We start from the raw sequence: 54,926 nt of genomic DNA on the forward strand, positions 1-54,926 counted from the left end.
TCTCGGCGAACCGGAGCCGGCCGGACGCCTCGCGGCGGGCGTCCAGCAGACCGAGGGCGACGAACTTGCGGACGGCGTCGGGGTGCATGCCCGAGCGGCGGGCGACGGTCTCCAGGGAGAGTCCGGGCAGCGGCGCCAACGCGTAGACGGTGCGTGTCCGAGGGCGCGCCGGGCGGCGTGGTGGAGGGGTCATCGCATCCTCCTCGGGTCGAAGTCGGAGACGCCCGCCAGCTCTTCGAAGAGGTCGCGCTCACGGTCGGAGAGGTGCCGCGGCACCATGATCCGCAGCTCGGCGTAGAGGTCGCCGTCCTTGCCGCGCGGGTTGGGCAGTCCCTCGCCGCGGAGCCGCAGCCTGCGCCCGCTGGAGGAACCGGCCGGGACGGACACCTTGGTGGTCCCGTGCGGTGTGGTGACGGGAAGGGTCGCGCCGAGCGCCGCCTCCCAGGGGGAGAGGGCGAGTTGGACGGTGAGGTCGCGGCCGTCGACGCGGTAGGTGTCGTGCGGTGCGAGACGCACCCGGAGATACAGGTCGCCCGCCGGTGCGTTGTTGCCGCCCCGGCCACCCTGTCCGGCGAGGCGGATCCGCTGTCCCTCGGTGACACCACGGGGGATGTTCACCTCGTAGCTGCGACGGCCGTCGGGGCCGGAGAGGGTGAGACTGCGCCGGCCGCCCTGGTACGCGTCCTCAACGGTGAGCACCAGTTCGGTCTCCTGGTCGGCGCCGGGCACGCGGCCCCGCGGCCCACCGCCGAAGATGCCGCCGAAGAGGTCTTCGAAGTCGACGCCCGGACCCGTGGATCCGGCGGAGCCACCGGCGCCGGCGGTGCCGCCGAAGGGGTCGCCGCCGCCGTAGCCCGGTCCGGTACGCCCCGCTCTTCCCGTGCCCGCTCCCCCTCCGGTTCGCGCCCCCACGCGTTCGTCGTAGTCCTCGGGGATCTTCCGGAAATCCGCGCCGAAGCGGTCGTAACGGGCCCGGGTCTTGGGATCGGACAGCACGCTGTAGGCCTCGTTCAGCTCCTTGAAGCGTTCCTCGGCGCCGGGTTCCTTGTTGATGTCGGGGTGGTACTTGCGGGCGCGGGCGCGGTACGCCTGCTGGATCTCCTCGGTGCTCGCGGTGCGCGGCACGCCGAGGGCCTCGTAGAGGTCGACTGCCATAGGCGGGTCACTCCTGCCGCTTGCTGACGACGGCGGCCATCGGGCGCAGCTGGCGGCCGGGGGTGCCGTAGCCGGGGCGCAGGCACTGGACAACGGTTCCGGGCTCGGCCTCGGCGTCCTCCACCACGGTGACGGCCTCGTGCCGGAGCGGGTCGAAGGGGACGCCGGTCTCGTCGTCCCTGGGGTAGCCGAGCCGGTCGAGGATGTCGACGGCCTGGTTGCGTACGGCCTTGACGCCCTGGATCAGGGATTCGGTGCCGGACTCGGTGTGGGACAGGGCGAGTTCGAGGTTGTCCACCACGGGGAGCCAGGCGGTGGCGACGCGGGCGCGTTCGGAGTCCCGTTCGCGTTCGAGGTCCTTCGTCTGGCGTTTACGGAGGTTGTCGAGGTCGGCGAGAGCGCGTCGCCAGCGGTCTCGCAGCTCGTCCAGCTCGGCCACGGGGACCAGGTCCGCATCCCCTGGGGCTCCCGGTCCGCCGGGCGTAGGGGGACCGTTGGACGCACCGGGGGCGCCGGGCTTCGGCTCGACCGGACGGTTCGGGGCGGCGGGGTCGTTCGGCCAGCTGCCCGCGGAGTTGTCCTCGGGGGGCTCGGCCTCAGGTTCCGGAGAGATGGTCATCGCGGCGGCTCAGCTCTTGTTGAATTCGGCGTCGATGACGTCGTCGTCGGCTCCGCTGCCGGACCCGGACCCGGATTCGTCCTCGGAGCCCTGTCCGGCCGCCGGTCCGGCGCCGTCCGCGCCGGGGCCGGGCCCGGCCCGGCGGGCGGCGAGCGCGGCGTGCACCTGCTGGAGTTCGGAGGTGAGCGATCTGGCCCTCGCCGGGTCCGCCTCCTCCTTGACCGCCTGATGGGCGTCGGTGACCAGCATCTGCGCGCGGGCCTTCTCGTGTTCGGGCGCGGCGTCGCCGAGTTCGGTGAGGCTCCGCTCCACCTGGTAGGCGGCGGCGTCGAGTTCGTTGCGGGCGTCGACGGCCTCGCGCAGTGCCTGATCCTCACCGCGGTTGCGTTCGGCCTCGTCGACCATCCGTTCGACCTCGGACCTGTCGAGGTTGGAGCCCTCGCTGATGGTGATGGACTGTTCCTTGCCGGTGGACTGGTCCTTCGCGTTGACGTTGAGGATGCCGTTGGCGTCGATGTCGAAGGTGACCTCGATCTGTGGCTCACCCCGGGGCGCGGGGCGGATGTCGGTGAGCTGGAACCGGCCCAGTACCCGGTTGTCGGCGGCCAGTTCACGCTCGCCCTGGACGACCACCACGTCGACCGCCGGCTGGTTGTCGGCGGCGGTGGAGAACGTCTCGGAGCGCCGGACGGGGATGGTGGTGTTGCGCTCGATGATCTTCGTCATGACGCCGCCGCGCGTCTCGACCCCGAGGGAGAGCGGCGTGACGTCGAGCAGCAGGACGTCCTTGACCTCGCCCTTGAGGACACCTGCCTGGATCGCGGCGCCCAGCGCCACGACCTCGTCGGGGTTGACGCTCATGTTGGGCTCTTTGCCGCCGGTGAGCCGGCGGACCAGGGTCTGTACGGCGGGGATACGGGTGGAGCCGCCGACCAGGATGACCTCGTCGATGTCCTGGTCGGTGACCTTGGCGTCGGCGAGGGCCTGCTGGACGGGGTCGAGACAGCGCTCCACGAGGTCGGCGGTGATCTGCTCGAACGTGGACCGCATGACCGTCTCGGTCAGATGCTTGGGGCCGGACGCGTCGGCGGTGACGAAGGGCAGACTGACCTGCGTCTGGGTGACCGAGCTGAGCTCCGTCTTGGCCTTCTCGGCCGCCTCGAAGAGCCGTTGCAGGGCCTGCGGGTCCTGCCGCAGGTCGATGCCGTTGTCCCGCTGGAAGGCGTCGGCGAGATGGTCGACCAGCCGGCGGTCGAAGTCGTCGCCGCCGAGATGGCTGTCACCGGCGGTGGAGCGGACCTCCACGACGCCGTCCCCGACGTCCAGGATGCTGACGTCGAAGGTGCCGCCGCCGAGGTCGAAGACGAGCACCGTCTCGTGTTCCTTCTTGTCCATCCCGTACGCGAGCGCCGCGGCCGTCGGCTCGTTGATGATGCGCAGCACTTCGAGGCCGGCGATCTTGCCGGCGTCCTTGGTGGCGGTGCGCTGCGCGTCGTTGAAGTAGGCGGGCACGGTGATGACGGCTTCGGTGACCCGCTCGCCCATGGACCGTCCGGCGTCCTCGGCGAGTTTGCGCAGGACGAGCGCGCTGATCTCCTCGGGCGCGTACAGCTTGCCCCGTACGTCGATACGGGCGACACCGCCCTCGCCCTCGACGACGTCGTACGCGACAGCCTTGGCCTCGTCGGATATCTCGTCGTAGTGCCGGCCGATGAAGCGCTTGGCCGAGTAGATGGTGCCCTTGGGGTTGAGAATCGCCTGACGGCGGGCCAGTTGCCCGATCAGGCGCTCTCCCGAGTCGGTGAAGCCGACCACGGACGGTGTGGTGCGGGTGCCCTCCGCGTTCGGGAGCACGGACGCCTCGCCGCCTTCCCACGCGGCGATCACCGAGTTGGTCGTACCGAGATCGATTCCTACTGCCTTGGCCATGGAAGCACTCCTCAGTACTGCCGCGCCCAGGCACTCGGCCCGCCACGGCGGGTGTGGCCGCGTCGCAAGCCAGGCCCGGTTCGGCGTAGCCGAGGGGCCGGAACCATCGATTAGACCTGTGCGACCGCGTCTGATCCCCTCTGGAGTGGATCGTGATTCCACTCGCCGTTGTCCAGTTTCACACCATTTGCCAGGCCATGCGAAAGGGGCGCGTCGCGTGTGGTCAGCGGCGGCGCCCGCCCGCGTTGGGCCGGCGCCCCGGCGGGTACTCGGGCGTCGGCGGTGCGACGAAGGACGGGATGGTGCGGGCCTCGGCGACTCCCGCGTGCAGGGTGACCGGCTCGCCGTAGTGGTGGATCCTCAGCGGGTCGCCGGTGGAGGTGGTGTACGTAGCGGTCGTGGCGGTGATCTCGACGTGCAGGTGCCGGTCCCGGAACTTCAGCGTGAAGGCGAGCCGTCTGATCTCCTCCGGCAGCCGCGGCGAGAAGTCCAGCCTGTCCTGGCTGTGCCGCATACCGCCGAAGCCGGCCACCAGAGCCGTCCAGGCGCCCGCGAGCGAGGCGATGTGCAGACCGTCCCGGGTGTTGTGCTCCAGGTCCTCCAGGTCCATCAGCGCGGCTTCGGTCAGATAGTCGTAGGCGAGGCGCAGATGTCCCGTCTCCACGGCCATGACCGCCTGACAGCAGGCCGACAGCGAGGAGTCACGGACGGTGATGGCTTCGTAGTAGGCGAAGTTCCGCGCCTTGTGGTCGTCGTCGAAGTACGAGCCGCACTTGTACATCGCCAGCACCAGGTCCGCCTGTTTGACGACCTGCTTGCGGTAGATGTCGAAGTAGGGGAAGTGGAGCAGCAGCGGGTACTGGTCGGGCCTGGTGCGTTCGAAGTCCCAGTGCTGGTGGCTGGTGAATCCGGCGTCCTGCTCGTGGACCCGCAGCTCCTCGTTGTAGGGGATGTTCATCGCGTCGGCCGCGTCCCGCCAGGTGGCGGACTCCTCCTCGTCGACGCCGAGTTGGGTCGCCACATCGGCGTGACGCTCCACGATGTCGGCCGCCGCCCGCAGATTCCTCCGGGCCATCAGGTTGGTGTACGTGTTGTCGTCCATGACGGCGCTGTACTCGTCGGGCCCGGTGACACCGTCGATGTGAAAGGCGCCGTGCGGGTCGTGGTGGCCGAGGGAGCGCCACAACCGCGCGGTCTCCACCAGCAGTTCGACGGCGCAGTCGCGCTCGAACTCCTCGTCGCGGGTGGCCGACAGATATCCCACCACGGCATCGGCGATACCGGCGTTCACATGGAAGGCCGCGGCGCCGGCCGGCCAGTAGGCCGAGCACTCCGAGCCGTCGATGGTCCGCCAGGGGAACGTCGCGCCGTGCAGACCGAGTTGCGCCGCACGCTCCCGCGCGGCCGGCAGCGTGCTCTGGCGCCAGAGCAGGGCATGTGACACCGCGTCGGGTGAGGTGAAGGTGAGCAGCGGCAGGACGAACGCCTCGGTGTCCCAGAAGGCGTGCCCGTCGTAGCCGGAACCGGTCAACCCCTTTGCGGGGATGCCTCGTTGTTCGGCGCGGGCGCCGGCCTGGAGTACATGGAAGAGGGCGAACCGTACGGCCTGCTGGATCTTCTCGTCGCCGTCCACCTCCACGTCGGCGCACCTCCAGAAGTCGTCGAGGTACGCGCGCTGTTCCTCGGCGAGCCCTTTCCAGCCGACGCTCGCCGCACCGGCCAGAGCCGCGTCCACCTGGTCGCTCACCGCCGGCAGCGACCGGGTGCTCGACCAGCCGAACGCCACCAGCTTGTCGAGGCGCAGGGTCTTCCCCGGAGCCAGCACCGTGGCGACGGTCACCCGTGCGATGTCGTCGTGGGACTCGCTCTGGGTCGTGGTCGTGTCGGGCCCGTACACGAAGTGGTCCGCCGCCGCCCCGACGCGCAGACCGCTGCGGCGGGTGCAGTGGACCAGCCGCAGCCGGTGCCCGGACGCGAAGTTCTCCTCCGCCTCCAGCGGCGACTCCAGGGCGACGGCGGCGCGCGGGTCGGTGTCGGCCCCGGGCAGCTGCTCGTTGGCCACCAGCTCCGACTGGATCACGATCCGTACTTCGGTGTCGACCGCCTCGACCTCGTAGGAGACGGCGGCGACGGCGCGCTGGGTGAAGGACACCAGCCGGGTGGAGCGGACCCGTACGGTACTGCCGGCCGGTGAGGTCCACTCGCACGTACGGTGCAGCAGACCGGAACGCAGGTCGAGCACCCGCTCGTGGGAACGCAGCTGCCCGTAGCGCACGTCGAACGGCTCGTCGTCGACCAGCAGCCGGACGATCTTCCCGTTGGTGATGTTGATGACGGTCTGGCCGGACTCCGGGTAGCCGTATCCGGCCTCGGCGTACGGCAGTGGGTGCAGCTCGTGGACGCCGTTGAGGTACGAGCCCGGCAGGCCGTGCGGTTCGCCCTCGTCGAGATTGCCGCGCCAGCCGACATGGCCGTTGGAGAGCGCGAAGACCGATTCGCTCTGCGGCAGCAGGTCGAGATCGAGGTCCGTCTCGCGCAGCGACCACGGCTCCACCGCGAAGATCGAGTCAGTGATCATGCCTTCGGCTCCTGACCGGCGCGGGCGGTACGGGCGGGGCCGGCTCCGGGGCCCGCGCGGTCCGCCGTGCGGCCGTCGTCGAGGCGGTCGAGTTCGCCGGGACCGGCGAGGTCGGCCAGGTCGGTGACGACGGTGTCCCCGCCGTGCTCCCGCAGCGCGTCGGCCTGGCCCACCCGGTCGACGCCCACGACGTATCCGAAGTGTCCGGACCGGCCCGCCTCCATGCCCGCCAGCGCGTCCTCGAACACGGCGGCGGCCGACGCCTCGACTCCGAGGTCCTGCGCGGCGGCGAGGAAGGGCGCGGGGTCGGGCTTGCCGGGCAGGCCGCGCTCCGCCGCGACGACCCCGTCGATCCGGACGTCGAAGAGCGCTTCCGCGTCGATCGCCCGGAGGATGTCGCGGCAGTTGGTGCTGGAGGAGACCACGGCGGTACGCAGACCGCTCGCCCGGACGGCCCGGATGTAGCGCAGCGAACCCTCGTACGCCTCGACGCCACCGGCCCTGATCCTCTTCAGCAGCCGTTCGTTCTTACGGTTGCCAAGTCCCTGGACGGAGTTCCGGTCGGGCGGGTCGTCCGGCTCACCGTTGGGCAGCTGGATTCCGCGCGAGCCGAGAAAGGCCCGTACCCCGTCGGCCCGGGGAAGACCGTCGACGAATTTGTTGTAGTCCGCGACGGCGTCGAAGGGGCGGAATTCCCCGTCGCCGCGCTCCCGCAGGAACTCGTCGAACGTCTCCTTCCAGGCGGCCGCGTGAACGACGGCGGTCTTGGTGATGACACCGTCGAGGTCGAACAGACAGGCCTGGATTCTGTCCGGAAGGCCGAGTTTCGTCATGCGGCGCACCTTCTCCGTCGAAGAGGGCTGCTTTCCGGGCAATCGTAGGGCGGCGGGCCCGCCGGGTCCTCGCGAACATCCGGTGGTGGCGGGCCGCCGGGGAGCGGAAACACGTTGCCCCGCTCGGCGCCGGCTCGCGCCCGCCCGCGCCGGAGCGGTACGGCCGTACGGGCGATCCAGGCCCCCCGGGTCAGGGAGCGAGCTGGTCGAGGAAGCCGAAGAGGTTCGCGCGGGTCCGCTCTATCTGCTCCTCCACCGTCAGGCTCTCCTCCATGCGTCCGCCGGGCGCCGCCGCCTTAATTCCGCGCGTATAGAGGGAGCAGGCGAGGTCGGTGCACATGTAGAGACCGACCGAATTCCCCTCCCGGCCGGCCCTGCCGCGTTTCCGGGCGGTCATCAGCGATACGCCGCCGCCCGGGTGCATGGTCAGACAGAGGGAACACATGCTGCGGTGCAGATAACCGCGGCGGCGCGAGGGATAACGCAGCGTTACGCCGACGAGCGCGCCGTCCCTTTCGGCGACGAGATAGCCGCGGTCGGGCGCCGAGAGGTCGAGCCAGCCCAGGAAGTCCAGGTCTTCCCAGGGGCGCTCCGCGAGGTCCCGCGGCAGCGGGAGGCGCGCCGCCTCGCCCTTGGAGCAATTGACGAACGACGTGCGGATGTCCTGTTCGGTCACGGCTTTCATGTATCGCACGCTAACAATGCCTAAAACTATTAGGCAAATCATTATTGGTCCTAGATCCGCCGGGCCGGGGCCGGTCCCGGGGACGGCGGCGCCCACTGGCGCCGCCCGACCTCATAGGGTTACGTGGCACGCGCCGGGACGACGGGCTCGACGTCCCGCGCGGCGGCCGACCGACCGACACGATTGGAGTTCGCCGATGGTGCACGAGAGGGCCGGGCAGCCGGCGCAGCCCGGGGATCTGGTGGACGTGGCGCGGCTGGTGACGGCCTATTACGCGCTGCACCCGGATCCGGCCGAGCCCGCGCAGCGGGTCACCTTCGGTACGTCGGGGCACCGCGGCTCCGCCCTGTCGGCGGCGTTCAACGAGGACCACATCGCCGCCACCACCCAGGCCATCTGCGACTACCGGACCCGCCAGGGCACCGACGGACCGGTGTTCCTCGGCGCCGACACGCACGCCCTGTCCGAGCCGGCCCGGGTCACCGCGCTGGAGGTGCTGGCCGCCAACGGCGCCACCGTCCTGATCGACTCGGACGACGGCTACACGCCCACCCCGGCCGTCTCGCACGCGATCCTCGACCACAACCGGGACCGTACGGCGGGCCTCGCCGACGGCATCGTGGTCACGCCGTCGCACAACCCGCCGGCCGACGGCGGCTTCAAGTACAACCCGCCCAACGGCGGGCCGGCCGGATCCGACGCCACCTCCTGGATCCAGGACCGCGCCAACGCCCTGATCGAGGCGGGCCTCAAAGAGGTCCGCCGGATCCCGTACGCGCGTGCGCTGGCCGCCGACACCACCGGACGGCACGACTTCCTGGGCCGGTACGTGGACGACCTGCCGGCCGTCCTGGATCTGGACGCGGTGCGGGACGCCGGAATCCGGATCGGCGCCGACCCGCTCGGGGGCGCCTCGGTGGGGTACTGGGGACGGATCGCCGAACGGCACCGGCTCGATCTCACGGTGGTGAACCCGCTCGCCGACCCGACCTGGCGGTTCATGACGCTGGACTGGGACGGCAAGATCCGGATGGACTGCTCGTCGCCGTACGCGATGGCCTCGCTGATCGCCCAGCGCGACAAGTACACCATCGCCACCGGCAACGACGCCGACGCCGACCGGCACGGCATCGTCACGCCGGACGGCGGTCTGATGAACCCCAACCACTATCTGGCCGTGGCCATCCAGTACCTGTTCGCGCACCGCGACGGCTGGCCGGCCGGCACCGGGATCGGCAAGACGCTGGTGTCCTCCTCGATGATCGACCGGGTCGCCGCCGACCTCGGACGCACGCTCGTGGAGGTGCCGGTGGGCTTCAAGTGGTTCGTGGACGGTCTCTTCGACGGCAGCCTGGGCTTCGGCGGCGAGGAGTCCGCCGGCGCCTCCTTCCTGCGCCGTGACGGGCGGGTGTGGACCACCGACAAGGACGGCATTCTGCTGGCCCTGCTGGCCTCCGAGATCACCGCTGTCACGGGCTCCACCCCGTCCCAGCACTACGCGGCCCTCACCGAGCGCTTCGGCGACCCGGCCTACGCCCGCGTGGACGCCCCCGCGACCAGGGAGGAGAAGGCCGTCCTCGCGAAACTCTCCGCGGACCAGGTCACCGCCGACACCCTGGCGGGCGAGCCGATCACCAAGGTCCTCACCGAGGCGCCCGGCAACGGCGCGGCGATCGGCGGCCTCAAGGTCTGCACCGACAGCGCCTGGTTCGCCGCGCGGCCGTCGGGGACCGAGGACGTGTACAAGGTGTACGCGGAGAGCTTCCGGGGCCCGGAGCACCTGAGCGAGGTGCAGGCGGAGGCGAAGACCCTGGTGTCGACGGCACTGCGGGCCGCCGGCTGAGCCGGACCCGGCCCCTCGTCAAGCCCTCAGGCCGGGGACGGTGCGACCGCCACGGAGAGATCGTTGTCCACCGTGTAGTACGGACGCACCGTCATCCCGCCGAGCGTGGCCGCCGGGTAGACGAAGACCGCCTTGCGGTCCGCGACGTCGTCCAGCAGCCGGGCCAGCCTGATCCGGGGCTCGCCCGACGCCGGGCGGACGTACACGTCCCAGATCTCCTGCTCCGCCCCGGCTCCCGGCTGTCCGCCCTCCGCCAGCAGGTCCTCGTAGTCCACGGTGAAGGAGAGGTCCCGCTCCCCGTCGGCCCGCGGCGTGATCTGCCGTACGGGGGCGTCCTTGCCCCGCCGGTGCAGCAGCACCGCCGCGCCCTCCCCCAGCCGGGCGCCGAACAGCCGCGCCCGCGCGGTCATCCCGTGGCCGGAGAAGACGATCCGGCCGGCCTCCGCGTGCGAGGCCCGCAGCCAGGCGCGTACCGCGAGACGGCCGTCCTTGGTCGCGTAGGGGATCCGGACCGCCAAGGGCGTCCGACGGCCCTCTCCACCGCCGGACACCAACGCGCGCAGATCGCGCAGGCCGGGCAGCAGCGGTGTGCGCGCCTCGCCCGGCAGTCCCAGCACGTAGGCGTCCCAGCGCCCCTCCCGTAAGGCGGGCGCCGTCTCCAGAACGGCCCGCCACTCGTCCTGCCCGACGTGCTCCAGCGCGGCCACGCGGCCGGTCTCCTCCGACTGCCCCTTCTTCGGGCGCAGTTGGAGCAGCAGGCGGGGGCCAGCCGAGGCGGGCAGCGGCAGTCGTACGCGTACGACGAGACGTCCCTCCTGGTCCACGGTCGCGTCCGCCCGGGGCTTGGCCACCGGTCCGCCGTTCGTGCTGTTGTCGTCGCTCATCGCCGCGCCTTCCGTACTGTCCGCAGAACATTGCCGGCCGCGACGAGCGCGGTGTCCCTGGCCGCGTAACCGCCGCTCACCAGGGCGTGGTCCGTTCCGGGCGCCGGCGGGCGGCCGTCCCTGCGGGCCGCCAGCAGATCCTCGAAGAGCTCCTCGGCCTGGGCGACCACGGGGCCGGGAGCGTAGCGGCGGGAGTTCTCCAGTGCGGTGCGGCCCATCCGGCGGCGCAGTTCGTCGTCGCGTACGAGCTCCAGCAGGGCGCCGGCCAGCGCGTCCCGGTCGCCGACGGGGACCAGCCGGCCGTCCTCGCCGGGGGCGATGATCTCGCCGGGGCCGTACTCGCAGTCGGTGCTCACGACGGGCAGTCCGCAGCGCATCGCCTCGACGATGGTCATGCCGAACGGCTCGAAGTTCGAGGTCGCGGCGCCGATCGAGGCCTTGACCCACTCGGCTTCCATCGGAGTCACGGCGCCCATCAGGAAAACGGAGTTGTAGAGGCCGAGCCGGTCTATCAGCGCGCGCAGGCGCTCCTGCTCCTCGCCCTTGCCGTAGATGCGCAACTGCCAGTCGGGCCGCTCGGCGGCGACGGCGGCGAAGGCCTCGATCAGCAGGTCGAACCGTTTCACCGGCACCAGCCGTCCGGCGGCCATCACGACACGCTCGCCGCCGTCCGCCGGCGGGAGGGCAGGGGCCGGAACGCTGTTGGGCAGCGCCTGCACCCGGACGCCGGGCAGCCGCATCTTGCGCCGGTAGGCCGCGGCGTCGGCCTCCGTGACGGGGGTGAGCGCGTCGAGGCGCGGATACACCCGGCGCAGCGCGTTGCGCAGGCGCGGCGGGTGGTTGTTGAGCGTGAGGTGCTCCTGGCCGACGCGTACGGTCCGCGCGGGTGCCTGGAGGGCCAGGTGCACGTTGAGGCCGGGCCGGGTGCCCACGACGACATCGGCGTCGAGCGAGGCGAGGGCTTCCCCGATGCGCTCGTCGGTGAGCGCGCTGTACTGGTGATAGCGGTACTCGGACGCGGGGAAGATCTTCGCCGGGGTCAGATGCCGCGGATCGTTCTTCTCGTGCCGCAGATCAACCAGCGGCCGCAGCCGTACGCGCGGATCCAGGTTGAGGTTCGGCCGCTCCCGGTGCCGGAGAGCGGAGATGATCTCCACATCGTGCCGATCGGCCAGCGCCCGGGCCAAGTTGAACGTGGTGGTGATCGTCCCTCCTATCCCGTATGCGTTGTGAATGAGAAAAGAGATCTTCATGCCGTGGCAGACGGGCGAGGCATACAGAAGGTTGCCCGCAACCTGGAGATAAGGCGGACGCCATCTCCTCTTCACCAAGGGCCGTCTGACGCGCCGTCGGGCCCGGTCCGGCGAGGGCACTGATGGAGCATTTGCCTCATCTAGCTGTTTTACCGGCAATACGATCGGGAAGGCGGTGCTGTGCACCGTCCCCCCCCCACCGCCTTCTCACCGTCCTCGTCACCGCCCCTCACCGCCGTCGAAGCGGCACAGTCAAGGAGCACCATGCACGCGGTACCCAACGTCACGCTCAACAACGGGGTGACGATCCCCCAGCTCGGCTTCGGCACCTTCAAGATCCCGCCCGCCGACACCCGGCAGGCGACGCTGACCGCGCTGGAGGTCGGCTACCGGCACATCGACACGGCGGAGATGTACGGCAACGAGAAAGAGGTCGGCGACGCGATCCGCGACTCCGGGATCGACCGGGACGACCTCTTCGTCACCAGCAAGCTGAACAACGGTCTCCACGAGGCCGCCGCCGCGCGCACCGCGTTCGACCAGACCCTCGAAGACCTCGGGCTGGAGCAGCTCGACCTCTTCCTGATCCACTGGCCCCGGCCCAGGACCGGGAATTTCGTGGAGGCCTGGCAGACGCTGGAGGAGTTCTACCGGGCCGGGCGGGTCAGGGCCATCGGCGTCTCCAACTTCAAGCCCCACCATGTGCGCCGTCTCATGGAGAATTCCGTGGTCACACCCGCCGTCAATCAGATCGAGATCCACCCCTATCTGACCCAGGACGACGTCAGGGCGTTCAACGCCGAGCACGACATCGCCACCGAGGCCTGGTCGCCTCTGGCCAAGGGCACGGTGCTGCGCGACCCGGTCATCGTCCGTATCGCGGACGACCGCGGCCGGACCCCCGCGCAGGTCACCCTCCGCTGGGCCCTCCAGCGAGGGGACATCGTCTTCCCCAAGTCGGTGACACGCGAGCGCGTGCAGGAGAACTCCCTCCTGTTCGACTTCGAGCTGAGCGAGGCGGACATGGCCGAGATCTCGGCCCTGAACCGCGACGAACGCACCGGTTCCGACCCCGACGAGAACGGCTGACGCCTCTCCGGCCGCCCGATCCGTAATGGATGTTCCAACTCCGCAACTCCCGGCGGAGATCCGCCGGTTCGTACGGCAAGATCGGTCGTATGACCGAACAGCGGGGCAGCGCACCACAACACAGCGCCACGGACGAGACGGTAGCGGCCCTGGCGGTCCGCCTCCGCGCGGCGGACACCGGCGGCTGGACGTCCGACGCGACACGGGCGCTGGTCGTCCGGCTCGGCTGGGGCTGGAGCGACAGCCCGACAGTGGTCACCGGCCGTTCCACCGGCGACGCGCGGCTGCGGCCGGTCGGGAAGTACGAGGAGCGGTACGTGGCCGGGGAGGCGTACGTCGAACTGGCCGTGCCCGTACGGCAGGCCGACCCGGACGCCGCCTCCCAGGCGGAGGCCTTCCGGATGGTCAAGGACGAGCTGACCGCCACCTTCGGCGAGGCGTCGATCATGGGGGTGCACGGCAGGCTGGCGCCGTTCCTGCGACCCGTGCAGAGCTGGGGCTCCCCGTATCTGCGCTGGCGTGGCGAGTCGGACACCATCGAACTGCGCGCGGGTCCGACGGGCCCCGAACTGGTGCTTCAGCCCACCGACCCGGCCGAGAACTGGTTCGTACGTCAGGGCCACGACGACGACCACGCGATCACCGGCTTCTTCGGCTTCCGGCCCGACGGGTCGAACGGCGGCCTCACCTTCCCCGGCGGCTGGCGGGTCCGCAGCTGGGAGACGATGACCAGGGCGCTCGCCGACTTCCTGACGACACTGCCGGCCGAGACGACCGCGCTCCGGACCCCGATGTGGATGCCGATCTACGGCCGGATCGAGGGGAAGGGCGCGCCGATTCTGTTCGACATCGACTGCGGTGACCGGCTGATGCTCGCCTCCTTCGCGGACGAGTCGGTGAACCCGGCCTCGCTGGGCTGGGGCACGGCGTTCGAACACCCGACGACCGGCAGGCCCTGGCCCGACCCGGACAGCCCCCGGCTGCGCATCGACGCGGGCGGTCCGGGGCGGCCCGACGGACAGGCGCTGGCCGAGACGATCGTGGCGACGGCGCGCGCGATGGGCGTGGTGTCTCCCGAGGACCTGCTCATAGGCAACGAGGCCGGGGATCTGGGCGCGTACCGCGTGACCTTCTACGGTCTGGGCCTGCCGATGGCCTGAGCCGCACCGAGCCCGCCCCCGCCCACCGCGAACGGATCAACTCCCGGGCGCTGTGGCAGAATTCCCCGGACGGCCGGTGACGTCCGGGGAAGCCCGGCGAACGGCGCGCGAACACGTCGTACCGCCTCCCGTCGTACCGCCACGCACCCAACGGAGCTTCGTATGACGGCAGGGACGCCCAAACCTCAGGTCGACACCAGCAAGCCGCACCCTGCGCGGGTCTACGACTGGCTGCTCGGCGGCAAGGACAACTACGAGGTCGACCGTCAGGTCGGCAAGCGGCTGCCGGCCGAATCGGCGGACGCGGCGCGCCAGAACCGGGCGTTCATGCACCGCGCCGCCGCCTGGCTCGCTGACAACGGTGTCAACCAGTTCCTGGACATCGGCACCGGCATCCCGACCGAGCCCAATCTGCACCAGATCGTCCAGGGGATCCTGCCGACGGCCCGCATCGTGTACGCGGACAACGATCCCATCGTCCTGCGCCACGCCGAGGCCCTGCTCGTCAGCACGACCGAAGGCACCACCGACTACATCCAGGCCGATGTGCGCGATCCGCAGGAAATACTGCAGTACGCCCGCGCCACCCTGGACTTCGAGCGCCCCATAGCGCTCTCCCTCATCGCGCTGATGCATTTCGTCCCCGACGACCAGGGCCCGTACGAGATCGTCTCCAGCCTGGTGGACGTGCTGCCGTCGGGCAGCTACCTGGTGCTGTCGCACGCCGCGTCCGACCTGATGCCGGAGCTGTCGGACAAGGTCGTCGCGGAGTACGCGAAGGGCGGCATCAGGCTGGGATTCCGCACCCACGCCGGGGTCGGCAAGTTCTTCGACGGACTTGAGCTGGTCGAGCCGGGACTGGTCACGGCGCCCGCGTGGTTCAAGGGCGCGAACGTGCCCGAGCAGGAGCTGAGCGGTATCTACTCGGGCGTGGCACGCATCCCGTAACGGGCGGCGCCACGTTCCCGACGTCGGTGGGAGCGTATCGACGCGGCCGGGTCGTTGCCTCGCGCACGGCCCGGCCCGGCTTACGCTGCGGTGGCCCGACCCGCCGCCGACGTGAGAACGAGGTGCTGTGCGATGCCCACGACCATGCGCAAGTGGGCATGGCTGCCAGTTCTGGCCGTCGGTCTGGGGCTGTACTTCCTGGTGCAGAGCACACTGGTCGACACCGGCAACGTCAACTACGTACCGTCCCTGATCCTGTTGGGCGCTCTCGTCGTCCCTCTCTCCTTCCTCACGTACGTCGCGGGGCGTACGGGCGAGTGGCAGGTCGGGCCGTTCGTGCTCGGGACCGCGGCGCTGTTCGGCGGCGTCGTGGGGATCGTGACCGCCGGGCGGCTGGAGTTCGAGACTCTGCGCGGCCTCGGCACGTCGTCCCTGATCGGCATCGGCCTGATCGAGGAGTCGTGCAAGCTGATCGTCCCGGTGCTGATCCTGCTGTGGCAGTGGCGGCAGGGCACCGTGCACGTCTCGGACGGACTGCTGATCGGGGTCGCGTCGGGCATGGGGTTCGCCACGCTGGAGACCATGGGGTACGCCTTCACCGCGCTGCTGGAGTCCCAGGGGAACATCGGGGACGTCGAGGAGACCCTGCTGCTGCGCGGACTGACCTCCCCCGCCGCGCACATGGCGTGGACGGGGCTGATCTGCGGGGCGCTGTGGGGGGCGGTGGGGGCGCGCTGGTCCCTCGCCGCGACCGCGCAACTCGTGGTCACCTTCGTGCTCGCGGTCGCCCTGCACGCGCTCTGGGACGGTGTCACCAGCCGGTTCACCTACTTTCTGCTGGCCGCGGTCTCGCTGGGCTGGCTCTTCTACGAACTCCACCGGAGCAACACGCTGACCTGGCACAACGCACCCCCGAACGCGAGGCGGGCGCCGCGGCCGTGACGGAACGCTAGGTTGAGTTCATGTACTCGATCGAGATGTCCCGGCGTGTACGGGCACCGCGTACCGCCGTCTACCGCGCCCTGCTGGACGCCGACGCCGTCGCGAAATGGCGGGCGCCGGACGGGATGAGCACCCAGGTGCACGAGTTCGACGACCGCGAGGGCGGGAGGTTCCGTGTCTCGCTCGTCTACGACGAGCCGACGGACACCGGGAAGTCGGCCGCGCGGACCGACACGTACCACGGGCACTTCGAACGGCTGGTGCCGGACGAGCGGGTGGTGGAGGTCATCGAGTTCGAGAGCGCCGACCCCGCGCTCCTCGGCAGCATGACCATGACGACCACACTCAGGGACGTCGAGGGCGGTACGGAGGTCGTCATGGTGCACGAGGGGATCCCGGACGCGGTGTCGGTGGCCGACAGCGAGACGGGCACGCGGATGTCGTTGGACAATCTCGCGAAGCTCGTCGAAGGGAACGCGGGCGCCGGGTCCAGCTGAGCGGCGACCGCGTCGTCTCACCGCGAACCGATCCGGCGACGCCCGGTCAACCGAGGGAAAGGCACGCACCAGCCATGTCACTTGCCCGCGTCCAGCACATCTCCGTCTCGCTCGACGGTTTCGCCACCGGCGAAGGTCAGAGCCTCGACGCACCGTTCGGCCACGCCGGCGAACGGCTGCACGAGTGGATGTTCGACACCCGGTGGGGGCGGGGGATGCTTCGCCAGGACGGCGGCTCGGAAGGTGTCGACGACGCCTTCCTGCGGCTGTTCACTCCCGGAGTCGGCGCCGAGATCATGGGGGCCGGGAAGTTCGGCCACCCCGGATGGCACGAGGACCCGGACTGGAAGGGCGCGTGGGGGCCCAACCCGCCTTTCCGCACACCGGTCTTCGTCCTCACCCACCACCCGCGCCCGTCGATCGAGATGGAGGGCGGCACGACGTTCCACTTCATCGACGCTTCGCCCGCCGACGCGCTCGCGAGGGCCCGCGAGGCCGCGGGCGGCCTGGACGTCCGTATCGGCGGCGGTCCCAGCATGATCCGCGACTTCCTCACCGCCGGGCTGATCGACCACATGCACATCGTGGTGGTCCCGATCCTGCTCGGCCGGGGCGTACGCCTCTGGGACGGACTGGAGGGCCTTGAGAAGGACTACGTGATCGAGGCCGTCTCCACGCCCAGCGGGGTCACACATCTGACGTTCAGCCGTACGGGTCGGTGAACCAGCCCCTGGGGCGCGTTTCAGAAAGTCCCGTCCGGCCCGGCGGGCGGACGACGCCACTTCTCGAACACGCCCTAGGAGCGGCGGCCCGGTTTGCCGCGTCTGCCGGTCTTCGCGCCGCCCGAGCCGCCCGCGCCGCCGCTCCGGGGATTCCTGCCCGCCGACTTCCCGGTGGCGGGCTTCCGGCGGGCGGTGCCGGCGGCGTCCGCGCGCTTGGGCTTCGGTTTCGGCTTGGCCTTCGACGAGCCCTGCTCCTGGGCCGGGGTGGCGCGGCGGCCCCGTGAGCTGTTGACGGTGCGCCCCCGGACGATCCCGATGAACTCCTCGACCAGATCGGTGGTCCGCTCCTCCGGCCACGACAGCGCGACGCGCGACTCGGGGACGTCGGAGACCGGCCGGTAGGTGAGGTCCTTGCGATGGTGCAGGCGCGCGACTGACTGCGGCAGGACGAGGAGTCCCACACCCGCCGCGACCAGTTCCACGGCGTCCGCCGTCGTGGCGGGGCGTTCCTTCGCGGGCTGTCCGGGCAGGGGTCCGTCCCAGTCGAGGGTGTCGTCGAGGGGGTGCAGCACGATGTCGTCGGCCAGATCAGCGGCCGACACCTCGTCCACCGCGGCCACGAGGTGGTCCTTCGGTACGAGGACGACCGTCGTCTCGGTGTAGAGCGGGATCGCGCTGAGGTCGGTCCGGTCGACCGGCAGCCGTACGAATCCCGCGTCCGCCTCCCCGGCGCGCAGCGTGTCCGCCGCGTCGGCGGCGGGGATCACGGTCAGGGTCAGCGGTACGTCGGGGAGCCGCTCGTTCCAGATCCGCACCCACTTGCCCGGGTTCACCCCCGGTACGTAACCGAGCCGGAACGTGGGGGACGCGAGGGGTACCTCCGAGCCTGTCACTCAGCCAGGCTACCGGTCGTGGTCGGACGGCCCTTACCCGCTCGATAGTCTGGACACCATGAAGTCGCACCAGACCACCCAGACGATGAAGCCCGCCACGGCGGCGAAGAAACTGGGTGTGTACCTCGAGGCCACCCCAGCCGATTTCCAGGAGGGCGTCGTCTCGCGCGGCGAGCTGAACGCGCTCCAGTCGGATCCGCCCGAGTGGCTGCTGGAACTGCGGCGCGACGGTCCGCATCCCCGGCCGGTGGTCGCCGCCAAGCTGGGCGTCTCCATCGCGGGTCTCGCCCGTGGCGGGGTCACCGACGCGCTGACGACGGAGCAGATCGAGGCGCTCAAGGAGGAGCATCCCTCCTGGCTGCGGCGGGAACGCGCCACGCAGGCCGAGGTCCGGAAGGAAGCGGCGCGTATCAAGGAGAAGAACGCCGAGCGGGAGGACCAGGCCCGCCGCCCGCGTTCCTGACCGGGGCCGGGGCGGGCCGACGGCGGGGCGCGTAACAACCCATCGTGACGACGGGGGCGGCCGGGAAGAACCCGGCCGCTCCGTCGTACGTCGGCTACCGCGGCGCCGCCCTGGGGCGGTCGGTCAGCAGCGACCAGATGACGAAGACGCCGATCGCGATGGTGACCACAGCCCAGACGGGCTGGTAGGGCAGCCACATGAAGTTCGCCACCACACTGATCGCGGCCATGCCCACCCCGATCACCCGCGCCCAGGGCGCGCGGCGGACGATGCCCAGCCCGGTGAGGATCAGCAGCACACCCACCACCAGATGGATCCAGCCCCACGAGGTCAGGGTGAACTGGTAGGTGTAGCTGCCGCTGAGCGTGAACACGTTGTCCCGCGCGATGGCGACGACACCGTTCAGGACGGCCAGCACGCCGTCCACGAAGAGCAGGACCCCGGCGAACATCGCTCCGCCCGTCGCCCACACGGGGCCTCCGTGCCCCTTGCGGGACGGCGTGTGTCGAGCCCCGGAAGGGGACGCGGTCTGTGCCATGAGAGCCTCCTCGGCCGAGTAGGTGGCCCGCTCTCCGGACCACTCCGGCATGGGGCCGACAATCCGCCGCTCCCGCTGCCACGACCAGCCGGACTACGCCGTTCGAGTGAACGCCCGAATGGGCCCCGCCGTCTCCCGACACCCCCGGCGATCCCGCCGGCGCCGCGGCGAGAACGGCTGTCCGTCCGACGAGCGAGGCCCTGCCCGGCATCGGAGTGGTCTCCTCCACCGCTCGGTTATCAAGGGGCGCCGGGCGTCTATGGGTGCAGAGTCCGACTGTCCCCGTACAACCCGTAGAAAGAGAACACCCATGCGTATCCGTACAGCAGTCGCCGCCTCCGCTCTCGCCGCTCTCGCCGTCCTCGGCAGCGCCGGCGCCGCCGCCGCCGGCGAGCGGGGCGAGGGCCACGACCGTGGCAACTCCATCGTGAACAGCGAGTTCGTCGCCACGTGGATCAACGACAGCTTCAACACCGCCATCATCTTCGGCGACAACCTGTAAAGCGCTCGTACGCGGTCGTCGGCCTCCCGTGCTGATCCGCGGGAGGCCGGCGGCCGTTTCGGCGCACGCTCCGGAACGACCCTCACCCGGCCGTCGACCGGGGGGCTCCGCCGCCGTCAGGCCGCGTAGTCGTGGGCCGCGTAGGTGAGATAGCCCGCGTCCCCGCCCTGGTAGTACGTGGCCTCGTCGACAGGCGCGATCGGCAGTCCGGCGCGCAGCCGCTCGACGAGGTCGGGGTTGGCGATGAAGGCGCGGCCGAAGCTGACGAGGTCGGCGCCCAGCCCGAGCCAGCGGTCGGCGTCCTCCCTGCCGGTCTGCTTCGGTCCCATCGGGAGGGTCGGGTTCATGATGAGCGTGCCCGGCCAGGCCCGGCGCAGGGCGACCAGTACCTCGTCGTCGGTGGTGGCCTCGATGTGCACGTACGCCAGGTCGAGTCGGGCCAGCTCGGTCAGCAGCGCGGCGTACAGCTCGCCGACCTCCGTCTCCTCGACTCCCCAGAAGGTCCCGCCCGGGGAGAGCCGGATGCCGGTCCGGTGCCCGCCGACGGCGTCGGCGGTGGCGGCCGCGGCCTCGACGGCGAACCTGATCCGGTGGGCGACCGGGCCGCCGTACCCGTCCGTGCGCAGGTTGGCGTTGGAGGAGAGGAACTGCGAGATCAAGTAGCCGTTGGCGCCGTGCAGTTCGACACCGTCGAAGCCGGCGTCGGTGGCGCGGCGGGCGGCCCTGGCGTACGACTCCACCTGCTCGGGCACCTCGGCGGTGTCCAGCGCGCGGGGCACCGGGGCGGGCTGGGGCCCGGTCGGGGTGAATACGTCGCCGACGGCGGGGACGGCGGAGGGGCCGACCGGCCGTGTGCCGATGGTGTCGGTGTGCGAGACCCGTCCGCCGTGCATGAGCTGGGCGAAGATGCGCCCGCCGTTGGCGTGGACGGCGGCGGTCACGGGGCGCCACGCGGCGACCTGCTCGTCGGTGTGGAGTCCGGGGGTCCCGGGGTTGGACTGGCCGATCGTGCTCGGCTGCACCCCTTCGCTCACGATCAGCCCGGCGGTGGCCCGCTGGGCGTAGTAGGCGGCCATCGACGGCGTCGCCAGACCCTCGGCAGCCGCGCGGACCCGGGTCATCGGGGCCATGACCACCCTGTTGGGCAGCGTGAGGCCGCCGAGCTGGTAACGGGTGAAGAGGGTCGTCACGTCAGGACTCCTTCGCGATGCGAGGTGCGCGTTGCCCGGGTTTCGAGCACTGCGGTTACGCTAAAACCTCACATCGACGTCAGAGGCAAGCCTTGTGACGCATGACACAGGACACCATCGGGAGGGCCTTGTGCGGATCGGTGAACTCGCCTCACGCGCCGGAGTCAGCGTCAGGTCGGTGCGCTACTACGAGGAGCAGGGGCTGCTCGCCAGTACCCGCAGCCCCAGCGGGCAGCGGCATTACACGGACCAAGAGGTCGAGCGGGTCGCGTTCATCCAGCGGCTGTACGCGGCGGGGCTCTCCAGCCGGACGATCCACGAACTGCTGCCCTGCGTCGACGCACCCAGCGAGGTGAACTCAGACTCGGCGCTGGAGCGGATGGCGCAGGAACGCGAACGGCTCTCCGAGCACATCGACGACCTCGTGCGTACGCGGGAGGCCCTCGACGGGCTGATGGCGGCGGCCCGGGAGTACCGCGAGCGGATGGCAACGCCCGCGCCCACGTCCACGCCCTCGCACTCGGCCACGGCTGTCCTCGACCGCTGTACGGCCTGAACCGGCGGAGGGGACGGGGCGGGTCAGAGCCCCGGCGCGCCCCAGACGGGGAACCAGCGGGCGAGGTCGGGCTCGATCCGCAGGTCGTCCCCGAGGATCCCGCTGACCTGGAGCTCTCGCGGGTTGTCCCGTTTCTCGGCGGCGCCGGGCAGCGGCGCGAAGGGGTAGAAGCTGCCGCGCTTGTAGAGGTAGACGAGGGCGAGCGGCCGCTGTTCCGCGTCGCGGAAACTGATCAGCGAGCAGAGGAGCTGCGGGCCGAACCCGCCGTCCTGGAGCAGTGTGTTGACCGCGTGCAGATCGTTGACCAGACCGGCGGCGTCGTCGGGCGCCTGCCGGGAGAGCAGCCAGGTGTATCCGTACGAGTCCTGGCTGAACTCCACCGGGTGGCCGCCCTCACCGGTGTCCGCGTCGAGCAGTTCCCGCACGTCCTGGCGGATCCGGGCGAAGCCCCCGCCCTCGACGCCGACGAAACAGACCGAGCCCAGGCCGGTGGGCGTGTAGCCGGCTCCGGCCTGGAGGGTCAGCGCGGCGGACGGGAGCGCGAAGAGCTGGTCGAGATCGGGCCGGACGGGTTTGCTCCGGCCCAGAATGGTGTCGAGAAGACCCAAGGGGACCAGCTCCTCACGGTGACGACGGGGTCGGGGTTACGGGCGGGCGAGCTCGGCGGACATCCGGGCGAGCTGGTCCAGCCGCTGCTGGAGGGTCGGGTGCGAAGAGAGCAGCCGCCCGAGGCTCTCGCGGGACGAGAAGGCCGGCACGAAGAAGAAGGCGTTGTACGGCTCCGCCTTCCGCAGGTCCCTCGTCGGGATGCGTGCCATCTGGCTGTCCACCTTGGTCAGCGCCGACGCGAGCGCCGACGGACGGCCGGTGAGCAGTGCGGCGGTGCGGTCGGCCGAGAGCTCCCGGTAGCGGGAGAGCAGCCGCGTGAGCAGGAAGCCGATGGCGTACACCATCGCGCTGACCAGCGGGATCACCAGGATGGCGATACCGGCGGGCCCGGCGTTGCTGGCGCTCCTCGACAGTCCGCTGTAGAGCGCGATCCGGGTCATCAGACCCGCGAGCACGCCCAGGAACGACGCGATGGTCATGACGGCGACGTCGCGGTGCGCGACGTGCGACATCTCGTGGGCGAGGACGCCCTCCAGTTCCTCCGGTTCCAGTCTGCGGAGCAGGCCGGTGGTGGCGCAGACGAGGGCGCTGCGTTCGCTCCGGCCGGTCGCGAAGGCGTTCGGTATGTCACTGTCCGCTATCGCCACCTTGGGCTTCGGCATGTCGGCCAGCGCGCAGATTCGGTCCACGACGCCGTGCAGCTCGGGTGCCTGCTCCGGAGTGACCTCGCGCGCGCCCATGCCGAAGGCCGCGATCTTGTCACTGAACCAGAACTGCGCGATGAACAGGCCACCGGCCACGATAAGGATCACCGGCCAGAACTTTCCCAGCACGGCGAGCAGCACACCCACCAGGACCACGTACAGCAGACCGATCAGGAACATGGTGGTCACCATGCGTGTGGTCAGCCCGCGGTCCTTGGAGTAGCGGGTTCGGGTCATCTCTCGCCTCCATCACTTCTCTACATCTGCCATTTTCCTCCTCCTCGCGGCGAAACGTCGTAAATAGAACGTATGGACAGCGCGGCACCGGCCGCATCGGCTCGGGGGAAGGCGCGAGGGATCCGGCGGCCTAGGCTTCGACGCGGCACCGGCCCCGACTCCAGGAGCGTGAACCGTGTTCGACCTCGCACCAGAGCACCCGTACCCCGACAGCCACCGAGCGGACGAGGCACCCGCACCGCACCCACTGCTCGCGCCCGTGCTCGGCCTCCTGGGCACCTGGAGCGGCCGGGGGCGTGGCGAGTACCCCACGCTCAGTGAGGATTTCGACTACGCCCAGGAGATGACCTTCAGCCACGACGGCCGCCCCTTCCTCCGTTACGAGACCCGGGCCTGGCTGCTCGACGCCGACGGGGCGCCGCTGCGGCCGTCGGCCCGGGAGAGCGGCTGGTGACGGCTCCAGCCGGACGGCCGGGTGGAGGCGCTGATCACCCAGCCCACCGGTATCGCGGAGATCTCCGTGGGCCGGGCGGCCGGGAGCACGGTCGACCTGGCCACCCACGAGGTCGCCCGCACCCCCACGGCCAAGGAGGTCGACGCCACGCGCCGCCGCTACACCCTGACCGACGACGACACGCTCACGTTCGTCCACGATCTGGCGGCGGTGGGCCGGCCGCTGCAGCACCATCTCTCGGCCCAGCTGCGACGGACCTCCGGGCCCGCCGGATTCGGCGTCAGCCCCATTGGGTAGAAATCAGGTGGTTTGTGATGCTACGGGGGCGGATGTCGCGTGCCGCGACGGGCAAGAGGCGCCCGGGCGGCCCCGCGCGAGCTGAGAGGTGTCGGTGACATGGTGACCGGGATGCAGTTCGGAATCTTCACCGTGGGTGATGTGACCCCCGACCCGACCACCGGTGGTGCCCCTACCGAGGCGGAACGGATCCGGGCCACCGTGGCCATCGCGCGTAAGGCGGAGGAGGTCGGTCTCGACGTCTTCGCCACGGGTGAGCACCACAATCCGCCGTTCGTCCCGTCCTCACCCACCACCCTGCTCGGCTATATCGCCGGACAGACCGAGCGGATCATCCTGTCGACGTCGACCACGCTGATCACCACCAACGACCCCGTGAAGATCGCCGAGGACTTCAGCGTCCTGCAGCATCTGTCGGGCGGACGGACCGACCTGATGCTGGGGCGCGGCAACACCGGGCCGGTCTATCCGTGGTTCGGCCAGGACATCCGTAAGGCCATCCCGCTGACCGTCGAGCACTACGGCCTGCTGCGCCGTCTGTGGCGTGAGGAGGTCGTCGACTGGGAGGGAAAGCTCCGCTCGCCCCTCCAGGGCTTCACCCTCGCGCCGCGCCCGCTGGACGGCGTCCCGCCGTTCGTGTGGCACGGCTCCATCCGCACTCCCGAGGTCGCGGAGCTGGCCGCCTACTACGGCGACGGCTTCTTCGCCAACCACATCTTCTGGCCCTCGTCCCACACACGGACGATGGTGGACATGTACCGGCAGCGCTTCGCGCACTACGGCCACGGCGCGCCGGAGACGGCCATCGTCGGTCTGGGCGGGCAGGTGTTCATGCGCCGCAACAGCCAGGACGCCGTAAGGGAGTTCAGGCCCTACTTCGACAACGCGCCCGTGTACGGGCACGGCCCGTCCCTGGAGGAGTTCACCTCGCTCACGCCCCTGACGGTCGGTTCTCCGCAGCAGGTGATCGACAAGACGCTCGGCTTCCGGGAGTACGCGGGCGACTACCAGCGCCAGTTGTTCCTCCTCGACCACGCGGGACTGCCGCTCAAGACGGTGCTCGAACAGCTCGACCTCCTGGGGGAAGAGGTGGTGCCGGTGCTCCGCAAGGAGTTCGCCGTCGGCCGCTCCCCCCAGGCACCGGCCGCCCCCACCCACCAGTCGCTCCTGAGGGAACGCGACGCGGCGAGCACCGGGGAACCCACCGAATCGTGACGGGAGTTGGAGGATGGGTGGCGTGACGACCAGACTCACGATCATCACCGGCGGGCTGCGTGAGCCGTCGTCGACGCGGATGCTCGCCAACCGGCTGGAGGCGGCGGTACGCACGGAACTCGCCGGCGCCGGGGTCATGGTCGAGTCCTCGTTCGTCGAGCTGCGCCCCCTGGGGCACGCGATCATCGACGCGATGTTCAGCGGATTCCCGTCCGCCCCGCTGGAGAAGGCGTTCGCCACGGTCGCCGACGCCGACGGGGTCATCGCGGTCACCCCGGCGTTCAACGCTTCCTTCAGCGGTCTGTTCAAGTCCTTCTTCGACGTGCTCCCGGAGGAGACCCTGTCGGACATGCCCATCCTCATGGGCGCCACCGGCGGTACGGAACGGCACTCCCTCGTCCTCGAACACGCGCTGCGGCCGATGTTCTCCTATCTGCACGCCCTGGTGTCGTCGCGGGGCGTGTACGCCGCGACGGACGACTTCGGCGCCCAGGCGAACGGAGCGGTCCTGCGGGAACGAATCGCCGCCGCTGCGGCCGACTACGCCCGCCTGGTCCAGGGATGCGGCCCCCACCGCAAGCGCGACTCGTTCACCGAGGACGCCACCGCGATGGAACAGCTCCTGCGCGGCGACGGGACCTGAGACCGTCAGCCCGAGGAAGTACCGGAGGAGGTACGGGAGTCCAGGACCTTGGCGACGAAGGACGCCAGCTGCTCCCGCATCCGCTCACGAGGCACGCCCCCTTGACCGGCGAGGTGTTCGACCAGATCGGCGCGGACGGCGGCGAGCAGCGCGTGGGCGGTGAAGTCGCTGTCGGTCAGACCGGGGATCCGCTCCAGTATGGCCTGGAGCATGCCGTGCCAGCGCTGGTAGTGGTCCGCCTGGTAAGGGCTGTCGCCACCCGCGCCCTCCAGGGCCAGGGCGAGGTGGCGGTTGTCGAGCTTGAAGCGGAGGACCGCGTCGAGCAGGGCGGGTACGCGCTGGAGCGGCGGCGTGGCGGGTCCCAGCGGTGGCGGTCCCTCCTCGATGGCGGTGCCGACCGGTTCGAGGCGTGCCTTGTACAGCGCGTGGATCAGGCCGGTGCGATCGCCGAAGGCGCGGAAGAGGGTCGCCTTGCCGACGCCGGCCGCCGCCGCGATGTCGGCCATGGTGACCGACTCCGGGCTCTCGCAGCGGGCGAAGAGGTCGTCTGCCGCCGCGAGGGCGGCAGCCCGGTTACGGGCCGCGTCCTTGCGCGGCTTGCGCTCGGCCGGCTCGGCCATGAGATTCCTCCAGTTGCAAAGCGGACCCGGGGTCCGTATCGTTCGGCCAAGAAGCGGACCCTCGGTCCGCATCGTACTGGACGGAGTTGCTCATGCCCACGGACACGGCACCGGCGGACGTCTGCCGCCAACGCCCGCGACTGCTGCTGGACAAGGAGATCCCCGGCCGGGTCGACGTCCACGGCTTCCCCGACATGGAGATCCACCGGAGCACCGTCGCGGAGACCGTGAACTGATGGGCGCCTCGGGCACCACCCTGGTCATAGGCGCCACCGGAACCACCGGCAGCCGCCTCGTCTCCCGACTCGTCGCGGGCGGGCACCGCGTCACGGCCGCGAGCCGGCGCGCCACCGCCGTGGCCGGCGCTCAGGCGGTCCGCTTCGACTGGGACGACCCCGCGACCTTCGACGGGGCACTGGGCGGCGCGGACCGCGTCTATCTCATTCCGCCGCTCGGCTCCCTGGAGCCCGCCGGCGTCATGCTGCCCTTCCTGAAGCAGGCCCGTTCGGCGGGCGTGCGCCGCGCGGTGCTGCTGAGTTCGTCGGCCATCCCGGCCGGCGGGCCCTCCACGGGACAGATCCACCAGGCGCTGCCTGGCCTGTTCGGCAAATGGGCCGTGCTGCGGCCCTCGTGGTTCATGCAGAACTTCACCGGCGACAGCCCGCACGCGCAGAGCATCCGGGCGGACGGGACCGTCCTGACGGCCACCGGCGAAGGCCGGGTCGGGTTCGTCGACGCGGACGACATCGCGTCCGTCGCCGTGCACGCGCTGACCGACACCCGGGCGCCGAACAGCGACCTGATCATCACCGGGCCACAGGCGCTGAGTTACGGCGATGTCGCCGACATCCTCGGCCAGGTCCTGGGCCGGGCCGTGAGCCACCGCCCGCTGACTTACGAGCAGATGCGCGACCGCCTGGCCCCCTTCATGCCGGCCGAGTACGCCGCGCTGCTCGCGAGCATGGACCGCTCCATCGCGGTGGGGACGGAGGACCGCACCACGGACACGGTCCAGAGGCTCACCGGCCGCGCGCCGGGCAGCTTCCGCGCCTTCGCGGAGCGGGAGTTGCTCCGGGCTGAGGGCCGCTGAGGGTCCCGCGGAACGGGGCCAGGAGCTCTCGGCGGCCGGACGGGCGGGGCCCGCCGTCACGCCGCCTGCCGGCAGCGCTCGCGCAGGAGGTCGACACCGTCGCCCTCAAGGTCGTCGCAGTACGCCGCGCGCCCGGTCATGGCCATCACCAGGGCCACCGTCGAGCCGAACACGAGCGGCCCCGAACCCGTCGTGAAGGGGCCGTCATTCGCGACGAGTCTCAGGCCACCGATACGTCCCTTGGCAGGGACCACGAGGTCCGTCCCGTGGTAGTACTCGGCCACCCTCGTGACGACCTCGATCGGATGGTCGCGGCGGATCCCCAGCGGGCGCCGGATGTCCTGCGCGTGCACGACCGTCTCACCCAGCATGGCCAGGGCGGGGAGGGGAGGCTTGGTCGTGCTCGGGACGATCCGCCGGAACCGCTCAAGCGTCTCGGCCGGGGTCGCGCCCAGTTGCTCGGCGAGCCGCATGGCCACCTGTTTGTCGAAGTCGAACCGGCAGCGGATCACCCCAGCCAGCCACCGTACGGAGTTGAGGCTCGCCCCCGAGGTGAGATGGGCCAATACCTCGCGCACGGTCAGTTCGTCGCACAGCGACCGTATCGCCCACCGCTCGGCGGTCAGATCCGCGAGATCGGCCGCCAGCGCCGCTCGCTCGGCATGGATCAGGGGCCAGACCCCGGCCTTTCGGCCGCGTTCCGTTGTCACTTCCGAATCGGTCATCCGAGGAGTCTCCTGTTCGGGGTCGCGTTGTGCGTCGCGTCTGAAGCCGGACAGACGCGAGTCCGGCAGGCGCCGCCGAACAGGAGACTCCTCCCCCGAGGCAAAGTCATCGCCCGCCGAGTGAACTTCTCACACGTCCGGCGGACACGCGGGTGAGCGACCTTGTCGGAGCTCATTCGAGGTTCATTCCGACGCACCGATAGCCTGGGCCATCATGATGCGCTCCTGGATCCTCCCGACGGTGTTCGTGCTCGGCGGCTCAGTCGTCGCCACCGGGCAGATCCTCACGGGGAGCCCGGGAACAGCCGCGCTCTCCGTGCTGGTGTTCGTGCTGCTCGCGGCCGCGCACTCGCCTCTGGTGTTCCCGAGGTCGATCGGTGCGCTGGAGGCACAGCGCCGCGGCGCGGTCGACGGCCGGCCGGTCGTCTTCTGGCGGTCGGGCTGCACGTACTGCCTGCGGCTGCGCATCCGACTCGGCCGTGACGCGCGTCGGCTGCACTGGGTCGACATCTGGCGGGATCCGGCCGGAGCGGCAGCGGTGAGAGCCGCCAACGAGGGCAACGAGACCGTGCCGACCGTCGTCGTGGCGGGCCGGCCGCATGTCAACCCCGATCCCGCGTGGGTGCGCGCGCAGCTCCCCCAATCCCCCTGACCGGAAGGTCCGTGTGACCGGAAGCGTCGGGCGCCCTAGACGAGTTGGTCGTCGAGGACCGAGAGGAACTTCAGCTTCTCGTCGCTCTCCGTGCCGGGCGGTGCGGTGAAGACCGTGAGGATCTGGGACTCGTCGGGGTCCAGCAGGGTCTGGCCGTGCAGTTCCAGGGCGCCGATCCGTGGGTGGTCGATGTGTTTGGGGTCGCAGTACGGGCCGATGACCGGGTGCTCGCTCCAGATGGCGGCGAACTCCTGGCTGGTCCTGAGCAGTTCGCCCACGAGGGCGGCCGTGCGGGGGTCGGCCGGGTCGCGGGTGTGGGTGGCGAGCAGCTGGGCGGTGACGGTACGGCTGTGCCTGGCGTGGTCCTCGGGCGGGAGGAGACTCCGTTCCGCGGGGTCGGTGAACCAGCGGTAGGCCAGGGCGCGGTGCGGTCCCGTGTGCCGGGTCTGGTCGCCGAAGAGGAGCGTGGAGAGCCGGTTCTGGGCGAGGGTCTCGCCGAGGCGGCTGAAGATCTGCGCCGGGGTGTCCTCCATGCGACGGAAGACCGCGAGAATGCCGGGGTTGATGTGATCCGTGCGTGGGACGCGTCGCGGGACGGGGTATCCGGCCAGGCGGAACAGGTGGTCGCGTTCGTCCGGGGAGAGCCGCAGGGCTCGTGCCATGGCGGAGAGCAGTTGCTCGGAGGGGCGCGGCCCGCGCCGCTGCTCGATACGGGTGTAGTAGTCCGTCGACATGTTGCTGAGGTCGGCGACCTCCTCGCGGCGCAGACCGCCGGTTCGCCGACGGCGGGTACGGGGCAGGCCCACGTCCTCGGGCTGGAGCGCCTCGCGCCGGGTACGCAGGAAATCGGCCAGTTCGGCGCGGTCCATTCGCCCACACTCCTCCCGGTGACGGGCCATGCCGTCCCGGTGGCCCGAGCGGCATGATCACCTCTCCATGATCCCCTTCTCCTCAGCACGGCCCGGGCGAGGGGTATTCCCCCGGCGCCCTTGCTCCGCGACCGCCCCGCCGACAGCCGCATGTGACCGGGATCACGGGACACTCTGTCCCTGGTTGCGCCTCCCGGACCTTGTGACGCTCGCAGTCATGAACACCGACAAAGCACTCAGCTTCCCTTCCCCCGCCCACTGGATCGACGGCCGCGCCGTCCCGTTCGACGGCCCTCTGATCGAGGTCGTCAACCCCGCCACCGGCGACGTCGTCGCCGCCGTCCCCGACGGCACGGCGGCCGACGTCGACCGCGCCGTGGAGGCGGCGAGCGCCGCCTTCCCGGGGTGGGCCGCGACGGACCCGGCCGAACGCGCCGCGGTCGTCCGGCGCGTGGGCGCGGGTCTGAAGGAGCGCGGCGGCGAGATCGCCGCGGCCATGACCGCCGAGATGGGCGCCGCGCGGTCGTTGACGGACACGCTGGCCATCGCGCTGCCCCCGATGGCGGTCGACAGTCTCGCCGACGTCGCGGAGAGCTTCGCGTGGACCGAGGAGATCGCGAACTCGCTGATCGTGCGGGAGCCGGTCGGCGTGGTCGCCGCGATCGTGCCGTGGAACTTCCCCATCCAGCAGATCGTCACCAAGGTCGTCCCCGCCCTGCTCGCGGGGAACTCCGTGGTGCTCAAGCCCGCCGAGCTCGCCCCGCTGGCCGCGCGGATCTTCGCCGAGGTCACTTCCGACGCCGGTCTGCCGGCCGGGGTGTTCAACGTGGTGCACGGCACCGGCCAGGTGGTGGGCGAGGCGCTGGCCGCCCACCCGCGCGTCGACATGGTGTCCTTCACCGGCTCGACCCGGGCGGGGAGGCGCGTCTCCGCCGTCGCGTCCGAAACGGTCAAGCGGGTCGCCCTGGAGCTCGGCGGCAAGTCGGCCAACATCATCCTGCCGGACGCCGATCTGAAGGCCGCCGTGACCGGAGGGCTGGCCGTCGCCTGGGCCAACAACGGCCAGGTCTGCGGCGCGTACAGCCGGATGCTCGTCCCCGCCGCGCTGCACGACGAGGTCGTCGCTCTGCTGCGGGAGGCCGCCGCCGAGTACACGGTCGGCGACCCGGCCGACGAGAGCGTACGTCTGGGTCCGCTGGCCTCCGAGGCGCAGCGCCAACGCGTCACCGCCTACATCGAGCGGGGTATCGCCGACGGCGCCACCCTGGTCCTCGGCGGACCCGGCCGGCCCGAGGGACTGACCGGCGGCGCGTACGTCAGGCCCACGATCTTCGCCGATGTCGACCCACGGTCGGCGATCGCCCAGGAGGAGATCTTCGGCCCGGTCCTGGCGGTCATCCCGTACACGGACGACGACCACGCTGTGGAGATCGCCAACGGCACGATCTACGGCCTCACCGGAGCCGTGTTCGGCGAGGAGGAGCACGCCCTGGCCATCGCGCGGCGCATGCGCACCGGACAGGTCGACATCAACGGCGCGCGGTTCAACCCCTTCGCCCCGTTCGGCGGTTACAAGCAGTCCGGCAACGGCCGCGAGTACGGCCGCCAGGGCCTGGAGGAGTTCCTGGAGACCAAGGCCATCCAGCGCTGAACCGGCGGCGGGACGCGGCGCTGAACGCCGGACGACGGAAAGCGAACGGCTGTAAATGGGTGGGGCATTGGTCTAGGCCAACCGTCGCGGTCCCTGTAGATTCATCCGTGGCCAGTAGCCCATGACCTCCCCACCCAGGTTGCGTGCTGGCGCGCGGGCGATGCCCAAGAACTCTGCCCCGAGCAGCCGGGTCACCTCCCCATTCGCCGCCTCTAGGAGTCACGGTGAAAGTTCGCACCAGAAGCTCGGCGATCATCAGCGCCGTCTGTCTCGTTGCTTCCCTCGCCCTCACCACGGCGTCCGCCGACGAGCCCTCCGCCGCCTCGCACAAGGCGGCGGGAGTCGAGTTGACGCAAGTGGCCACAGCCCAGAATCCGATCGCCGGCACCGCTGGCCCGGGTGGCCAGGTCTGGATTGCCGAACGCGCGGGTACCGTACGGGTCTTGGGCGCACAGGGGCTCGGACGACCGGTCCTCGACATCTCCGCCGAGACCACCACCGACGGCGAACGCGGCCTGCTGGGCATCGCGTTCGACAAGGGCCAGAAGCACTTCTACATCTCGTACACGGACCTTGAAGGCACCAGCACCGTGGACGAGTTCACGATGCGGTACGGCAAGATCCAGCCGAACACCCGGCGCACCGTCATCACCCAGACGCAGCCGTACGAGAACCACAACGGCGGCGACATCAAGTTCGGCCCCGACGGCTACCTCTACATCGCGCTCGGCGACGGCGGCGCGGGCGGGGACCCGCACGGCAACGGGCAGAAGCTCGACACGCTGCTCGGCAAGATGCTGCGCATCGACCCGAACGGCGCCAAGCCTTACGCGATCCCGGCGGACAACCCCTTCGTGGGCGACCCGAACGCGAAGGACGAGATCTGGGCGTACGGGCTCCGCAACCCCTGGCGGTTCTCCTTCGACGCGGGCACCGGCGACATGTTCATCGGCGACGTCGGCCAGAGCGAGTGGGAGGAGATCGACTGGGCGTCGGCGAGGAGCGGCGGCGGCGAGAACTACGGCTGGGCGTCGATGGAGGGCAACCACCCCTTCCGCGGCGGCACGGAGCCCGCGAACCACGTCCCGCCGGTGTTCGAGTACGACCGTCTGGGGCTGGGCTGCTCGGTCACCGGTGGATTCGTCTACCGCGGATCCAAGATCCCGGAGCTCAGGGGGCAGTACCTGTACAGCGACTACTGCGACGGCACCGTCCGGTCGCTGAAGCTCAAGAACGGCAAGGTGACCGGTCACGGCGACCTCGGGGTCAGCGGCGGCGAGGTCATCTCCTTCGTACAGGGCGGCGACCGCGAGCTGTACGTGCTCGCCCTCGGCGGCACCATCTCCCGTATCGACCCCGCGTGAAGACCTGCTGAACAGCACTGAGTCACCACGACAGGCCCGGTGCCGGGAAACCGGCACCGGGCCTGATCCGCTCAGTCGCGCGGGGTGCCCCGGACCACCCGGAAGCCGAGGTTCCCGGCAGAGCTGTCAGGGGTGTTGGCGGTTCGTGCACGTCGCCGACCGTACGGCCGGCGGGCGCGGCCCGCACGGTGGTCTCAGTAGCGGACGTCGCTCTGCAGCAGCGGCGGATACACGGCGGATTCCTGGCCGTCCACCGTGGCCCCGGCGAACTGGAGCATCGCGCGCGGCTCGCCGTGCATGGGCGCCGGGTAGTCGAGCGTCGGGGCGGAGACCTCGTCGAGGGCCCGCAGGTGTTCCGGGCCGAGCGTGGTCTCAAGGGCGGCGAGGTTGTTCTCCAGGTGCTCCACGCGGCGGGCTCCCAGGATCGGTACGACGGTGCCCGGCCGGGCCCGCAGCCAGGCGAGGGAGACGGCGGCGGAGCTGGTGCCCAGTTCGTCGGCGACGGCGGCCACCGCGTCGATGACGGCGTACTCCTCCTCGCCGGGCCCGCCGACGAACGCGGTGCGCGCGGAGTCGACGACCTCGGAGCCGCGCCGGTACTTACCGGACAGGAAGCCGTTCTTCAGCGGGCTCCAGGGCACCAGGGCCATGCCCTGGTCCTGTGCGAGCGGGGCGATCTCGCCCTCCACGGTGCGGGCCAGCAGCGAGTACTCGACCTGGAGCGCGATCAGCGGGGTCCAGCTCCGGAGCTGGGCCATGGTCTGTGCCTGCGCGGTGACCCACGCCGGGGTGTTGGAGAACCCGATGTAGCGGATCTTGCCCGCCCGCACCAGATCGTCGAGGGTCCGCATGGTTTCCTCGATCGGCGTGCTGCGGTCCCAGTTGTGCAACCAGTACAGGTCCAGGTAGTCGGTGCCGAGCCGGCGCAGCGACTCGTCGAGCTGGGCGGTGATCGACCCGCGGCCCGCGCCGCCGCCGTTGGGGTCGCCGGGGAACATGTTGAAGAAGAACTTGGACGCCAGCACGGTGTGTGAGCGCAGCCCGGGGTGTGCGGCGAAGTAGTCGCCGAGGATCTTCTCGGAGTGGCCGTTGGTGTAGAAGTTCGCCGTGTCGATGAAGTTCCCGCCCCGGTCCAGGTAGGCGGCCAGGATCTTCTCCGACTCCTCCACGCTGCAGCCCGCGCCCCCGGGGTCCTGCCCGAAGGTCATGGCGCCCAGTGCGAGGGGGCTGACACGCAGTCCCGAGCGGCCGAGGGTGACGTAGTGGTCGAGTGACATGAGCTCCGCCTTTGCTGGATGGCGTACAGGAACGAACACCTCAAGCACACCTCGCACGGGGTCCCCGGGTGTAGACCGATCCGCTCGGGCTTTTGCACGATCCTGCCGAGTTCGCCCGGATCGGGCTTGCCCGGATCGGTCGGGAGTGCTTTCGTGGAGTGCATGTCCACCACGACCGAGTTGCTCGATGAACTCCGAACGCTGATCGCGTCCCACGCGCGTGCGGACGGCGGCTCCACGATCGACGGACTGTTCCTCTCCCGGGTGGAGACCGTCGAGCCGCATCATTCACTGACCGAGCCGCTCCTGGTGGTCATGGCCCAGGGCGGCAAGCGGCTCCTGCTCGGTGACGAGGTCCACGAGTACCGCGCGGGCCAGTATCTGATGGTCACCACGGATCTCCCCGTCAGCGGTCACTTCCTCGACGCCGGCCCCGGCCACCCCGCGCTCGGCCTGGGACTCGCGCTGCGGCCGGGCGCGATCGCCCCGCTGCTGCTGGAGGGAACGGCCCCACGGCGTACGCGCGGCGCCGCCGTACCGCCGGCGCTCGCCACCGGGGAGGCCGGCCACGAACTGCTCGACGCCGCGACCAGGCTGGTGCGGCTGCTCGACCACCCGGCGGACGCGCCGGTACTCGCTCCGCTGATCGAGCGGGAGATCCTGTGGCGGCTGCTCTCCGGACCGCACGGCGGCATGATCCGCCAGATCGGTCTGCCCGACAGCAATCTGACCCATATCAACCGGGCCGTCCAATGGATCCGCGACAACTACGCGGAGCCTCTGCGCATCGACGACCTCGCCCGGCTCGCCGGCATGAGCGCCTCGGCGTTCCACCGGCACTTCCGCACCATCACCGCCACCAGCCCGCTGCAGTTCCAGAAACGCATTCGCCTCCAGGAGGCCCGTTCCCTGCTGCTCGCCCAGCCGAACGACGTCGCGGGCGCCGGGCACCTGGTCGGTTACGACAGCCAGTCCCAGTTCACCCGTGAGTACCGCCGCCTCTTCGGCGCACCGCCCGGCCGTGACGCGGCGCGCCTGTACGCCGCCGCCGGTCCGGCCGAAGGCCGACGTCTGCCGTAGCCCATTCGGAGTGTACGTTCGTACGCTCTAGCTGTACGCTCGCGCTCATGACTGTTGACGTGATGCGCCCGCCTGCCCCGGCCGAGCGGCAGGCTCGCACGGCCGTAGCGGTGCTGTTCTTCACGAACGGGGCGCTGTTCGCCAACCTCCTGCCGCGGTTTCCGCAGATCAAGGCGGATCTCGGCATCGGTAACGCGGCCTACGGGCTGGCCGTCGCGGCCTTCCCGGCGGGAGCCATCGCGGCCGGTCTCGCGGCGGGGGTGCTGATCCGCCGGCTGGGGTCGGGGCGGGTGGCCGTGGCCGGCACACTGCTGACCGCCGTGGGGGTACTGGTCGCCGGTACGGCCGGCTCCGTGGTGCTCTTCGCGACGGCGCTGTTCCTGGCCGGGGCGATGGACGCGATCACCGATGTGGCGCAGAACGCCCACGGTCTGCGGGTGCAGCGCCGTTACGGCCGGTCGATCATCAACTCCTTCCACGCCATCTGGTCCATCGGCGCGGTCGTCGGAGGCTCGATGGCCGCGGGTGCGATCGCGCTCGGCCTGTCGCGGGGCCAGCATCTGCTGATCTCGGGAGTGCTGTTCGGGATCGCGGCCTGTGTCGCCCTGCGGTTCTGTCTGACCGGACCCGACACCGAGCCGGCCGCGGAGGGGACGGACTCCGAGGACCGGGAGTCGGAGCCTCGGCGGCAGGAGCGTATGACAGCGCGTCCGCGCACCCCGTACGTGCTGGCGGCGCTGGTACTCATCGCCGCGGCCGGCGCGCTCGTCGAGGACGCGGGCAACTCCTGGGCCGCCCTCTATCTCTCCGAGTCGCTGCGTGCCCCGGGGGCGCTGGCGGCATCGGGCTATATCGCCCTGGTCGGAGCACAGTTCGTGGGCCGCATGATCGGCGACAGGCTCGTGGACCGGTTCGGTCAGCGTACGGTCGCACGCTCCGGCGGGCTGATCGCCGCGGTCGGCATGGGCCTGGCGCTGGCCGTGCCCACGGCGAGCGGGACGATCCTCGGTTTCGCGGCGGCCGGGTTCGGGGTGGCGACGCTGGTACCGGCGGCGATGCACGAGGCCGATGAACTGCCCGGTCTCAAACCCGGGTCGGGGCTCACGATCGTCTCCTGGCTGATGCGACTGGGCTTCCTGCTCTCGCCACCGGTCGTCGGGCTGGTGGCCGACGCGACGAGTCTTCGGGTGGGCCTGCTGGTGGTGCCCGCGGCCGGGCTGCTGGTGATCCTGCTCAGCGGTGTGCTCCAGCCCCGGCGCCGCGGACCGGCCTGATCCGAGGACAGCCCCGATCCCTCGGTGTACGTTCACACCTATGCCGATGGATCACTTCGAGCGAGACCGGCGCGCGGACCTGGGGCGGGCCCGGACTCCCGCCCGCCCTGTCCGTGCCCTCCGCACGCGCTGACATGGCGACCGGACACACCGATCCGCGGCGCCGTGAACGCATCATCGCCGCGACCCTCGACCTCATCGCCGAGGAGGGCCTCGCCCGCGTCTCCCACCGCAGGATCGCCGCGCGGGCCGGGGTGCCCCTGGGTTCGATGACGTACCACTTCAGTGGCATGGACGAGTTGCTGCGCGAAGCCTTCGGGCAGTTCACCGATCACATCGTCGCGGTCTTCGACACCCATCTGTCCGCCCCGGCCGACCGCGATCAGGCCAGGGCGGCTGTGGCCGACCTCGTACACATCTTGTCCGAGGGGCCCCAGCGCGACCTTGTCCTCACCCAGGAGCTCTACACCCTCGCCGCTCGGCAACCGGAGTACCGGGAACTCACCCATGAGTGGATGCGTCGCAGTCGCATCCATCTGGAACGGCACTTCGACCCGGACACCGCCCGCCAACTCGACGCCCTCATCAAGGGTTTGGCGCTCCACCGCGCCCTGGCCCGGGAACCGCACGACCGCGACCTGACGCTTGAGGCCATCACGCGCATCACGCGCGTGTAAGTGGGACCTCCACCGCCCGGGAGCCTCAGAAGTAATGCTTACGGCCACCGACGGCGCGACCGGTGGCGCCGAGGATCCACAGGATCGCGCCGATCAGTACGAGCACGCCGCCGATGGTCGTGAGGAGGGACACTCCGACCAATACGCCGATGACAAGCAGAATCACACCAAGGAGAATCATGATGCTTCCAATCTTGAGGTTCAGGCAGTCCGTTTCGTTCAGTACGCACTCCGTGTAACCCCGCGTTCTCCCACCAAACCTGCTTGGCCCGTCGGCTTCAGGAACCGCCCGCCGGAGGTGTCAGGACTTCTTGCCGAAGTCCTGCGTCCAGTACTTTCCATGGGCGGTGCCGCGCTTCATCACGTAGCCGACGCCCATGTGCGTGAGTGAGCAGTTGAGGATGTTCGCCCGGTGGTCCGGCGAGCGCATCCAGCTCCTGACGACCGCCGCGGGGCTCCACTGGCCTGCGGCGACGTTCTCCGCGAGCGACCTCCATCCGGAGTAGCCGGCGGCCTGCGCCCTGGTCTCCAGGGTGCTGCCGCGCGAACCGGTATGGCCGACGAAGTCGTTCTTGGCCATGTCCGTGGAGTGCCGCTGGGCGGCCCTGCCGAGGGCGAGGTTGCCGCGCAGTTCCGGACAGCCGGCCCTGGCACGTTCCTCATTGGTCAGCTTGATCACCCAGGTCCGGGGCGAGGCTCCGGACACGGCGGGTGTGGTCGACAGCGCGGTGGCCGCGGTGGCGGCCGTCAGAACCGCGGCGAGACAACGGAACATTGAAATGGCTCTCCAATCGATTCGGATTTCGCGAGGGCCGCCGTACCCCTTGAGACCACCGTCCGGCCCTCCCCGAACACAACGACTCCGAGCCCCCGGCGATGCGGACGGTTCCGCCGGGTGACCTGCGCCGGACAGGGGGCTAGGCCACCCGTGCGGCGCGGGGAAGCGTCGCGGTGAGCGCGTTGAGCCGGCCTGACGCCGCGCCGAGGAGTCGGCCTGGTCGGCGATCCGGGCGGCGTTCCTCGCCCTCCAGTCGGTCAAGGGCCTGGATGCGGAGCAGCTCGCGGTCGCCCGGATGTACCACGAAGCGCCTTCGTTGCGGGCCAGGCATCTGGAGAAGCAGCTGCGCCGGCAGGTGCTTCTCGCCCCCGACGTACAGCGCCGCCTCGGCCTGCCCGAATCGGCGACGCGGTCGCGGCGCTTCGCGCCTGAGCCCGGACCCCGACTCCGTCTCCCGTCCCCCGCCGATGACAGAATCCCCGCTATGGGGTGGAAGCGGCTGGGAACAGAGATCGTGCACCAGGGACCGGTCCTGACGGTGCGTCGGGACGCCGTGCGTATGCCGGACGGCACAGCGGGCGTCTACGAGCACGTCGCGGTCGACGACACCGTACGCGTGGTCGCACTCGACACCGACGGCCAAGTCCTCCTGGTCGAGGACGACTTCTACCTCCAGCAGCGCCGGATGCTGCATCTGCCCGGCGGGGGGACGGACGGGCAGAACCGCTACCGGGCCGCCCTGCGCGAGCTGGAGGAGGAGACGGGCCTGACGGCCGCGCACGTGGACACACTTGGTGTGATCGACCCCTTGCCCGGCGTCACCACCGCCCGCACCCACCTCATGCTCGCCACCGACCTGAGGCCGGGCACGATGCGCAGGGACGGCGCGGAGGTCGGCATGACGGTCCACCGGCGCCCGCTGCCCGACGCCGTCGCGGCGGTGCGTACGGGAGAGATCACGGACGCCGGAAGTGTGACGGCCCTGCTCCTCGCCTCCCACGGCCACTAGACCCCGCGACGCCGGCCACGGCTTCGGCCCGAGCCGGCTGTCGCGGCTCGGGCCGAAGTCGTTCGGGTCAACTCCGCGCTCTTCAGGAGAAGTTGAGCGGCGCAGCCCGCTCCGGTGATCCCGGGACGCCGTACAGACCGCCGTGGGCCTGAAGGTCGTAGAGCGCGCCGATCACGCTTTCGAGGTGCGAGCGCATCTCGTACTCCGCCTTGTCCGCCTTGCCGGCGACGACCGCGTTCACGATGGCGCTGTGCTCATCGGCGCCCTGCCGGGGGCGGCCCGGCAGCCGTGCCACGCTGAACTGGTAGCGGACACTGCGGTAGCGGAGCCGGTCCAGCACGTCGACGGCCGTCGCCTGGGCCGCGATCTCCCGGATCGCCTGGTGCACCGTCTCGCTCAGACTGCTGTACGCCGTGGTGTCCCCGGCCTCGACGGCCGCACGCATCCGGGCGTCGAGCCCGCGCAGTTCGGCGCGTTCACCGGCGGTGGCGCGCTGGGCCGCCTTCGCCGCGCACAACCCCTCGATGACCGCGCGGAGTTCGGTGATCTCCACCGCCTCGGAGATGGAGATGGGACGCACCCGCGCGCCCCGGTTGGGTGAGCGCGTGATGAGGCCGTCCGAGTCGAGGACCATCAGGGCCGAGCGTACGGCGCCGCGTGAGACGTCGAACATGGTGGCGAGGTCGTTCTCCACCAGGTGCTGGCCCGGCAGTAGTTCGCCGTGCGCGATGGCCAGACGTACACGGTCGACGAGGTCGACCGGGGTCTGGGACCGGGACTCGGACTGGGCCTGTTCAAACCGGCTGCTCATCGTGCCCTTCGCTTCTTCCGCCGTATCTGCCCGGCGAGGGGACGCCCGTCACGTGACCGTGCGGAACGCCGTCGGTGCCACGAGCCTTCCCCGCGGCGGTACGACCGTCACCGGCGACTCTCTCCTGGGGATGGGTGGCGAGTGGCTCCACCGTCACCTCCAGCCAGGGGAACATCGGCAACGAGGACAGCGTGTCATGCAGATGCGTCGCGTCACGGCATTCGTACAGGCCCACGGTGCCGGGCCGGCCCGGGGTCCGCCAGAGCTTTTTGAGCACACCCTCGGCCCGGAGCTCCATGGCTCTGGCGCGTTCCGCCTCTCGCAGCCGCTCTCGTTCGGCGGTGGTCATCTCCGCCGGGACCCGGTTCTCGGTGTGTACAAGCCATTCCATGTCGGTTTCCTTGCCTGGGAGTTGCGTGCGGGGCCGCGGGCGCCGCGGGTCAGGAACCGTCCCCCTCTTTCCCCTCGTGCGCGATCTCTTCCCCCTCGTCCACAAGCAGCGCGGCGAGTTGTTCCGGCGCCGTCACCATCGCCTCGTGTCCGGTGGCCAGCCGCCGGACGTCCCAGCCGAGCGCGCGGGCCCTGTCCGCGAACGGGGCGAACACCCCGAGCCAGTCGGTGCAGTCGATGTACCGGCCGGGGACCGACGCGGCCTTCGCGCCCACCCGCACCGGCTCCAGATACGTCGCCCAGGGGTGCGGTGTCAGACGCGGCGTCAGCCACGCCACGTCGGCCTCGTCGGTGACGCCGAGGGTGGCCAGCGAGCGCGGCGGGATGAGCCAGCCGAATCCGGCGTCCCGTACCGACTCCCGGTAGTGCGTGGCCACTTGGGGCGGCAGCAGGTCGATGGCGGCGTCGCCGTCCTCGGGCACGAAGCCGTCCAGATGGATCCGCGCGGCGAGCCGCTCCGGGCGCCGCTCGGCGACTCCGGCCACGACCTGCCCCCCGTAGCTGTGCCCCACCAGGCGCACGTCGGTCAGGTCGTAGGTGTCCAACAGCCGGACGACGTCCTCGACATGGGTGCTCAGACCTATGTGCGGGCCCAGCAGATGGGCCCGGTCGCTGACGCCGGTGAGCGTGGGCGTATGCACCTCGTGGCCGGCGGCGCGCAGCAGTGGGGCGACCCGGCCCCAGCACCAACCGCCGTGCCAGGCGCCGGACACCAGCACGTAGATCACAGCCCACATCCCTTCGAGCGGCAGAGTCGACCCGGATGGTCAACGACTCTTCGAGAAGGATTGTTGCCAATCATGTGGACGTTGTCCAGTGCTCCAAATCCGAATGAAATGGGGCAAACTACCAGGTAAGCGGGGGGTGGAAGACGTCAGTAAGTCCGATGAATTTCTCCTTGACGACAAAATTGTTAACGATTAATGTGCCGCGAGTCAGGTGACCTACGACACTCGAATCCCCCGGAGTCCAGGGCCGATGAAGCTTCCCGTCAGTACCGTCGCCGCCGTCACCACCGGCCGGCGCACGACCGAGCTGCGTACGCTGCCCGTTCCCCAGGTCGGCGAGGACGACGCCCTGTTGAGGGTGGAGGCGGCCGGTGTCTGCGGTTCGGACGTCGTCGCGTACAACGCCGACGGGCTGCCCGAGCGGGTCATGGGACACGAGAACGTCGGCACGATCGTGGCCGTCGGCGCCGGGGCCGCCAGGCGTTGGGGCGTCGCCGAGGGCGACCGGGTGGCCGTCGAGGAGTATCTGCCCTGCGGGCACTGCCGGTTCTGCCGGACGTCCGAATTCCGGCTCTGCCTCGGCTCCGACCCGTCGCACGACCCCACCGCGCTGCGCTACGGGACGACCTCGCTCGCGACGGGATCCGGGCTCTGGGGCGGTTTCAGCCAGTATCTGAGCCTGCACGAGCGCTCGGTCCTGCACCGGGTGCCGGACGGTGTGCCGAGCGAACTGGCCGCCATGGCACTGCCGATCGCCAACGGTTACGAGTGGGCCTACCGCGAGGGCCGTGCGGGACCCGGGAAGACCGTCGTGGTCATCGGCCCCGGCCAGCAGGGCCTCGGCTGCGTACTCGCCTCCCATGTGGCCGGGGCGGCGTCGGTCATAGCCGTCGGACTGAACAAGGACGCCCACCGGCTCGACGTGGCACGCCGGCTCGGCGCCACCCACACCATCAGCGCCGATGACGTCGACGTGGTGGAGGAGGTGTCCCGGATCACCGGCGGCGAACTCGCCGACGTGGTCGTGGACACGGCGGCCGGCTCCTCGGGGACCGTCAACCAGGCCATCGCGCTCGCCCGTAAGCGCGGCACCGTCGTCACCGCCGTCAGCTCGCGCGAACCGCTCGACGGCGTGCGGTTCGGCCAGATCTCACGGAAATACCTCACCGTCCGCGGAGTGCGCGGACACAGCTACCAGGCGGTCGAGAGCGCCCTGGAACTGATGGCGGCCAAGCGCTACGCCATCGGCGCCATGTCCTCCATGACCGTCGGGCTCGACGGCGTCCACGACGCCATTCTCGGCACGGCCGGGGAGCTCGCCAAGCCCGTCATCCACGCCACGGTCCTGCCCTGGGGCGACCGCGGCGACGAGTTCTGAACGTTCTGACCTGCTGATCGCGTCGATCGGCGGAGAGGGAAGGAGCGATATGCGTATCACGACAGAGATGAACGAACGCCTCACCCGCGTCGGGGCCGGGACCCCCATGGGAGAGGTCTTCCGCAGCTACTGGATCCCCGCCGTCCTGGCCTCCGACATCGCGGAGCCGGACAGTCCGCCCGTGCGCGTACGGCTGCTCGGCGAGGACCTGGTGGCGTTCCGCGACTCGGCGGGGGACGTCGGGCTGCTCGACGCGCACTGCCCGCACCGGCGCGCGCCGCTGTTCTTCGGCAGGAACGAGGAGTGCGGACTGCGCTGCGTCTACCACGGCTGGAAGTTCGACGTAAACGGCAACTGCGTCGACGCGCCGTCCGAGCCGCCGGAGTCCCAGTTCCGCTTCCGCGTCGGGACGCTGTCGTACCCGACGCACGAGGCGGGCGGGATCGTCTGGACGTACATGGGCCCCATCGACCGGATGCCGGAGCCGCCCGACTACGAGTGGCTGCGGGCGCCCGCCACCCATCTCGGGGTCTCCCAGGCCAACGAGCCCTGCAACTACCTGCAGGCCATCGAGGGCGGGATCGACACCGCGCACTCCTCGTTCGCGCACAACAACGACCTGAGCAACACCTCGCACCTGCGCGCGCTCGACACCCACCCGAGGCTCGAAGTGGACGTGGCCGACCACGGGTTCACCTACGCCAGCCTGCGCAGGATCGGCGGTGGCCGGATCTATCTGCGGACCTATCAGTTCGCCATGCCGTTCATGCAGATCCGCGGCGGCCTCATCACCTGGCAGGGCGACCCGGCCCCGTACCCGGTGCTCCACGGCCATGTGTGGGTGCCGATCGACGACGAGAACACCGCCGTCTTCAACTTCGCCCACTCCGCCGACCCCGCGCAGCCGATGGAGCCCGGCTGGTTCGAGGAGCACGAGGACGAGATGGGACGCGGGCCGCGGCACTTCGCCGACGGCACCCACTGGCTGGTGCGCAATCCCGGCAACGACTACCTCATCGACCGCGAGGTGCAGCGGACACGGACCTTCACCGGGGTCGAGGGCGTGAACACCCAGGACTACGCCATCCAGACCGGTATGGGCCGCATCGTCGACCGCAGCCGGGAGGCGCTCGGCTCCACCGACCTCGCGATCTCCACCGCGCGCAGGCTGCTGCTGGAAGCGACGGACGAGGTCGCCGCCGGCCTTCCCGCTCGTGGCTCCGACCCCGCGTCCCACCGGGCCGTGCGCGCCGGCGACATCCTCATGGACGCGACGCGGGACTGGCGGGAGATGTCGAAGGACGTACGCGAGGCGCGCTTCTGAGCGCACCGCCCGACGCGGACCCCCGGGGCCCCGGGCACGACGCCAGGCGAGGTTCCGGCAAAGGAAACAGGACAGGACACCATGCTCGAATACAAGGTCGTCGACATCCGTGCGACCGGCAGGACTCCAGAGACCGTCGGCGCCGACATGGAGAAGGCACTCAACGACGCCGCCGCGGAGGGCTGGATCTACCGCGACACGCGGCCGATCATCTACAACTCCTCCACGACGGGCTACTTCCTCGTCCTCTTCGACCGGGAGAGGAACTAGCCGTGGCGGCCACCCCCGCGCCGGCGAGCGGCGGCAGCGTTGAGGTGTCGCTCGCGCTCAACCCCGGCCCGCTGACCCGGCCCCTGCTCGACGGCGAGATCACGGCCGAGGGTGTGCGGTGGGCGGCCACCGCCCTGCACCCCTCCGAGATGTTCTGGCGCCAGCTGCGCTTCGGGGACTTCGACATCTCCGAGATGTCGCTGTCCGCGCTGCTCCAGGACGTGGACCGGGGGACCGGTGACTGGGTGGGACTGCCGGTCTTCACCACCCGGCACATCTGCCACACCGACATCATCGTCCGCACCGGCGCGGGTGTGGAGACACCGGCCGATCTGACCGGCAAGCGCGTCGGCGTCCCCGAGTACCAGCAGACGTCCGCGGTGTGGAGCCGCGGTGTGCTGGCCGACGAGCACGGCGTGGACCCGCGCGGCATCACCTGGTTCATGGAGCGCGGCGCGGGCGTGAGCCATGCGGCCGGCACCGGCTTCCGGCCGCCGGAGGGCGTACGGGTCGAGTCCGTCCCCGCCTCGATGAGCATCGGTTCGCTGCTCGCCGCCGGGGAACTCGACGCCTCGCTCCTCTATCTCTCCGACAGCAACCTCGTCGACCGCTCCCCCGGCCGGGACCGGCTCGGCGGCCGGGTGCGCAGGCTCTTCGACCCGCCCGCCGAGGAACGTGCCCGGTACGCGAGCGCCACCGGCTTCCGGCACGCGACCCACTGCGTGGTGATCAAGTCCGCGCTCGCCGCGCGCCATCCCTGGCTGGTCCTCAACGTCTACGCCGCGTTCGAACGCGCGAAGCGGCTCGTCGCCGACCGGGCGCGGGCCGCGATCGAGCCGTGGGAGCCGGTCCTGCCGGCGGTCGGAGACGTACTCCCCGCTATCGGCACTTCCGACCCGTGGCCCGGCGGGCTCGTCTCCGGGGCCCCGATGCTGGCCACCCTCTGCCGCTACGCACACGAACAGGGCATCACCCGCAGGCTCGTGGACCCCGCCGAACTCTTCGCGGCACAGACCCATGACCTGTGACCGGCCGCGCGGAGCCCTCACCTGTTGACCGGCCCACCGTGCCCGGACTGGCGCCCCGCCTCTTCCGGCATCGAAAGGAACACCCGTGAACGACGGGAAGAACGACCAGAAGACCGTGCTGATCGTCAGCGCGCACGCCGCCGACTTCGTCTGGCGGGCAGGCGGAGCCGCCGCGCTCTACGCCAAGAACGGCGGCGCCGTCCATATCCGCTGCCTCAGTTACGGCGAGCGCGGGGAGTCCCAGGGACTGTGGAAGCAGCCCGGCATGGACATCGAGCGCGTCAAGCGCACCCGGCGCGAAGAGGCCGCGCGGGCGGCGGAGATCCTCGGCGCGTCCATCGACTTCTACGACTCCGGCGACTACCCCCTCGTCGCCACCGAGCGTCTGCGGTCCCGGCTGGTGGAGGACATGCGCGCCCTGCGGCCCGACGTGATCCTCACCCACGCCGCGCGCGATCCGTACAACCTCGACCACCAGCTCACCCATGAACTGGTGCTGCGCTGCCGGATGATCGCGCAGGCGGCCGGCCTCCCGTCACCGCACCCGCCCCTCGGCGCACCGCAGGTCCTGCTCTTCGAACCGCACCAGAGCGAACAGTGCGGATTCGTACCGCAGTTGCTCCTCGACATCACTCCCGTCGCCGACGTCAAGCTCGCCGCGATGCAGGCCATGGGCGCCCAGAACCATCTCGTCGACTACTACGGCGATCTGGGGCGGCGCAGAGGAGTGCAGTACGTGCGCAACGGCGGCGACCGCTCGGCGCAACAGGCCGAGGCCTACCAGCGGATCTTCCCCGTCGTCGCCCAGGAGCTGATATGAACCACGTCGTCGTACGGGTCGAGCGCCGCCCGCCCGCCGAACTCGTCGAGCGGCTCGCGCCGTTCCCGGTCGCCACCGTCCACGAGGCCATGGGCCGGCGCGGACTGATGAAGCCGTACATGCGCAGCATCCGCCCGGGTGCCAGGCTCTGCGGGCCCGCCGTGACGGTCCTCAGTCACCCGGGCGACAACCTGATGATGCACGCGGCCGTCGAACAGTGCCGCCCCGGCGACGTACTCGTCGTCACCACCACGTCCGAGTCCACCGACGGCATGTTCGGCGAACTCCTCGCTACCTCGCTGCGCAGCCGGGGTGTCGCCGGTCTCGTCATCGAGGCGGGGGTCAGGGACGTGGCCGAACTCAACGACATGGACTTCCCCGTCTGGTCCCGGGCGGTCTCCGCCCAGGGCACGGTGAAGGCCACCCCCGGCTCCGTGAACGTCCCCGTCGTCGCGGCGGGAGCTCACGTAAGCCCCGCGGACCTCGTCGTCGCCGACGACGACGGCGTGGTGATCGTCCCGGCCGGGGAACTGGCGGCCGTCGTGGACGCCGCCCACCGGCGCGAGGCCCTGGAGGCGGAGAAGCGCGCGACGCTCGCCGCCGGCACGTTGGGCCTGGACCTCTACAGCCTGCGGGAGCGGTTGACCGCGCTGGGGGTCCGCTACGTCGACGAGGAAGAGACCCCGTGATCGCACCGATCACTCCCCCGCGCTGGTCGATCGCACCAGCCACAGCCTAGGAGAGACACCATGGCAGAGATCGTCGCGGCGGCAGCCGCGGTGCACGCCCCGCAGTTGCTGAGCCGGCCGCCGTACGAAGAACTCGACAAGCTCGACACCAGCACCGACGCGCTCAAGCAGTTCGCCGCGGTCCTGGACGAGACCGACCCGGACGCCGTCCTCGTGATCGGGATCGACCACCTGGAGACGTTCTGGCTCGAAGCGGTACCGACCTTCACCCTCGTCATCTCCGAGGAGTGCGAGGCCAGGTACACCCACTTCAGCCGGCGCAAGAAGGTCCACACCGACCTGGCGGTCGACCTTCTCAAGGGGGTCATCGCCCAGGACTTCGACCTGACCTACTCGCAGGACGCGGAGCTGGGGCACGCCTTCCTCACCCCGTTCGAGTACATCCTCGGCGACCGGGAGACCCCCGTCATCCCGCTGCTCGTCAACAGCTACCTCCCGCCGCTCCCCAGCCCCCGCCGCTGCTACGCACTGGGCCGGGCGATCGCCAAGTCCCTCGAGTCCAGGCCCGAGAGGATCGCCGTCATCGCCAGCGGCGGCATGTCGCACTTCCCCGGCACCGCCCGCTACACCGCGCCGAACTACGAGTTCGACCGGTGGGTCATCCAGGAGGCGGCGGCCGGGCGGTACGACGAGCTCCTCGACCTGACTCCGGTCAATCTGGACGAGGTCGGCGAGAGCGAACTGCTCACCTGGTTCGTGATGCTGGGGATCATCGGCGACGTGCCCGGGACGCTGCTCTCGTACCAGGAACTCTCCCACCACGGGCACGGTGTCATCCAGTTCGCCCCGCCGCTCGCGGCCAAGGCGGACGGACCGGTCCCCGGCGACGAGAGCGTCCCCCGCCACGGCGGACACATCTTCGCCCAGGACGACTACGTCTACTACCGCTTCCCGGAGCCCAGCAGCCTGCCGCTCAACAAGTTCCTGCGCCGTGTCATCACCGAAGGCGACTTCCGCACCGCCTTCGTCTCCGACCGCGACGCCACCATCGACGCCGGCGGACTGGGCGAGAAGGAGCGGGCCGCGCTGCGCGGGGACGGCTTCGACGATCTCGTGGAACTCGGCGCGCACCCCCTGCTCGCCCTCTCCGCGTGGCAGGTCGTCAAGAACGAGCTCAGCGCGACCAGTTGAGCAGCGGTCCGGCCGGCATACGTCCGGCCGGGCACCAGGCACCCGTACCGACAAGAAACGGAGCATCCCATGGGCCGTCTGCGAAGCCGTGTCCTCGGCGCTGTGGGTGCGGCGACGGCCGCCGTGCTGCTGAGTTCGTGCGGCACCCCGTCCTCGCTCTCCCCGATCGACAACACCGCCGCGTACACGAAGTACAACGGCATGACCGGCGACAGCCGGCACGACGCGCTCGTCGAGGAGGCGAAGAAGGAAGGCGGCCTCGTCGTCTACACGACGAGCGAGAACGTCGCGGCGGAGGTGGCGCCCGCCTTCGAGAAGAAGTACGGCATCAGCGTCTCGGTGTACCGGGCGACGACGGAGGCGCTGCGCCAGCGCATCCTCCAGGAGTCCGACGCGGGCCGCCCCCTCAACGACGTCGTGGAGACGAGCGACATCGAGATGGCGATCCTCAACGAGCGCGAGCTGCTGGGGAAGTACGTCACCGACATACCCGTCGACGAGCGTGCCCGGCTGCCCTTCATGGTCGGCGCCTACTTCATCGCCACCCTGCCGGTCCACAACACCAGACTGGTGAAGGCCTCCGACGCCCCGCGTGAGCTGGCCGACTTCACCGACCCCCGGTGGAAGGGGAAGCTCGCGCTGGAGAAGGAGGACGAGAACTGGTACCTCAGCGTCTACCGCTACTACCGGTCGCACGGCATGAGCAAGGCGGACTTCATCACCATGATGAAGAAGATCGCGGCCAACTCCCGCCAGGTGAGCGGCCATCTGACCTCCCACGACCTGCTCAAGTCCGGTGAGTACTCGGTGTTCGTCACCGACTTCCTGCACTACGTCACCGCCCAGGACCCGGGAGCGGTCGACTACAAGCCCGTCGTCGGCCCGGTGAACCTCCAGGTACTCGGCGCCGTACCGATGCGCGGTGCCGCGCACCCCGCCGCCGCCCTCCTCTGGTCGGACTTCTATCTCACCGAGGCACAGCCACTGCTGCACAACGTGAGCGGCATCCCCACCAACCCCTCGGCCGTCCCCGGCTACCGTCCGCTGCTCCCCGACGACGACCAGGTCCTGGTCGAGGACTGGCGGACCCTCCTCACCAAGGGCGCCGACTGGTCGGCGGCCTACGGGAACCTGCTCTCCGGCAAGGACCCCGTGATCCCGGACGGAGTGTCATGACCCTCACCGAAACACCGCCGGAACGGCTCGCGAGCCCGCCGCCCGAGCCCGCCGGGCGCCGGTTCCCCCGGCCCCGTATGCCCCGGCCGCGTACCCTCGCCCTCCTCGTCACCGCGGCGGTCGTCGTCTACCTCGTCGCCGCGCCCCTCGCGATCCTGCTGCGGGACGCCTTCGTCAAGGACGGCTCGCTGTCCTTCGGCGGCTTCAGCCGCGCCCTGGGCGAGAGCGGCGTCGGGTCGACACTGTGGAACACCGTCGTCTTCGCGATCGGTTCCACCCTGCTCGGCATGGGCCTCGGCACGGTCCTGGCCTATCTGTCGACGCGCACCAACGCGCCGCTGCGCCGGCTCGTGTACGTCTCGTCGATCATCCCGCTCATCGTCCCGAGCATCCTCTACGCACCGTCGTGGGTGTTCCTCTCCAGCCAGGACATCGGCCTCTTCAACGAGATCACCGACGGTCTGCTCGGGGTGCGGCCGTTCAACGTCTTCAGCATGGAAGGGATGATCTGGGTCCAGGGGCTGCATGTCGCGCCCATCGCCTTCCTCTTCATGGCGTCGGCGTTCCGCGCCATGGACCCGTCGCTGGAGGAGGCCGCGCGCACCTCCGGCGCCACGCGCTGGGAAGTGCTCGGCAGGGTCACGCTCCCGCTGGCCAAACCCGCACTGGCCGGGGCCGGGCTGATCCTGTTCGTGCAGAGCCTGGAGGTGTTCGAGATCCCGGCGCTGCTCGGGCTCCCGGCCAATATCCAGGTCGTGACCAGCCAGATCTACGAGCTGTTCCAGAGCTACCCCATCGACTTCCAGGCGGTCGGCGCGCTCGGGGTGCTGCTGCTCGTGGTGGCCAGCGTCGGGGTCTTCCTGGCGGGCCGCACCGGTGGCAGCCTGAAGCAGTCGGCCACGGTGTCCGGCAAGGCGTTCCAGCCCCGCCGGGCCGATCTGGGCCGGGCCAGGCCGTACGTCGGGGCGTTCCTCGTCCTGTACTTCGCCGTCGTCGTGGTGCTGCCGCTCGGAGTGCTGCTGTACGCCTCTCTGCTGCCGTACTACCAGACGCCCGGCGCCGACGCCTTCGCCTCGATGAGCTTCGACAACTACACGGAGATCCTGGGCGACCCGTCGGTACTGATCGCGTTCAAGAACACCGTGCTGGTGACGGTCGGCGCCGCGGCCGGCGTGATGATCCTGGCCACGATCACGTCCTGGTTCGTCGTACGCACCAGGATCAGGGGACGCGGGGTGCTCGACGCGGTCGCCTTCGCCCCGATCATCGTCCCCGGCCTGGTGCTCGGCCTGGCCATCGGCTTCGTCTATCTCCATGTGCGGCTGCCCATCTACGCCACCCTGTGGATCATCCTGATCGCCTACATGACGCGCTTCCTGCCCTACGGCATGCGGTACGCGTCGGCGTCGATGCGGTCGATCTCGCCGGAGCTGGAGGAGTCCGCGTACGTCTCCGGCGCCGGGTGGCTGACGACCGTACGGCGGATCCTGCTGCCCCTCGCGGCGCCCGGCATGATCTCCGGCTTCATCTACGTACTGATCGTGGGCTTCCGGGAGTTGCAGAGCACGATCCTGCTCTACAGCCCCGGCCGGGAGACCGTGTCGGTCCTGGTGTGGGAGGAGTACCAGAACGGCGGTCTGTCGGCGGTCGCCGCGATCGGGGTGCTGCTCGTGCTCGTGCTGTGCGTCTTCGTCGGGCTGGCGTTCCTCATCGGGGGCCGGAAGGGGGTGCGCGTGCAGTGACCTCACGCGTGACACCCCACCGGCAGCGACCCCGTGAAGAGCGATCCCACCATCAGCGACACCAACACAGGAGGCAGTCGTGCTGACGATTGCGGGACTCACCAAGAATTTCGGCGCCGAGAGCAGCCGCAGACTGCGTGGCCGTGGAGTCACGGTCGGACCGCGCACCCTCGCGCTGAACGGCATCGACCTCGAAGTCACCCAGGGGCAGTTCCACACCCTGCTCGGCCCCTCGGGCTGCGGCAAGACGACCCTGCTGCGGTCGATCGCCGGCCTGGAGCGCCCCGACCGGGGCACCATCACGCTCTCCGGCACCACGATGTACTCCTCGGAGAAGGGGATCAACGTCTCCCCGGACCGCCGGGGCCTGGGCATGGTGTTCCAGTCGTACGCGATCTGGCCGCACATGGACGTGTACAGGAACGTCGCCTTCCCGCTCACCGTGCGCCGCGCGGGCGGTGAGAAGCTGTCGCGTCCCGAGCAGCGCGCCCGGGTCGAGGAGGCGCTCGCCGCCGTCGGACTCGCCGACTACGCGGGCCGGCAGGCGACCAACCTCTCCGGCGGACAGCAGCAGCGCCTCGCGGTGGCCCGCGCCCTGGTCACCCGGCCCGCGCTGGTGCTGCTGGACGAGCCGCTGTCGAACCTGGACGCGCGGCTGCGCGAGTCCATGCGGTTCGAACTCAAGCGGCTGCAGCGCGAGACGGGGGTGACCATGGTCTATGTGACCCACGACCAGAGCGAGGCTCTGGCCCTGTCCGACGTGGTGACGGTGATGTCGGCCGGCAACATCGAGCAGAGCGGACACCCGGAGGACATCTACGACCAGCCGAGTTCGCTGTTCGTCGCCCGCTTCGTGGGAGCGCCCAACCTCGTCCCCGGTGTGGTCGAGCATGTGGCCGACGGCTTCGGACGGATCGCGTCCGACGCGGGGAGGATCACCGTCGACGACTGCTCCCTGCCCGCCGGCGGCCGGGTGCGGGTGCTGATGCGCCCGGAGGACTTCACGATCGCCCCGGCGTCGGAGGAGCCGGGCACCACCACGGGCAACTCCTTCGAGGGTGTCGTCACCGCGACCGCCTTCGAGGGCGAGCGGGTGCGTCATCACGTGAAGGTCGGTGAGCTGACCTTCGAGTGCCACTCGGAGCGCCATCGGGCGCTTCCCGACGGGACCGCCGTACGGCTGACGGTGCCTTCGGCGCGGGTGCGGCTCGTACCGGACGACGAGACGGCGGCGCCCGCCACGGCGAGGGACGAACCCGCACTCGCGGCGACGGGCTGAGCGGTCCGAGCGGGTCCGAGCGGGTCCGAGGGGTCTGAGCGGTCTGAGGAGGCAGGTGTACGGGATGGCAACGGCACAGGGGCGGAGCCCCGGAACGAAGGACAGGATGACCGGGGACGCGGCGGAAGCGGCTGCAACGGCGGACGGACCGGCGGTGGCCGGGGCCGAAGGGACCGACGGGGTGGTGACCGACGGGACCGGCGCCGGGGCGGTGGAGGCGGACGGGCTCCTGGAGGTCGTCGTACGGCGGCGGGTGCCGGTGGCCGCCGACGTCGTGGCGCTGGAACTGGCCCGGATCGACGGCGCTCCCCTGCCGCCCTTCACCGCGGGCAGCCATGTCGACCTGCACCTCGGGCCCGGCCTCGTACGCCAGTACTCCCTGTGCGGCGACCCGGCCGACCTGTCCGCGTACCGTCTCGGAATCCTGCGTACCGTGGACTCCAAGGGCGGCTCGCGCCGGGTGCACAGCCGGGTCCGGCCGGGGCAGTACCTGCTGATGAGTCCGCCGAAGAACAACTTCGAGGTCGACAGCGCGGTGCCCCGTTCCGTGCTGTTCGCGGGCGGCATCGGCATCACGCCCCTGCTGGCGATGGCCCGGCAACTGGCGGCGGACGGGGCCGAGTTCGAGGTGCACCACCGGGCCAGGGACCGCGGCCGGTTCGCCTTCGCGGACGAACTGGCCGCGCTCGCGGGCGAGCACCGGGTGTCGTGGTACGCGGACGACGAGCCGGAGACGGTGGCCGCCTTCGACGCCGAGGCGATCGTACGCGCGGCCGGGAGCGGGGCCCATGTCTACGTGTGCGGGCCGCGGGGCTTCATGGACCACGTCGAGGAGGCGGCCCGCCGGGCCGGGCTTCCGGAGGAGGCCATCCACGAGGAGAACTTCGCCAACGACGTGGACTACTCGGGCACCCCGTTCACCGTGGTCGCCGCGCGCAGCGGGGTGAAGGCGCGTGTCGAGTCGGGCCGCACGATCGCCGACACCCTGCGCGAGAACGGGGTCGCGGTGCGGACGACGTGCGAGACAGGGGTGTGCGGTACGTGTCTGACCCGGGTGATCGAGGGCACCCCCGACCACCGGGACGTCTTCCAGTCCCCCGCCCAGCAGCGGACGAACCGCGCCATCACGCTGTGCTGCAGCCGCTCCCGTACGCCGGTCCTGGTGGTGGACGTCTGAGGTGCGCCGGACAGGTGACCGCCGGTTTGAGGGTTGTGCTCGGCCGTCGCCTTGAAATGGCGTCAGGACACCGTCCACGCCGTCGACACCGTCCTGGGCGAATCCGGTGGCCCACGCCCCTACAGCGCGACCTCGGCCAGCCGCGCCATCTCGTCGAGGCTGTCGAGTGCCGGGTGGAAGATCAGCTCGTCGGCGCCGATCTCGGCGAAGGAATCGATCGTCGCCCTCACGGCGTCCGCCCCCGCGCTGACCCCGGCCGCCCCGAGATCGGCCGTCTCGTCGCCGAGGGCGATGTAGTAGTCGTAGACGTTGGCCCGGGCGGCGTCGATGTCGCCGAAGGCGAAGTAGGCGATCGCGACCAGTCGCGGCGATCCCTCGCGGCCGGCCTCGCGCCACGCGGCCCGCACGCTTTCGAAGACGGGGGCGACCATGGGGGCGGGCACCGTCGCGCCGACGCAGCCGTCACCGGCCCGGGCCACGCGGTTGAACGACGCCTGCGCCATGCCGCCGAACAGCATCGGGACCTGGCGGGAACCCGCGGGCACCGCTGCCCTGTCGCTGCCCGGGACGTTCTCGCCGGCCCAGACGCGCCTGAACATCTCGATGTCCGCGTCGAGCCGCTTGCCGGTGCCGCGGGGGCCGAGCCCTTCCACCACGAAGTCGTCGGGTCGGCCGCCGAGTCCGAGGCCCAGGGTGAAGCGCCCGCCGGAGACCGCGTCGATACTGGCGGCCTCCTTGGCCAGGATCACCGACGGCCACACGGGGCCGAGCAGGACGGTGGTGAGCAGCCCGATGGTGCTGGTCGCGCCCGCGGCGGCGGCGAGGGCGACGGTGTCCATGACGCCGGGGTAGGCGATACGGCCCAGCGTGCCGAGCGAGGAGAAGCCGGCCTGCTCGGACCTCCTGGCCCACTCGGGGATGACGGCGGCCCGCACGTCCCGTACCTGGTTGGGGAGGCCGATACCGATCTTCACGGGCCGTACTCCTTACGACGAGGCCGAACAGGCGGACAGGAGTGTCCGAGGACGGCGGAAGGGCGGGGTGTCTCCATGTCGGCGATCAGCCGGGCTCGGGGTCCGGGTCGGGCTGGCGGCGGGAGTGGGTGGCCGCCTTCGTGTGGATGTACAGCTCCTCGCGGCCGACAGGGGCTTCACGGACGGGCGGCAGCGGCAGTTCGTACCGCACGGGTCGCTGGTGGTCGGCGAGCTGACGCTGGACGTTGTAGACGCTGCCGAACTTCCAGAGCATGCGCGCGAAGTTCGTCTGGCCGTGCATGAGGTTGCGGCCGAGGATGCCCAGCGCGCCGAACGCGGTGCGCAGGCCGAGGTGTTTGCGGTTGATGACCGCCTGGGTGCGGACCAGTTCGCGGTAGAAGACATCCAGCGGGAGCGTCGTGGGAACGACCGCGTGCTGGATGTCGAAGAGCCGGTAGTCACGTGTCGTGAGCTGGCGGGCCTCCGTGTGCCAGATCTCGGTGCCCGGATACGGCGTCATCACGGTGAGGTGCACGATCTCCGGTACGGCGAGCGCGAAATCGCGTACCACCCGGAAGCGTTCCTCGTCCCACGCGGGGTCGACGATCAGATTGATGGCCACGACGATGCCCATGCTGCGCGCCATCTCCAGCGCCCGGAAGTTGTCGTCCGGGGTGACGCGCTTGCGGTAGAGGTCGAGCCCCTCGGCGTCGATCGCCTCCATGCCCAGGAACATGTAGCGCAGTCCGAGCCGCGCCCACCGTTCGAAGACCTCCTTGTTCCGCAGCAGCACATCGCTGCGGGTCTCCAGGTAGTAGCGCTTGCGGATCTTCCGGCGCTCCAGCTCGGCGGCGATGCCATGGCCGTGCTCGGGCCGGATGAAGGCCACGTCGTCGACGATGAAGACGTTCGGTTCCCGGATCGACGCCATCTCCGCGCCGGCGGCCTGCGGGGACGCCTTGCGGTAACTGCGGCCGTAGAACGTCCACGCCGAGCAGAACGAGCAGTCCCAGGGGCAGCCGCGGGTGAACTCGATCGAGGCGCACGGGTCGAGCTCGCCGATGAAGTAGCGGTTGCGTTTGCGCATGAGGTCGCGGGCGGGCAGAGGTTCGTCCAGGGTGTCCAGCAGCTTGGGCGCCGGCCCCCGGCCCTCCGCGCAGACGACACCGGGGACGGACTTCAGCCCGCCGTCCCGTGCGGCGTCCAGCAGCAGCGGGACAGCCGGTTCGCCCTCGCCTCGTACGATCGCGTCGACCGCGCCGTCGGCCTGCGCCAGCACATGCTCGGCGATGAACGAGATGCTGTGCCCTCCGAAGAAGACGAAGCACTGGGGGAGCATCGCCTTGGCCTGCTGCGCGATCTCGATGGCCTCGGGAACATTGGCG

General features: G+C 70.5%; 57 protein-coding genes and 1 pseudogene (2 of these 58 running past the window's edge). 33 read left to right on the forward strand and 25 right to left on the reverse strand.

From position 1 onward, the window contains the following. From IEY79_RS11745 to IEY79_RS11775, 7 genes are all read right to left on the reverse strand, one after another. Window positions 1–193: the 5' portion of a chaperone modulator CbpM gene (locus IEY79_RS11745; protein WP_189107345.1), read on the reverse strand. Its footprint begins 161 nt before the window's first position; 193 of the gene's 354 nt are visible here — the first part of the coding sequence; its start codon is at window positions 191–193; its stop codon lies off the left edge, out of view. Then, window positions 190–1,155: a DnaJ C-terminal domain-containing protein gene (locus IEY79_RS11750; protein ID WP_189107346.1), complete on the reverse strand. Its 966-nt coding sequence runs from the start codon at window positions 1,153–1,155 to the stop codon at window positions 190–192. The genes IEY79_RS11745 and IEY79_RS11750 overlap by 4 nt, the downstream gene beginning before the upstream one ends. Window positions 1,156–1,162: 7 nt before the next feature. Next, complete coding sequence (locus tag IEY79_RS11755) at window positions 1,163–1,774, reverse strand: nucleotide exchange factor GrpE (RefSeq protein WP_189107347.1); 612 nt, start codon at window positions 1,772–1,774, stop codon at window positions 1,163–1,165. Window positions 1,775–1,783: 9 nt separating this feature from the next. Then, a complete protein-coding gene (dnaK, locus tag IEY79_RS11760) occupies window positions 1,784–3,703 on the reverse strand; it encodes a molecular chaperone DnaK (RefSeq protein WP_189107348.1) in 1,920 nt (639 codons plus the stop codon). 223 nt (window positions 3,704–3,926) lie between these two features. Beyond that, on the reverse strand, window positions 3,927–6,281 hold the full coding sequence (locus tag IEY79_RS11765; RefSeq protein WP_189107349.1) for a glycoside hydrolase family 65 protein: 2,355 nt from the start codon (window positions 6,279–6,281) through the stop codon (window positions 3,927–3,929). Beyond that, entirely contained in the window at window positions 6,278–7,114 is an 837-nt protein-coding gene (locus IEY79_RS11770; RefSeq protein WP_189107350.1) for an HAD family hydrolase, read from the reverse strand. The genes IEY79_RS11765 and IEY79_RS11770 overlap by 4 nt, the downstream gene beginning before the upstream one ends. A gap of 190 nt (window positions 7,115–7,304) precedes the next feature. Continuing rightward, window positions 7,305–7,799, reverse strand: a complete 495-nt coding sequence (locus IEY79_RS11775) for an FBP domain-containing protein (protein ID WP_189107351.1) — start codon at window positions 7,797–7,799, stop codon at window positions 7,305–7,307. A 196-nt stretch (window positions 7,800–7,995) separates the two neighbouring features. On the opposite strand from IEY79_RS11775, the gene pgm reads away from it, so the two are divergent. After that, window positions 7,996–9,642: a phosphoglucomutase (alpha-D-glucose-1,6-bisphosphate-dependent) gene (gene pgm, locus IEY79_RS11780; RefSeq protein ID WP_189107352.1), complete on the forward strand. Its 1,647-nt coding sequence runs from the start codon at window positions 7,996–7,998 to the stop codon at window positions 9,640–9,642. 26 nt (window positions 9,643–9,668) lie between these two features. Here the strand turns inward: pgm and IEY79_RS11785 are convergent, their stop codons facing one another. Both IEY79_RS11785 and IEY79_RS11790 read right to left on the reverse strand, forming a co-directional pair. Beyond that, window positions 9,669–10,526 (reverse strand): hypothetical protein, encoded by an 858-nt coding sequence (locus IEY79_RS11785; RefSeq protein WP_189107353.1) that lies wholly within the window; start codon window positions 10,524–10,526, stop codon window positions 9,669–9,671. Then, window positions 10,523–11,779, reverse strand: coding sequence for a glycosyltransferase family 4 protein (locus IEY79_RS11790; protein ID WP_189107354.1), 1,257 nt, complete (start codon window positions 11,777–11,779; stop codon window positions 10,523–10,525). The genes IEY79_RS11785 and IEY79_RS11790 overlap by 4 nt, the downstream gene beginning before the upstream one ends. Before the next feature lie 264 nt (window positions 11,780–12,043). Between IEY79_RS11790 and IEY79_RS11795 the strand changes: the two genes are divergently transcribed. The 6 genes from IEY79_RS11795 (at window position 12,044) to IEY79_RS11820 (ending at window position 17,137) form a co-directional block, all read left to right on the forward strand. Further along, window positions 12,044–12,868, forward strand: coding sequence for an aldo/keto reductase (locus IEY79_RS11795; protein ID WP_189107355.1), 825 nt, complete (start codon window positions 12,044–12,046; stop codon window positions 12,866–12,868). An 89-nt stretch (window positions 12,869–12,957) separates the two neighbouring features. Continuing rightward, on the forward strand, window positions 12,958–14,028 hold the full coding sequence (locus tag IEY79_RS11800; protein ID WP_189107356.1) for a hypothetical protein: 1,071 nt from the start codon (window positions 12,958–12,960) through the stop codon (window positions 14,026–14,028). 162 nt (window positions 14,029–14,190) lie between these two features. After that, window positions 14,191–14,976 carry an SAM-dependent methyltransferase gene (locus IEY79_RS11805; RefSeq protein WP_189107357.1) on the forward strand — a complete coding sequence of 262 codons (786 nt, stop codon included), beginning with the start codon at window positions 14,191–14,193 and terminating at the stop codon, window positions 14,974–14,976. A gap of 132 nt (window positions 14,977–15,108) precedes the next feature. Next, window positions 15,109–15,918: a PrsW family intramembrane metalloprotease gene (locus IEY79_RS11810; protein ID WP_189107358.1), complete on the forward strand. Its 810-nt coding sequence runs from the start codon at window positions 15,109–15,111 to the stop codon at window positions 15,916–15,918. Between the two features lie 20 nt (window positions 15,919–15,938). Continuing rightward, the gene (locus IEY79_RS11815) at window positions 15,939–16,415 is read left to right on the forward strand and encodes an SRPBCC family protein (protein ID WP_189107359.1); all 477 of its coding nucleotides are present in this window, start codon (window positions 15,939–15,941) and stop codon (window positions 16,413–16,415) included. A gap of 74 nt (window positions 16,416–16,489) precedes the next feature. Continuing rightward, window positions 16,490–17,137 (forward strand): dihydrofolate reductase family protein, encoded by a 648-nt coding sequence (locus IEY79_RS11820; RefSeq protein ID WP_189107360.1) that lies wholly within the window; start codon window positions 16,490–16,492, stop codon window positions 17,135–17,137. A 74-nt stretch (window positions 17,138–17,211) separates the two neighbouring features. On the opposite strand, the gene IEY79_RS11825 is transcribed toward IEY79_RS11820, so the two are convergent. Further along, on the reverse strand, window positions 17,212–18,030 hold the full coding sequence (locus IEY79_RS11825; RefSeq protein WP_189107361.1) for a LysR family substrate-binding domain-containing protein: 819 nt from the start codon (window positions 18,028–18,030) through the stop codon (window positions 17,212–17,214). Window positions 18,031–18,088: 58 nt separating this feature from the next. Between IEY79_RS11825 and IEY79_RS11830 the strand changes: the two genes are divergently transcribed. Beyond that, entirely contained in the window at window positions 18,089–18,493 is a 405-nt protein-coding gene (locus IEY79_RS11830) for a DUF5997 family protein (RefSeq protein ID WP_189107362.1), read from the forward strand. Window positions 18,494–18,587: 94 nt separating this feature from the next. Here IEY79_RS11830 and IEY79_RS11835 read toward each other — a convergent pair whose 3' ends face one another. Beyond that, window positions 18,588–19,031 (reverse strand): DUF7144 family membrane protein, encoded by a 444-nt coding sequence (locus IEY79_RS11835; RefSeq protein ID WP_189107363.1) that lies wholly within the window; start codon window positions 19,029–19,031, stop codon window positions 18,588–18,590. A gap of 310 nt (window positions 19,032–19,341) precedes the next feature. Here IEY79_RS11835 and IEY79_RS11840 point away from each other — a divergent pair, with 310 nt between their 5' ends. After that, entirely contained in the window at window positions 19,342–19,533 is a 192-nt protein-coding gene (locus IEY79_RS11840; RefSeq protein WP_189107364.1) for a hypothetical protein, read from the forward strand. A gap of 116 nt (window positions 19,534–19,649) precedes the next feature. Here IEY79_RS11840 and IEY79_RS11845 read toward each other — a convergent pair whose 3' ends face one another. Next, window positions 19,650–20,723: an alkene reductase gene (locus IEY79_RS11845; RefSeq protein ID WP_189107365.1), complete on the reverse strand. Its 1,074-nt coding sequence runs from the start codon at window positions 20,721–20,723 to the stop codon at window positions 19,650–19,652. A 130-nt stretch (window positions 20,724–20,853) separates the two neighbouring features. Here IEY79_RS11845 and IEY79_RS11850 point away from each other — a divergent pair, with 130 nt between their 5' ends. After that, window positions 20,854–21,279: a MerR family transcriptional regulator gene (locus tag IEY79_RS11850; RefSeq protein ID WP_189107366.1), complete on the forward strand. Its 426-nt coding sequence runs from the start codon at window positions 20,854–20,856 to the stop codon at window positions 21,277–21,279. A gap of 23 nt (window positions 21,280–21,302) precedes the next feature. Here IEY79_RS11850 and pspAB read toward each other — a convergent pair whose 3' ends face one another. Both pspAB and htpX read right to left on the reverse strand, forming a co-directional pair. Further along, the gene (pspAB, locus tag IEY79_RS11855; protein ID WP_189107367.1) at window positions 21,303–21,887 is read right to left on the reverse strand and encodes a PspA-associated protein PspAB; all 585 of its coding nucleotides are present in this window, start codon (window positions 21,885–21,887) and stop codon (window positions 21,303–21,305) included. Between the two features lie 36 nt (window positions 21,888–21,923). Further along, window positions 21,924–22,829, reverse strand: a complete 906-nt coding sequence (gene htpX, locus IEY79_RS11860; protein ID WP_189107368.1) for a zinc metalloprotease HtpX — start codon at window positions 22,827–22,829, stop codon at window positions 21,924–21,926. A 175-nt stretch (window positions 22,830–23,004) separates the two neighbouring features. Between htpX and IEY79_RS11865 the strand changes: the two are divergent. The 3 genes and pseudogenes from IEY79_RS11865 to IEY79_RS11875 all read left to right on the forward strand — a co-directional run bounded on the left by IEY79_RS11865 (window position 23,005) and on the right by IEY79_RS11875 (window position 25,438). Next, window positions 23,005–23,580, forward strand: a pseudogene (locus IEY79_RS11865) (nitrobindin family protein). A gap of 111 nt (window positions 23,581–23,691) precedes the next feature. Further along, window positions 23,692–24,795: an LLM class flavin-dependent oxidoreductase gene (locus IEY79_RS11870; RefSeq protein WP_189107369.1), complete on the forward strand. Its 1,104-nt coding sequence runs from the start codon at window positions 23,692–23,694 to the stop codon at window positions 24,793–24,795. Window positions 24,796–24,817: 22 nt separating this feature from the next. After that, window positions 24,818–25,438, forward strand: a complete 621-nt coding sequence (locus IEY79_RS11875) for a CE1759 family FMN reductase (RefSeq protein ID WP_229700813.1) — start codon at window positions 24,818–24,820, stop codon at window positions 25,436–25,438. Window positions 25,439–25,443: 5 nt separating this feature from the next. On the opposite strand, the gene IEY79_RS11880 is transcribed toward IEY79_RS11875, so the two are convergent. Continuing rightward, the gene (locus tag IEY79_RS11880) at window positions 25,444–26,058 is read right to left on the reverse strand and encodes a TetR/AcrR family transcriptional regulator (RefSeq protein WP_189107371.1); all 615 of its coding nucleotides are present in this window, start codon (window positions 26,056–26,058) and stop codon (window positions 25,444–25,446) included. Window positions 26,059–26,150: 92 nt separating this feature from the next. Between IEY79_RS11880 and IEY79_RS11885 the strand changes: the two genes are divergently transcribed. Together IEY79_RS11885 and IEY79_RS11890 are read left to right on the forward strand one after the other, a co-directional pair. Next, window positions 26,151–26,294 (forward strand): hypothetical protein, encoded by a 144-nt coding sequence (locus IEY79_RS11885; protein ID WP_189107372.1) that lies wholly within the window; start codon window positions 26,151–26,153, stop codon window positions 26,292–26,294. Further along, window positions 26,294–27,148 carry an NAD(P)H-binding protein gene (locus tag IEY79_RS11890; RefSeq protein ID WP_189107373.1) on the forward strand — a complete coding sequence of 285 codons (855 nt, stop codon included), beginning with the start codon at window positions 26,294–26,296 and terminating at the stop codon, window positions 27,146–27,148. Before IEY79_RS11885 ends, IEY79_RS11890 begins: the two co-directional genes overlap by 1 nt. 56 nt (window positions 27,149–27,204) lie before the next feature. Here the strand turns inward: IEY79_RS11890 and IEY79_RS11895 are convergent, their stop codons facing one another. Further along, window positions 27,205–27,873, reverse strand: a complete 669-nt coding sequence (locus IEY79_RS11895) for a maleylpyruvate isomerase family mycothiol-dependent enzyme (RefSeq protein ID WP_189107374.1) — start codon at window positions 27,871–27,873, stop codon at window positions 27,205–27,207. Between the two features lie 214 nt (window positions 27,874–28,087). Here IEY79_RS11895 and IEY79_RS11900 point away from each other — a divergent pair, with 214 nt between their 5' ends. Next, on the forward strand, window positions 28,088–28,525 hold the full coding sequence (locus IEY79_RS11900) for a glutaredoxin domain-containing protein (protein ID WP_189107375.1): 438 nt from the start codon (window positions 28,088–28,090) through the stop codon (window positions 28,523–28,525). Between the two features lie 35 nt (window positions 28,526–28,560). Here the strand turns inward: IEY79_RS11900 and IEY79_RS11905 are convergent, their stop codons facing one another. Continuing rightward, window positions 28,561–29,394, reverse strand: a complete 834-nt coding sequence (locus tag IEY79_RS11905; protein WP_189107376.1) for a helix-turn-helix transcriptional regulator — start codon at window positions 29,392–29,394, stop codon at window positions 28,561–28,563. A 217-nt stretch (window positions 29,395–29,611) separates the two neighbouring features. Between IEY79_RS11905 and IEY79_RS11910 the strand changes: the two genes are divergently transcribed. Beyond that, window positions 29,612–31,045 (forward strand): aldehyde dehydrogenase family protein, encoded by a 1,434-nt coding sequence (locus IEY79_RS11910; RefSeq protein ID WP_189107377.1) that lies wholly within the window; start codon window positions 29,612–29,614, stop codon window positions 31,043–31,045. Window positions 31,046–31,269: 224 nt separating this feature from the next. Further along, window positions 31,270–32,409 (forward strand): PQQ-dependent sugar dehydrogenase, encoded by a 1,140-nt coding sequence (locus IEY79_RS11915; RefSeq protein WP_189107378.1) that lies wholly within the window; start codon window positions 31,270–31,272, stop codon window positions 32,407–32,409. 194 nt (window positions 32,410–32,603) lie between these two features. On the opposite strand, the gene IEY79_RS11920 is transcribed toward IEY79_RS11915, so the two are convergent. After that, entirely contained in the window at window positions 32,604–33,686 is a 1,083-nt protein-coding gene (locus IEY79_RS11920) for an aldo/keto reductase (RefSeq protein WP_189107379.1), read from the reverse strand. A 162-nt stretch (window positions 33,687–33,848) separates the two neighbouring features. Here IEY79_RS11920 and IEY79_RS11925 point away from each other — a divergent pair, with 162 nt between their 5' ends. The 3 genes from IEY79_RS11925 to IEY79_RS11935 all read left to right on the forward strand — a co-directional run bounded on the left by IEY79_RS11925 (window position 33,849) and on the right by IEY79_RS11935 (window position 36,717). Further along, on the forward strand, window positions 33,849–34,766 hold the full coding sequence (locus tag IEY79_RS11925; RefSeq protein ID WP_189107380.1) for an AraC family transcriptional regulator: 918 nt from the start codon (window positions 33,849–33,851) through the stop codon (window positions 34,764–34,766). A 47-nt stretch (window positions 34,767–34,813) separates the two neighbouring features. Beyond that, on the forward strand, window positions 34,814–36,040 hold the full coding sequence (locus IEY79_RS11930) for an MFS transporter (RefSeq protein WP_189107381.1): 1,227 nt from the start codon (window positions 34,814–34,816) through the stop codon (window positions 36,038–36,040). 134 nt (window positions 36,041–36,174) lie between these two features. After that, window positions 36,175–36,717, forward strand: a complete 543-nt coding sequence (locus IEY79_RS11935) for a TetR/AcrR family transcriptional regulator (protein WP_189107382.1) — start codon at window positions 36,175–36,177, stop codon at window positions 36,715–36,717. Window positions 36,718–36,742: 25 nt separating this feature from the next. Here IEY79_RS11935 and IEY79_RS11940 read toward each other — a convergent pair whose 3' ends face one another. Together IEY79_RS11940 and IEY79_RS11945 are read right to left on the reverse strand one after the other, a co-directional pair. Then, complete coding sequence (locus IEY79_RS11940; RefSeq protein WP_189107511.1) at window positions 36,743–36,883, reverse strand: hypothetical protein; 141 nt, start codon at window positions 36,881–36,883, stop codon at window positions 36,743–36,745. 135 nt (window positions 36,884–37,018) lie between these two features. Then, window positions 37,019–37,492: a CAP domain-containing protein gene (locus tag IEY79_RS11945; protein WP_189107383.1), complete on the reverse strand. Its 474-nt coding sequence runs from the start codon at window positions 37,490–37,492 to the stop codon at window positions 37,019–37,021. A 487-nt stretch (window positions 37,493–37,979) separates the two neighbouring features. Here IEY79_RS11945 and IEY79_RS11950 point away from each other — a divergent pair, with 487 nt between their 5' ends. Further along, window positions 37,980–38,504 carry an NUDIX domain-containing protein gene (locus IEY79_RS11950; protein WP_189107384.1) on the forward strand — a complete coding sequence of 175 codons (525 nt, stop codon included), beginning with the start codon at window positions 37,980–37,982 and terminating at the stop codon, window positions 38,502–38,504. 82 nt (window positions 38,505–38,586) lie between these two features. On the opposite strand, the gene IEY79_RS11955 is transcribed toward IEY79_RS11950, so the two are convergent. From IEY79_RS11955 to IEY79_RS11965, 3 genes are read right to left on the reverse strand one after another with little or no spacing between them, the layout of a single operon-like run. Continuing rightward, window positions 38,587–39,315, reverse strand: a complete 729-nt coding sequence (locus IEY79_RS11955) for a GntR family transcriptional regulator (protein ID WP_189107385.1) — start codon at window positions 39,313–39,315, stop codon at window positions 38,587–38,589. Further along, window positions 39,299–39,706 carry a muconolactone Delta-isomerase gene (locus tag IEY79_RS11960; protein ID WP_189107386.1) on the reverse strand — a complete coding sequence of 136 codons (408 nt, stop codon included), beginning with the start codon at window positions 39,704–39,706 and terminating at the stop codon, window positions 39,299–39,301. Before IEY79_RS11960 ends, IEY79_RS11955 begins: the two co-directional genes overlap by 17 nt. A gap of 49 nt (window positions 39,707–39,755) precedes the next feature. Further along, window positions 39,756–40,502 carry an alpha/beta fold hydrolase gene (locus IEY79_RS11965; protein WP_189107387.1) on the reverse strand — a complete coding sequence of 249 codons (747 nt, stop codon included), beginning with the start codon at window positions 40,500–40,502 and terminating at the stop codon, window positions 39,756–39,758. 241 nt (window positions 40,503–40,743) lie between these two features. On the opposite strand from IEY79_RS11965, the gene IEY79_RS11970 reads away from it, so the two are divergent. The 11 genes from IEY79_RS11970 (at window position 40,744) to IEY79_RS12020 (ending at window position 52,567) form a co-directional block, all read left to right on the forward strand. Then, window positions 40,744–41,871: a zinc-dependent alcohol dehydrogenase gene (locus tag IEY79_RS11970; protein WP_189107388.1), complete on the forward strand. Its 1,128-nt coding sequence runs from the start codon at window positions 40,744–40,746 to the stop codon at window positions 41,869–41,871. Window positions 41,872–41,920: 49 nt separating this feature from the next. After that, the gene (locus tag IEY79_RS11975; protein WP_189107389.1) at window positions 41,921–43,195 is read left to right on the forward strand and encodes a Rieske 2Fe-2S domain-containing protein; all 1,275 of its coding nucleotides are present in this window, start codon (window positions 41,921–41,923) and stop codon (window positions 43,193–43,195) included. 81 nt (window positions 43,196–43,276) lie between these two features. Next, the gene (locus tag IEY79_RS11980) at window positions 43,277–43,465 is read left to right on the forward strand and encodes a DUF4177 domain-containing protein (RefSeq protein ID WP_189107390.1); all 189 of its coding nucleotides are present in this window, start codon (window positions 43,277–43,279) and stop codon (window positions 43,463–43,465) included. A 2-nt stretch (window positions 43,466–43,467) separates the two neighbouring features. After that, a complete protein-coding gene (locus tag IEY79_RS11985) occupies window positions 43,468–44,493 on the forward strand; it encodes a type 2 periplasmic-binding domain-containing protein (protein WP_189107391.1) in 1,026 nt (341 codons plus the stop codon). 85 nt (window positions 44,494–44,578) lie between these two features. Continuing rightward, window positions 44,579–45,313 carry a PIG-L deacetylase family protein gene (locus IEY79_RS11990; RefSeq protein ID WP_189107392.1) on the forward strand — a complete coding sequence of 245 codons (735 nt, stop codon included), beginning with the start codon at window positions 44,579–44,581 and terminating at the stop codon, window positions 45,311–45,313. Continuing rightward, a complete protein-coding gene (locus IEY79_RS11995; RefSeq protein WP_189107393.1) occupies window positions 45,310–46,002 on the forward strand; it encodes a 4-carboxy-4-hydroxy-2-oxoadipate aldolase/oxaloacetate decarboxylase in 693 nt (230 codons plus the stop codon). The genes IEY79_RS11990 and IEY79_RS11995 overlap by 4 nt, the downstream gene beginning before the upstream one ends. Before the next feature lie 60 nt (window positions 46,003–46,062). After that, window positions 46,063–47,193 (forward strand): DODA-type extradiol aromatic ring-opening family dioxygenase, encoded by a 1,131-nt coding sequence (locus IEY79_RS12000; protein ID WP_189107394.1) that lies wholly within the window; start codon window positions 46,063–46,065, stop codon window positions 47,191–47,193. Window positions 47,194–47,262: 69 nt separating this feature from the next. Continuing rightward, window positions 47,263–48,369 carry an ABC transporter substrate-binding protein gene (locus IEY79_RS12005; protein WP_189107395.1) on the forward strand — a complete coding sequence of 369 codons (1,107 nt, stop codon included), beginning with the start codon at window positions 47,263–47,265 and terminating at the stop codon, window positions 48,367–48,369. After that, complete coding sequence (locus IEY79_RS12010; RefSeq protein WP_189107396.1) at window positions 48,366–50,111, forward strand: ABC transporter permease; 1,746 nt, start codon at window positions 48,366–48,368, stop codon at window positions 50,109–50,111. Before IEY79_RS12005 ends, IEY79_RS12010 begins: the two co-directional genes overlap by 4 nt. Before the next feature lie 79 nt (window positions 50,112–50,190). Continuing rightward, window positions 50,191–51,390 (forward strand): ABC transporter ATP-binding protein, encoded by a 1,200-nt coding sequence (locus IEY79_RS12015; protein ID WP_189107397.1) that lies wholly within the window; start codon window positions 50,191–50,193, stop codon window positions 51,388–51,390. A 64-nt stretch (window positions 51,391–51,454) separates the two neighbouring features. Continuing rightward, entirely contained in the window at window positions 51,455–52,567 is a 1,113-nt protein-coding gene (locus tag IEY79_RS12020; protein ID WP_229700815.1) for a PDR/VanB family oxidoreductase, read from the forward strand. A 119-nt stretch (window positions 52,568–52,686) separates the two neighbouring features. Here IEY79_RS12020 and IEY79_RS12025 read toward each other — a convergent pair whose 3' ends face one another. After that, window positions 52,687–53,541: an LLM class flavin-dependent oxidoreductase gene (locus tag IEY79_RS12025; protein ID WP_189107398.1), complete on the reverse strand. Its 855-nt coding sequence runs from the start codon at window positions 53,539–53,541 to the stop codon at window positions 52,687–52,689. Between the two features lie 85 nt (window positions 53,542–53,626). Beyond that, window positions 53,627–54,926, reverse strand: partial view of a hopanoid C-3 methylase HpnR gene (gene hpnR / locus IEY79_RS12030; protein WP_189107399.1) — the 3' portion only. Its footprint extends 212 nt past the window's final position; 1,300 of the gene's 1,512 nt are visible here — the last part of the coding sequence; the start codon falls outside the window, past its right edge; its stop codon occupies window positions 53,627–53,629.

It is taken from the genome of Streptomyces camponoticapitis (genome assembly GCF_014646115.1).
Classification (GTDB): domain Bacteria; phylum Actinomycetota; class Actinomycetes; order Streptomycetales; family Streptomycetaceae; genus Streptomyces; species Streptomyces camponoticapitis.

Bases quoted from the DNA above. Each gene is read 5' to 3' on its own strand.
- IEY79_RS11785 (WP_189107353.1), bottom strand. From the start codon at position 10,526: ATGAGCGACGACAACAGCACGAACGGCGGACCGGTGGCCAAGCCCCGG.
- IEY79_RS12020 (WP_229700815.1), top strand. From the start codon at position 51,455: ATGGCAACGGCACAGGGGCGGAGCCCCGGAACGAAGGACAGGATGACC.
- IEY79_RS11755 (WP_189107347.1), bottom strand. From the start codon at position 1,774: ATGACCATCTCTCCGGAACCTGAGGCCGAGCCCCCCGAGGACAACTCC.
- IEY79_RS11870 (WP_189107369.1), top strand. From the start codon at position 23,692: ATGCAGTTCGGAATCTTCACCGTGGGTGATGTGACCCCCGACCCGACC.
- IEY79_RS11920 (WP_189107379.1), bottom strand. From the start codon at position 33,686: ATGTCACTCGACCACTACGTCACCCTCGGCCGCTCGGGACTGCGTGTC.
- IEY79_RS11765 (WP_189107349.1), bottom strand. From the start codon at position 6,281: ATGATCACTGACTCGATCTTCGCGGTGGAGCCGTGGTCGCTGCGCGAG.
- IEY79_RS11900 (WP_189107375.1), top strand. From the start codon at position 28,088: ATGATGCGCTCCTGGATCCTCCCGACGGTGTTCGTGCTCGGCGGCTCA.
- IEY79_RS12000 (WP_189107394.1), top strand. From the start codon at position 46,063: ATGGCAGAGATCGTCGCGGCGGCAGCCGCGGTGCACGCCCCGCAGTTG.
- IEY79_RS11890 (WP_189107373.1), top strand. From the start codon at position 26,294: ATGGGCGCCTCGGGCACCACCCTGGTCATAGGCGCCACCGGAACCACC.
- dnaK (WP_189107348.1), bottom strand. From the start codon at position 3,703: ATGGCCAAGGCAGTAGGAATCGATCTCGGTACGACCAACTCGGTGATC.
- IEY79_RS11950 (WP_189107384.1), top strand. From the start codon at position 37,980: ATGGGGTGGAAGCGGCTGGGAACAGAGATCGTGCACCAGGGACCGGTC.
- IEY79_RS11795 (WP_189107355.1), top strand. From the start codon at position 12,044: ATGCACGCGGTACCCAACGTCACGCTCAACAACGGGGTGACGATCCCC.
- IEY79_RS11750 (WP_189107346.1), bottom strand. From the start codon at position 1,155: ATGGCAGTCGACCTCTACGAGGCCCTCGGCGTGCCGCGCACCGCGAGC.
- IEY79_RS11925 (WP_189107380.1), top strand. From the start codon at position 33,849: ATGTCCACCACGACCGAGTTGCTCGATGAACTCCGAACGCTGATCGCG.
- IEY79_RS11790 (WP_189107354.1), bottom strand. From the start codon at position 11,779: ATGAAGATCTCTTTTCTCATTCACAACGCATACGGGATAGGAGGGACG.
- IEY79_RS11905 (WP_189107376.1), bottom strand. From the start codon at position 29,394: ATGGACCGCGCCGAACTGGCCGATTTCCTGCGTACCCGGCGCGAGGCG.
- IEY79_RS11980 (WP_189107390.1), top strand. From the start codon at position 43,277: ATGCTCGAATACAAGGTCGTCGACATCCGTGCGACCGGCAGGACTCCA.
- IEY79_RS11770 (WP_189107350.1), bottom strand. From the start codon at position 7,114: ATGACGAAACTCGGCCTTCCGGACAGAATCCAGGCCTGTCTGTTCGAC.
- IEY79_RS11880 (WP_189107371.1), bottom strand. From the start codon at position 26,058: ATGGCCGAGCCGGCCGAGCGCAAGCCGCGCAAGGACGCGGCCCGTAAC.
- IEY79_RS11805 (WP_189107357.1), top strand. From the start codon at position 14,191: ATGACGGCAGGGACGCCCAAACCTCAGGTCGACACCAGCAAGCCGCAC.
- IEY79_RS11970 (WP_189107388.1), top strand. From the start codon at position 40,744: ATGAAGCTTCCCGTCAGTACCGTCGCCGCCGTCACCACCGGCCGGCGC.
- IEY79_RS11830 (WP_189107362.1), top strand. From the start codon at position 18,089: ATGAAGTCGCACCAGACCACCCAGACGATGAAGCCCGCCACGGCGGCG.
- IEY79_RS11930 (WP_189107381.1), top strand. From the start codon at position 34,814: ATGACTGTTGACGTGATGCGCCCGCCTGCCCCGGCCGAGCGGCAGGCT.
- IEY79_RS11965 (WP_189107387.1), bottom strand. From the start codon at position 40,502: ATGTGGGCTGTGATCTACGTGCTGGTGTCCGGCGCCTGGCACGGCGGT.
- pgm (WP_189107352.1), top strand. From the start codon at position 7,996: ATGGTGCACGAGAGGGCCGGGCAGCCGGCGCAGCCCGGGGATCTGGTG.
- IEY79_RS11895 (WP_189107374.1), bottom strand. From the start codon at position 27,873: ATGACCGATTCGGAAGTGACAACGGAACGCGGCCGAAAGGCCGGGGTC.
- IEY79_RS11775 (WP_189107351.1), bottom strand. From the start codon at position 7,799: ATGAAAGCCGTGACCGAACAGGACATCCGCACGTCGTTCGTCAATTGC.
- IEY79_RS11815 (WP_189107359.1), top strand. From the start codon at position 15,939: ATGTACTCGATCGAGATGTCCCGGCGTGTACGGGCACCGCGTACCGCC.
- IEY79_RS11910 (WP_189107377.1), top strand. From the start codon at position 29,612: ATGAACACCGACAAAGCACTCAGCTTCCCTTCCCCCGCCCACTGGATC.
- IEY79_RS11840 (WP_189107364.1), top strand. From the start codon at position 19,342: ATGCGTATCCGTACAGCAGTCGCCGCCTCCGCTCTCGCCGCTCTCGCC.
- IEY79_RS11800 (WP_189107356.1), top strand. From the start codon at position 12,958: ATGACCGAACAGCGGGGCAGCGCACCACAACACAGCGCCACGGACGAG.
- IEY79_RS11945 (WP_189107383.1), bottom strand. From the start codon at position 37,492: ATGTTCCGTTGTCTCGCCGCGGTTCTGACGGCCGCCACCGCGGCCACC.
- IEY79_RS12005 (WP_189107395.1), top strand. From the start codon at position 47,263: ATGGGCCGTCTGCGAAGCCGTGTCCTCGGCGCTGTGGGTGCGGCGACG.
- IEY79_RS11885 (WP_189107372.1), top strand. From the start codon at position 26,151: ATGCCCACGGACACGGCACCGGCGGACGTCTGCCGCCAACGCCCGCGA.
- IEY79_RS11810 (WP_189107358.1), top strand. From the start codon at position 15,109: ATGCCCACGACCATGCGCAAGTGGGCATGGCTGCCAGTTCTGGCCGTC.
- IEY79_RS11835 (WP_189107363.1), bottom strand. From the start codon at position 19,031: ATGGCACAGACCGCGTCCCCTTCCGGGGCTCGACACACGCCGTCCCGC.
- IEY79_RS12010 (WP_189107396.1), top strand. From the start codon at position 48,366: ATGACCCTCACCGAAACACCGCCGGAACGGCTCGCGAGCCCGCCGCCC.
- IEY79_RS11960 (WP_189107386.1), bottom strand. From the start codon at position 39,706: ATGGAATGGCTTGTACACACCGAGAACCGGGTCCCGGCGGAGATGACC.
- IEY79_RS11935 (WP_189107382.1), top strand. From the start codon at position 36,175: ATGGCGACCGGACACACCGATCCGCGGCGCCGTGAACGCATCATCGCC.
- IEY79_RS11820 (WP_189107360.1), top strand. From the start codon at position 16,490: ATGTCACTTGCCCGCGTCCAGCACATCTCCGTCTCGCTCGACGGTTTC.
- IEY79_RS11975 (WP_189107389.1), top strand. From the start codon at position 41,921: ATGCGTATCACGACAGAGATGAACGAACGCCTCACCCGCGTCGGGGCC.
- IEY79_RS11955 (WP_189107385.1), bottom strand. From the start codon at position 39,315: ATGAGCAGCCGGTTTGAACAGGCCCAGTCCGAGTCCCGGTCCCAGACC.
- htpX (WP_189107368.1), bottom strand. From the start codon at position 22,829: ATGACCCGAACCCGCTACTCCAAGGACCGCGGGCTGACCACACGCATG.
- IEY79_RS11995 (WP_189107393.1), top strand. From the start codon at position 45,310: ATGAACCACGTCGTCGTACGGGTCGAGCGCCGCCCGCCCGCCGAACTC.